Genomic DNA, 55470 nt, shown 5'->3' with positions numbered 1-55470 from the left:
ACGCAGCGCCGTCGCTCCGATGCGCTGCTTCGCCGCGCCCCAGATCGCGATGCCGAGACAGAGGAGGATGGCGATCGCCATCACGACCTCGATCATCACGCGTGCCTCGTTGCCCAGGCTCCCGAAGGGACCCCAGTCGGGGGCGATCCCGCCGATGATGGTGGTGATGTCGCCCTTTTCGGCTGCCATAAGCATGTGTAACTCACCGCCCCTAGTGGGTTGTTCTGTCACCTCTGCCCACTCGGTGCAGAGGACAGCTCATTGTCGCCGACAATCGGGCCCGCGCATGTCGCCTTGGCGCCATTCGTTGGCTGACTTCGTACGTTTCCTCGTACGCGAGGTCAGGTGACTCTGTGTATCACGCGGTACGACGCCGGGCAATGACGGCCCGGCGTGCCCCTGACCAGGTGTTAAGTAAGTCCGAGCCCGGCGGTGCCGCGGGTCACGAAGGAGCAGTCGGTGTAGCGGTACGCAGGGCTGAGCTTCGTGCCGTCGGCTCGATTGCGTACGCCCAGCCGGTTGTAGAGGTAGCGGTACGTCCCTGCGGGCAGCCGCAGCGTGGTCCTCGGGTACTTCGTGACGCCTGCCCGGCAGGCGGCGTCGCCACGGGTCCTGGTGGCGTGAATACGGCATGACGCACAGTCCTCCAGCTTGACGGTTCCGGTCCTGGGGCCGGTGTGGAGAATTTCCAACGGTCTCGGGCCGAGGTTGGCGACGACCAGCTCGACCGCGCCGCCGCGGCGTGGGCGTCGGGCCCGCTTGGGGGTGCGGGTGGGGGAGTCGGTGGAAGTGGAACCGGTGGGTGGAGCCCTCTGGGACGGTGGTCCTCCGGGCTGCGGCCTTCCCGACGGTTGCGGTCCGGTGCGCTCATCGGCGGCTCCCCCCCCGGCCGTGACGCTGCGCCGTGGGCGGCCGCCGTAGCACACAGAGGCCGCATGACGCCCAATTCACTCACCATCGAGGCTCGTTGGGGCCGCGTCAATCGACTGGGGATGTGGGACGGAGTGCACCGGCGCGAACGGGTGCGGGCAGGCGTGAGCCCCTGTGGCCAGGTCGTTTCACCTGGCCACAGGGGTCACGTACGTACGTCGGGGCGTACGTCGGGCCCTCCGGGTGTCCGGGCCGTGTCTCAGCCCGCGGGGGAGTCGCTGACCGTGCCGACCGGGCTGATCGACAGCTTCGGGCCGCCGGAGGGGGCATCGGGGTTGTCCGCGGGGAGGGAGCCCGCGGGCCAGGCGATGGTGACGGTCTTCGTCTCCTTCGGCGGCGTCACCAGGATCTTGGAGACGCGCACGCCGGAGCCGCCGCTGTTGTTGATGGGGAACGTGATGTTGAAGGCGGCGGACTCACCGTCCTTGATGACGCCGGGGACGGGCTTCTCGCCGTTGCGGTTCACGGACAGGGTGTCGCCGGTGGCGGTCTTGAGGTCGACGCCCGCGTAGCCGTTGATGGTGCAGGCGCGGCCGCCGCCGTTCTTGAACTGGACGGTGACGACGCCTTCCGTCTTGTCGGTGCTGTTGTCGACGGCGGAGACTTCCAGCTCGTCGCTGCGGCAGATACCGGCCTTGCCGCTGGTGTCGGAGCCGGAGCCGGAGCCGGAGCCGGAGCCCGTGCCCGTGCCCGTGCCCGTGTCCGTGTCGGCGCCGGTGCCCTGGCCGCTGTCGCTGCCGCCGCTCTTGCCCGCGCCGCCGCCACCATCGCCGCCGCCCGTCGTGGCGCTGGACGCGGAGTCCGCGGACCCCGCACCCGTGCCGCCGGTGTCGTCTCCGTTGCAAGCGGTCAGGCCGAGCGTGCTGATCAGGGCGAGACCGGCGAGGAGGGTCTTGGTGGCATGCGTGTGCTTCATGTGGGGTCCCCGTGAGGTGGCGTGAGAATGCGTGGGATGGCGTGACGTGGTGTGGGTCGGGCTCTACCGGGCCGGGGTGTTCGGCCTGCTCCACAGCGAAGCGGGTGCCTCCGGGGCGAGGCAAGGAGTGCCGGACGATCAGGAACGCTGGAATGCTTTCAGGGGCTCTGACCTGCGCGTATGGCCATTACCTGGAATGCCGTGGTGGGACGCGACGGTTCCGGAGGTCAGCGTTCGTCCGCCGGTACGGCGTACCAGCGCCACTTCGTTCGGCGGGGTCGGCCGGGCAGGGTGCCGCGGCCGGTGGCCCACAGGAGGACGTCCCACGGGGCGTCCGATCCGGCGTACGACCCGGCGTCCGTCACCACGTCCGGGAAGAGGCGGTCGAGGACGCGGGCGCAGAGGTCGGCGGGCGGCGCCCAGAGGTGACCGATGCCGAGGCCGCCCGCGATGTCGTACGTGTGGACCAGCGTCTCCACGATCCCCATCGCGGCGAATCCCTCGGGGTCGGAGAGGCCCCAGCTGTGGTGGGCGCGGACCGTCGAGGGCGTGGTCGCGACCATGCCGGTCAGCAGGGCACCGCACGACTCCAGTACCTGCAACAGCCCCGCGACGCCGGACTCGCGGTCGGCGAAGGTGACGTTGGAGGGGCCGCCCTGCCGTCGGCGGTACCAGAGGAAGGGGACCTCGGTGTCCAGCGGCGGCTGCTCGGGGCCCAGTTGCGCGGCGTACGCGAAGAGGTCGTCCGCCAGATGTTCGACGGTCTCCCAGCAGTCCCACTCCAGCCCACCGGCCTTGCCGCTCCAGTCGGCGTCGCCGGGGGCCTCACGCAGGACGGCCACGGCAAGACGTACGGCGGCGGTGACGTCTGACGCGGTGACGTCTGTGGCGGTGACGGGGGCGGGCTTGGGGGCGGCGGAGTCTCCGGTCTCTGGCATGGCGGGACGGTAGCAGCGGGGGTATGGGGGGTGACCAGTGCTTTTTGAATGGGTGGGTGGGGCCGGGCGTCCCCGCGCCCGCGCCCCCTCAGTTCTGTTCCGCCCGCTCCGACTGCCGCGGGCCCGCCGTCGCGGAGGCGCAGGCGCCCGTCACCCAGAGCAGTACGGCGGTGATCATCGACGGGGTGTGGGTCGACGGGTGGAGGGACCAGGCCCAGGGTTCCGGGGTGTTGTCGCTGCCCACTCCCAGGAGCAGCGTGGGGCCGAACATGGCCAGGGGGAGGAGCCAGGCCAGGCCGCTGCCGAAGAGGCGGGCGCTGAGCATGGCCAGGCCCAGGTGGCCGATGACGTTGCGGGCGGCGGAGACGAACACCTCGCCCGTGGCGCCGGCCAGGAGGGGGAGGGCGGTCAGGCCCAGAGCCAGGGCGAGGAGGGTGATCAGGTACAGGGCTCGGAGGCGGGCCATCGGCTGGGCCGACGTCTGTTCCAGGTCGGCCATGGGGGAGAAGAGCGTCGTGGCCAGGATCACCGCGTGGGCGAGCGGGACGATCTCGGCCACGGGGACGCTGAAGTCGACCAGGTAGCGGAACTCCGGTACCGCTACGCGCTGCCCCGCGAACGCGGTCGCCGCCAGGGCCACGAGCAGGGCGACGCCTGCCGCGCGGGGCAGGCCCCGGCAGCGTACGAAGGAGAGGGCCGGGGTCAGGCGGGCGCGGGGGTCTTGGAAGGGCATCGCGGCGCTGTCGATTCGCTCGGGGGCAGCTGGGGGCCAGTCAGTGGGCTACGGGGCAACCACGGGGAGCTGCGGTAGCCGCTAAGGGAGTTCGGGGACCGGCTCGCACGCGCGGATGTTGCCCGCCGCCGTCTCGATCCACCGGTCCTGCCGCGCGCGCGGAGCGCCGGTGATGTGCTCCAGGGCGCGGCCGAACTCCTCGCCGTAGTACTCGCCGGGGGTCCCGGTGCGGGCGCGTACGGCCGCCTCGAACAGGAACGTGTCGGGGTAGCCGCCTGCCGACTTGAGGAGGTGCGGGCCGCACTTCGGTGACGTGGGCTGGGGGAGGGCCGCCGAGAACATCGCGTCGGTCAGGTCGTCCTTGGTGGCCGCCGGTGACATGAGGGGGAGTTCGGCGGTGGCGCCGCCGGACGGGCGGTCGAGGCCGTCGGCGTAGAAGGCGCGGTTGAGTCCGGAGAGGGAGCCGAGCCCGGAGTCGACGGTCCGTACGGCGGCGCGGGCCTGGGGCAGCAGGTGGCGGTCGTCCGGCCACAGGCACGCCTTCGTGCGGCCGCTGGCGGTGCAGAGCGGCTGAGCGGGCTGTTCCTTGCGTACGGCCCAGTACGAGTCGGGCACCGGCGTACGGAACGCCACGAGGGTGCCGCCCGCGACGAGCGCGGCGAGCGTGAGCGCGGCGAGCGCGACCGGGCGGGGCGCGAGGGCGGCGCGGCGCCAGAGCGCGGGCAGCGCGGTGAGGACGAGGCCGAACGCCAGGCACCAGGCGACGGCGACCAGCATGCGGGTCGTGTTGGGCTCGAACTCCGAGCTCCAGAACTCGTCTATCGCAGGGAACAGTTTGTCGAGCGGGGTGTCGGGGACGAACGCGACGACGACGAAGAGGCCGTACCAGAAGACGCCCGCGAACGGCGCGACCACGCGTGAGGGCAGAGCGGAGCCGATGGCGACGCCGACGGCGATCTGCAGGCCCATCATGCCCGCGCCGAGCAGCAGCGGCGCCCACGCGGGCTCGCTGACCTCGCTGACTCCCGCGGTGCGCGAGAAGGCGACGGCGATCAGTACGGCGTACGCGAGGAGCGCCCAGAGCCAGGCCGCGAGCCAGAGCAGCATCGACTGGGCCCAGCCGCCGCGGGCGGCCGTGTCGGCCCAGAGCCGGGTGCGGTGGCGGAAGGCACGGCCCGCGCTCCAGGCGGCCGCGGCGCTCATCACGGAGCCCATCACGATGACGGAGAAGAGCTGGACCTGGAGGCTGGTCTGGTTCCACCAGCCGATCCAGTCGCTGTCGGCGGGGCTCTCCGCGGTGAAGTAGTAGACGCCGACGGCGCCCATGAGCGCGGCGGCCCACTTGGCCTCGCCGCGGCGCATCTCGGTGAGCAGTACGCGCATCAGCCGGCCACCGCTTCCGTACCGGCGAGGTGCAGGTATCCGGCTTCCACGGCGCCCCCGTCGATGTCCGTCCCGGTGACGTCCGCGTCACCGGCCTCGCCCCCGGAGGGCAGGGCGCACAGCTCGGCGACCGTGCCCGTGAAGTGGACCGTGCCCTCCAGGAGGACGGCGACGCGGTCGCACACGTGGGCCACGTCCTCGGCGAGGTGGGTGCTCATCACCACCGCGCAGCGGTCGCCCAACTCCTGGATGAGCTTGCGGAATCCGACGCGCTGGGCCGGGTCGAGGCCCACGGTCGGCTCGTCGAGGAGGACGAGGGAGGGCTCGTTGACCATGGCCTGGGCGATGCCGACGCGGCGCAGCATGCCGCCGGACAGGGCGCCCATCCTGGTGCCCGCGTGCTTCTCCATCTGGACCAGGCGCAGTGCCTCGCGGGCGCGTTCGCGGCGCTGGGCGGCGGGCACCTTGCGCAGCCACGCGGCGTACTCGGTGAACTCCTGGACGGTGAAGCGTGGGTAGTACCCGAAGGACTGCGGCAGCACCCCGATCTGCTTGCGCAGCCGTTGCACGCGGGCCCGCCCCGGGGTCTCTCCCAGGAGGGTGACGGTGCCGGACTTGGGCCTGCGGGCCGTGCTCAGCAGGGACAACAGGGTACTTTTACCCGCCCCGTTGGGGCCCAGGAGGCCGGTGACGCCGGCGGGAAAGATGAGGGAGACGTCGTCGAGGGCGGTCGTCGAGCCGTACTGCACGGTGACGTTCGCGACCGCCGCGACGGTGCTGCGCGGAGTGCTCACGTGATTCCTGAGTCCTGAATCCCTCGGGGCGGACAGAAGCTCTGCTTGGTCGCCGATCATGCTAGGGGCGGAGGGTGACGCTCCGTAGGCCATCAGTTCGAGTGTGCGCATGGTCACTGCGGGGGTGGGGTGGGGGCGGGGTGGGCGTGCTGGGCGCGCAGGGGGGCTCGCCGGTCGCGGAGGGCCCCGACGTATCGTTCACACGCTCTGGGTCCGATGCTGTGAGCCCCCAATTCGTGAGGCGATCGCCGTACACTTGGCGCCGGCGGACTACCGGCGGGTGAGGGGTGGTTGACGGTGCGTAAGGCGTGGCTGGTCGCTTCCGTCGGGATCGGCGGGGCCCTCAGCTTCATCGCGCTGCTCGTCGTCGGGACGTACATGGCCGCGGGGAGCATGGCCAACGGGGTCGGCGGTGGGTCCGTGGGGCTGGCCAAGGGGGCCGTGCCCGCCACCTATCAGCCCCTCGTGCAGAAGTGGGGCAACCTCTGCAAAGCCATCAACCCCGCGCTGCTCGCCGCCCAGCTCTACCAGGAGAGCGGGTTCAATCCGCGCGCCAAGAGCCCGGCCAAGGCGCAGGGGATAGCGCAGTTCATCCCGGGGACGTGGGCGTCCCACGGCCTGGACGGTGACGGCGACGGCGACCGGGACGTATGGGATCCGGAGGACGCCATCCCGTCCGCCGCGTCGTACGACTGCAAGCTCGCCGGATACGTGAAGGACGCGCCGGGAAACCCCACGAAGAACATGCTCGCCGCGTACAACGCGGGGGCGTACGCCGTCATCAAGTACGGCGGCGTGCCGCCCTACAGCGAGACGCAGAACTACGTGAAGACCATCACCGACCTCTCGAAGAGCTTCGCCCGGCCCGTCGGCCGTGTGGAACCTTCGAGGCAGGCGGCCGGCGCCATCTACTACGCCCAGAAGAAGCTCGGCACCCTCTACCTGTGGGGCGGCAACGGCACCCCGGAACAGGGTGGCCGCTTCGACTGCTCCGGGCTCACCCTCGCCGCGTACCGCTCCGTCGACATCACGCTGCCACGCGTCGCCAACGACCAGTACAACGCGGGACCGCACCCCAAGAGGGAGGAACTCCTCCCCGGCGACCTCGTCTTCTTCTCGGACGACCTGACCAATTCCCGCGCCATCCGGCACGTCGGCATCTACGTGGGCGGGGGCTACATGATCAATGCTCCGCGCACCGGCGCCGTGATCCGCTTCGACCGCATCGACACACCTGATTACTTTGGCGCGACCCGGGTCACCGAGGACGGGGCCAAGGCCGTGCCCGCCAAGCCGACGGAGGTCTGAGAGGCCCCGTTACACACGGGGTGCACGGGGTACGCGAGGTGTGATGTGGCTTGAACTCTCCGTTAGAAAACTTCTCTGAGCTGCAGCGATGTATCTCTCTTCGGTAACGTCTCAGTGATCTTTCGGTGGAGGGTGGAACGTAGGACGGGGGACAGGGCGTTCCCTTGTCTGGACCGACCACGGGGGTTGATGGACGGGGCGCACAGAACGGTGCGCCCATGGGCTAGGAGACAAGGGGCCGCAGCGCCATGGCTGGACTCGATGAATCCGGGTCGAACCCCGACGTCGGCCTGCTCTACGACATCAATGGCCTGGCCAAGGACACCCCGTCCTGGTTCGACAGCGCCATGACGTTCGTAGGGGAGTACGGGCTGTTGCTCGCCCTCGTCCTCCTGGTCGTGTGGTGCTGGTGGGGCCAGCGCAAGCGCGGCACCCTCGACGACGCCGCCTCCTCGGTCGCCGCCGTCGTCTGGGCACCGCTCGCCGCGGGCATCGCCGTCCTCGTCAACATTCCCATCCGCGGCTTCGTGGAACGGCCACGACCGTTCCGCGTCCACCGCGGCATCGAACTCCTCGTGGACGGCAAGAACGACTACTCGTTCGTCAGCGACCACGCCACGCTCGCCATGGCCATCGGCGCCGGACTCTTCGTCGCCAACCGGAAGTTCGGCCTCGTCGGCCTGGCCCTCGCCGCCGTCGAGGGCTTCTGCCGCGTCTTCATGGGCGTGCACTACCCGACGGACGTCGTCGGCGGCTTCGCGCTCGGCACCGCCGTCGCCCTGCTCCTCTCGCCGCTCGCCATGGCGATGCTCACGCCGCTCACCAAGATGGTCGGCCGCTCCGGGCGGGTGGGGTGGCTGGTGTGGGACCGGAAAGTCGGTCCTGTCGCGGCGCCGCTGAGCGGGACGGCGACGACGCGGGCGACGGGTGCGGCGTCGGCCGATCCGGACGAGAGGGACCTCGCGGCGTAGCGGAAGGCTTAGGGGACGGAGTAGGAAGCGGAGCAGGGGGCGGCGTAGAGGGCCGCGGTGAGGTCCGGGTCCTCCCGGGCGTCGGCTTCGCCACGCGTGCCGCGCTCACCACCACGTTCGAGTCCCAGTGGCCGTCCCTGCCGATGCGGCCGCCGCAGGTGAGCAGGCGCAGCTGGGAGCCGACCGCGGGTGCGTAGACCGTGGCGGTGGGGAACTCCGCCGTGCGGTACGTGTCGACCGCCGTGACATTGAACGTCGTACGTCGCCCTGCCGCCGTCGTCGTCTCGATGCGGTCGCCGGGGCGCAGCCGGTCCAGGCGGGCGAAGACGGCGTCCCGGTAGCCCCGGCCGCCCCGTCCTCCCCTTCCCGTGGGTGCGTCGCGGTGCCCCACGAGGATCGCGGGACCCAGGGCCCCGGGCCGGGGGCCCAGCGCGTACCGGCCCACCTTCAGCGCGTCCCGGAACGACGGCACCTCCAGCGCGCCCTGCCGGTCGAGGCCGACCGGCAGGACATCCGCGTCCACGCCGATCGCGGGGATCCGGATACGGCCCTCCGAGGTTCGGGAGGGTGGCGGCCCGTCACCCAGCGGGGGTGCGGTGGCGAGGAGGGTGGCCGCTGCGAGCAGCAGGGGGGCGGCTGCGCGGCGCAGGGGGCGGTTGAGGGGGTTCAGGGGGCACCGGGGTTTCAGGGGGCACCGAGGGTTCAGGGGGTTCAGAGGTGATCCGGGCCGGAGGCTGTGCCTGAGCCCGTGCCCGTGCCGCTGTTGGGGCCGGGGACGGCGTCCGTGCTGGGGGCCGTGTCGTGTGCCTTGCGGCGGCGCAGCAGCCAGACGCCCAGGCCTGCCGCCGCACCGGTCACCGCCGCGGAGACGAACGTCAGGGGGCCCGCGTCGGGGTGCGCGGCCTCGGCCGTGGCGTGGGTCGCGCCGCCGCGGGCCGCGCCGGAGGGGGTGGCCTTGAGGGCGCCGACGCTCGTGTCCGTGTCCGTGTCCGTGTCCATCTCCGCGTCCGCGCCCGGGGACTTGGTGGCGGATGTGCTGTTCGGGCTCGCGGGGAGCTGGGATGCGGCGTCCGTAGAGGTGCCGGGAGAGGTGCCCGTGGAGGGGGCCTGGCTTGTGGAGGCCTTCGGGGACGCGGACTTCTCGGCGAAGGTGGACGACGCCTTGGGGGACGCCGACTTGTCGGTCGCATCGGCATCGGCATCGGAGTCGGCGTCGGAGTCCGTTCCCGGGCCCGCGCCCAGCCCCTTGCCGTCCGCGCCGAGGAGGCTCCAGCCCTTGACGTCCTGGCCCTTGGGGTCCTTCCCCTTCTCGTCGTCCTTGAAGTAGTAGAGGGGGCGGGTCTCGTAGATGACCTGCGGTTTGTCGGCGTTCTGCGCGTCGTCGCCGGTCTGGGCGGTCTGGCCCGTGACGTCGTCGGCCTTGGTGGGGTAGCCGATCGCGGCCGGCCAGTCGGTGGCGCACGCCCCGGTGCAGTCGGGGGTGTCGGCTTTGTCGGCGTCGCGCGTGTAGAGCGGGTTGCCGTCCTTGTCGGCGAGCGCCTTGCCCTTCGGGGTGTCGATGAGGGTCAGCTGTCCGGGCTCGCCGGGCTTGTCCAGGGCGATGGCCGGGCCCGCCAGGGCGAGGACGGCCACCGCGGCCGCCATCGCCGTGACGGCGGCCGCGCGGGGGGAGCCGGTGGGTATGCGCGTGCTGCGGGGTGGGGTCATGCCCCCAGGCCACCCGTGTCCAGCGGGGTGGGCCACCTGGGGGCGTGTCGGGCGGGGCCGAACGGGTGGCGGTACCCGCCGGGCGGGTGACGGGGCAGGTGCCCGTACGTGCGGGGTGCCAGTGCCCAAAAGGGGCTTTCAGAGCGCCTGCGGGAAGTCGAAGAACCGCGTGGGGTCGTACTGCTTCTTGAGCTTCTTCAGGCGCGGCGCCGCCGCCCCGTAGTACGCCTCGCGCCAGTTCGTCAGCGTCGAGTCGGTGTAGTTCTGGTACGCGGCTCCGGACGCGTGACGCCCCATCGCCCCGTGCGCCTTTTTCAGCCACGCCCGGGCGCCCGAGCCCGACGTGCCCGCGCGCCACGACGCGATGTACTGCGCCAGCATCCGCGAGCGCCGGTGCACGAACGCCGTCGCCGTCGGGTCGACGCGGTTGATCGCGCCGCCGAGCGCCGTGAGCGCGATGCTGCCGCCGCTCGCGCCGGTCACGTTCTCGATCTGCGACAGCAGCGTGCGGATGCCAGCCGCCGAGAGCGAACGGTCGAAGAAGTCCGAACTCGCCGCGTACGTCTCGCGCTTGAGGGCCCCCGTCGGGGTGCGGCCCGGCGTCGCGCCGGGGAGGTGGCACTGGGCGTCGGCGGCGAAGGACGAACAGCCCGCGTACACCTCCATCGACTCCTCGTACGTACGCCGCTTCAGGGAGACGCTGCGCGCCGGTGCGCCGATCTTGTCGGCGAGGCGGTCGACTGCGTTCTGCAACTCGCCGTACGTCCCGAGGGAGAAGCAGGCGACGGACACGGTCGGGGTGCCGCCCGGTGTGTTCGCCAGGTGCGCGGACGACCAGATCTCGTCCGGCTGGTCCGGGCCCCACTCCTGCCACGCCTTGATGACCGCGGCCGCCTTCGACCAGGGCCAGGTCATGTAGGCGGAGACGCCCTGGGGTGCGGCGTGCGTACGGTAGGTGAGTTCGGTGACGACGCCGAAGTTGCCGTTGCCCGCGCCGCGCAGCGCCCAGAACAGGTCCTTGTGCTCGGACTTGGAGGCGGTGAGCTGCTTGCCGTCCGCCGTGACGAGCGTGGCGGAGGTGAGGCTGTCGCAGGTCAGGCCGTACGCCCGGGAGACCACGCCGTGGCCGCCGCCGAGGGTGAGACCGGATATGCCGACGGTCGGGCACGAGCCCGCGGGGATGGTGACGCCCTTCGCCGCGAGCGAGCGGTAGACGTCGATGAGCTTGGCGCCGCCGCCGATGGTGGCGGTGCTGCCGCTCGCGCGTATCTTGCTCAGCTTCGACACGTCGATGATCAGCCGGCCGTTGCCGGACGACCAACCCGCGTAGGAATGACCGCCGTTGCGGATCGCGACCTTGGTGCGGTGGGCGCGGGCGTAAGCGAGGGCGGTGCGGATGTCGTCCGGGTGTGCGACGTAGGCCACGGCGGTGGGCTTCAGGTCGTCGTACCGCGTGTTGTACAGCTGCCGGGCCGCCGCCCACTTGGCCTGCCCCGGCTGGACGAGGGTGCCGTCCAGGTCACGGGCGAGGGCCTTGAGCGTGGCCGGGGAGGAGGAGGCGGCACTCGAGGTTCTGATGGGGGTGCCGCCGGTACCGGATGCGGTGGTGCCGGTGCCCGTCCTCGTGCTGGTGCCGCCCGGGGTGCCGCTGGTGCAGCCCGCGACGGTGGCGGCGGCCAGTGTGGCCGCCGTTGTGCCGATGAATGTACGTCGTTCCATGACGCCTCCCGTTGCTTCCCGAGGACGAGACGGTGTGGGAGGCGCGGGGGTTCCTTCGCGGGGAGGCGCAGGGTTCAGAACTCCGCAGGGTTCAGGACTTCGCAGGGTTCGGGACTTCGCAGGGTTCGGGACTTCGCGGGTTTCAGGCGGACGCTTCGTGGTCCGTCGCGTCCGTACGCGCCTTGCTGCGGGCCCGCCGGGCCGGGCCGCGCCATCCGCAGGTGCAGTGGGCCGCGGTGAAGCGGCCCTTCTCGACCGTCGTCGTGCGGTGGTCTGTCGTGGGGTGGTCTGTCGTGGGGTGGTCTGTCGTGGGGTGGGCTGAGGGGAGTTGCTGATCGGCCACACGGTCACCGTAGCGACCCCGGGTGAACGGCCGCCCGCGTGACGGGTCAACGTACCGGTCGTTAGGGGAACGACGGGGGAAGTCGCAGGCGCGGAGAACGCTTGGGGGTAGACAGGCGATGGTGCACCGGCAGAGGCACGTGGGCGGTGCGGACGGCGCGGACGGTGTGAGCGGTGCGGGCGGCGTGGTTGCCGCGGCCGCCGTGACCGTCGCGTTCGGACTGATGGCCGTCACCTCCGGGTGCTCGCCCCTCGGTGCCGCCGCCGACGGCAGTGGTGCGGGTGACCCGGCCGATGTCGTACGCCGGTCCGCCGACGCCGTCGTCCGCGCGGGGAGTTCGAAGGCGTCGACCTCCATGGAGATGGCGAGCGGCGGTACGCGCGTGACCATCCGCGGCACGGGCGTCTACGACTTCGAGCGACAGCTCGGACAGTTCCAGGTGGTGCTGCCGCAGGACCCGGCGGGCAAGGACGAGCACCGGCCCATCACCGAGCTGATGGCCGCGGGCGCGCTGTACATGAAGAACCGGGGTGCCGGGGTGCCCGCCGACAAGTGGGTGCGGATCGAGACACGTTCACTGTCCGACGGCAACCTCGTCACCGGCGGCGCCACGGATCCCCTCGCGGCGGCGGAGCTGTTGCGCGGGGCGCGGAAGGTGGGGTTCGTGGGAGAGGAGCGGGTCGGTGGGGTGGACGTACGGCACTATCGCGGCGTCATCGATCTGCGTGCCGCGGCCCGAGCGGCTTCCGCAGGTCAGCGCGGTGCGCTGGGGGTCGCGGCGGCGAAAGGGTTCAGCAAGGGGAGCGTGCCCTTCGACGTCTACCTCGACGACGAGGGGCGGGTGCGGAAGCTTCGGCAGCGGTTCGCCGTGGCCGACGCGAACGTGGCGTCGACCACGTTGCTCTATGCCTTCGGGGTGCCGGCGAAGGTGCGACTTCCGGCCGAGAAGGACATCTATGCCGGGAAGATTGCGGGTCCGTAGTCGCGTACGGCTGGTGGAAATGGTCCGTCCGTGCCATGCGCGGTGCGTAGGCCGCTCCCTACCCTAGGAAGTCGGCATCAGGAAGAGGTGATGAACGTGGCTCCGACGCGTGGCGGTACGGCGGTTCAGGACCACGTCGCCCTCGCCGAGATCGAACTGTGCGGGGAACTCATCATTGCGGCGAGTGCGGCGGCCGAGCGGTTGAGCTTTGACCGGATCGACGAGGTGTTGCAGGTTGCCGACTGGCGTGAGCGGGGGGAACCCGGCGAGGCCCGGGGGTAGCGCTCCCCTTGCCGGGGGGGGGGCTGACTGACCGCCGCTTCGCGGCGATGCGACCCTCCCACCCACCCGTTCACCCCGCACCGATGGGTGGACGACCTGCGCGGGGGCTTGGTGGGCGAGGTGGTGTGGCGCCCCTCTCCGCGGGTGGGGCTGACTGACCGCCGCTTCGCGGCGATGCGACCCTCCCACCCACCCGTTTACCCCGCACCGATGGGCGGGGGTGGGGGAGAGAAGCCCGCAGCGCGGGCACGCGGTGCGGGCACGCCGCGCCTGGGGAGTGCGGGGTGTGGCGCCCGCGCGCGGTGCCTGGGGAGCGTGGGGTGTGCCGCCCGCACCGGTGCCGGGGGATGGAGGATGTGGCATCCGCACGTGGCGCCGGGGAGTGGCGTGCGCTGGCCGGTGCTGGAAGTGAGAGCTGTCTCCCACCCATCCGTCGCCCCGGGCCGAGGGGCGGGCGGGTGGGGAGCAGCCCGCGAAGCGGGCACGCGGTGCGGATGGGGTGCCGGGGGCGTTGCCGCCCCGGCTGCGTCGGATACCGCTCGGTTCACGGCAGCGCGTGGGCGCGGGGTGTGGCGGGGGGCCTTGCCGGAGGGTGAGGGGCGGCGGTGGTCGACGGGGAACCGTCCCCCTCGCGGGAGCGTTACGTGCGGAGCATGCGGGCGATCGCCTTGGTCGCCTCTTCGACCTTCGCGTCGATCTCCGTGCCGCCCTTCACCGCCGCGTCGGCCACGCAGTGGCGCAGGTGTTCCTCCAGGAGTTGGAGGGCGAAGGACTGGAGCGCCTTCGTGCTCGCCGAGACCTGCGTGAGTATGTCGATGCAGTAGACGTCCTCCTCGACCATGCGCTGCAGGCCGCGGATCTGGCCCTCGATGCGGCGCAGGCGCTTGAGGTGTTCGTCCTTCTGCTTGTGGTAGCCGTGCACCTCATGGGCCTGGGACTGGGCAAGGGCCTGGGCCTGGCCCTGCGCCTGGTCGGAGGGCGCTTCGGGCGCCCCCGGGGTCGGTACGGCCGCGCCGGCCGCGTCAGCCGCCTCGGTGGTCGTCATGGCGTCCTCCTTCTGGACTTCCTGAACGTTCTGGGCTTCCCGAACGTTCTGGGCTTCCCGAGATTTCCGAACTTCGTGGACTTCGGGTAGTGGAGCAGGGGTACACCGTCGGGTGTGAGCGCGGCGGTCCGGTGATTCCGGGACTGATTCCGGGACTCCTGGGACTTCTCGCATACCCCCCACGGGTATATCGTAGCCGATTCCACGGGGGGTGTGCTGATCACTGTGCCTGATGGGCGACACTGGGGGGCGGCCGGTTAGCCGTGGCCGGATGATGCGCCTAGCATCAGCCTGACCGCATCCAAAGCACCCCGAGGACCCCACGTGCGCTTTCGTCTGACCCCCAGGGAGACGAGCTTCTACGACATGTTCGCCGCATCCGCGGACAACATCGTCACGGGCTCGAAGCTCCTGATGGAACTGCTCGGAGCGGACTCTTCCGCACGGGCCGAGATCGCAGAGCGTATGCGGGCCGCGGAACACGCGGGAGACGACGCGACGCATGCGATCTTCCACCAGCTGAACTCCTCGTTCATCACGCCGTTCGACCGCGAGGACATCTACAACCTCGCGTCGTCCCTCGACGACATCATGGACTTCATGGAGGAGGCCGTCGACCTGGTCGTCCTCTACCAGGTCGAGGAACTCCCCAAGGGCGTCGAGCAGCAGATCGAGGTGCTCGCGCGGGCCGCCGAGCTCACCGCGGAGGCCATGCCCAATCTGCGGACGATGGCCAACCTCACCGAGTACTGGATCGAGGTCAACCGTCTGGAGAACCAGGCCGACCAGATCCACCGCAAGCTCCTCGCCCAGCTCTTCAATGGCAAGTACGACGCCATGGAGGTGCTGAAGCTCAAGCAGATCGTGGACGTGCTGGAAGAGGCCGCCGACGCCTTCGAGCACGTGGCGAACACTGTGGAGACCATCGCGGTCAAGGAGTCCTGAGGCCTCGCCATGGACACCTTTGCTTTGATCGTGACGATCGGCGTCGCGCTCGGATTCACGTATACGAACGGCTTTCACGACTCCGCGAACGCCATCGCCACCTCCGTCTCCACACGCGCGCTGACGCCTCGCGCGGCGCTCGCCATGGCCGCGGTGATGAACCTCGCCGGTGCCTTCATGGGCAGCGGGGTCGCCAAGACCGTGAGTGAGGGGATCATCGAGACCCCGCACGGCGACAAGGGGATGTGGATCCTCTTCGCGGCGCTCATCGGCGCCATCGTGTGGAACCTGATCACCTGGTACTTCGGTCTGCCCTCGTCCTCGTCGCACGCGCTCTTCGGCGGCATGGTCGGCGCGGCGCTCGCGGGCGGCATCGGGGTCATCTGGTCCGGTGTCGTCGACAAGATCGTCATCCCGATGTTCCTGTCGCCGGTGATCGGCCTCGTCGCCGGTTATCTGGTGATGTGCGCGATCATGTGGATGTTCCGGAAGTCCAACCCGCACAAGGCCAAGCGCGGCTTCCGTATCGCGCAGACGGTGTCGGCGGCCGGTATGGCCCTCGGTCACGGTCTGCAGGACGCGCAGAAGACGATGGGCATCGTGGTGATGGCCCTCGTCATCTCCGACGTGCAGAGCGCGGACGCACCCATTCCGATCTGGGTCAAGATCGCCTGTGCGCTGATGCTCTCGGCCGGTACGTACGCGGGCGGCTGGCGCATCATGCGGACCCTCGGGCGCAAGATCATCGAGCTGGACCCGCCGCAGGGCTTCGCCGCCGAGACGACCGGCGCGGGCATCATGTTCACCACGGCGTTCATGTTCCACGCGCCGATCTCGACGACGCACGTCATCACCTCCGCGATCATGGGCGTGGGCGCGACGAAGCGGGTCAACGCGGTGCGGTGGGGTGTCGCCAAGAACATCATCCTGGGCTGGTTCATCACGATGCCGGCCGCAGCGATCGTCGCCGCGTTGAGTTTCTGGGTCGTGGATCTCGCGTTCTTGTAGCGCACGCTCGGAATACACACCTGCCAGTACATGGAAGGGCCCGCCCCCGGGAGCCAGGGGCGGGCCCTTCTTGGTGTCCCTGCGGTGGCACCGCCATGCAGCACCGCGGGGAGTCTCGTGGTCGGCTCAGCCGAAGCGGCCCGAGATGTAGTCCTCGGTGGCCTGGACCGACGGGTTGGAGAAGATCCGCTCCGTGTCGTCGATCTCGACGAGCTTGCCGGGCTGGCCGACGGCGGCCAGGTTGAAGAACGCGGTGCGGTCCGAGACGCGGGCCGCCTGCTGCATGTTGTGCGTCACGATGACGATCGTGAAGCGCTCCTTCAGCTCGCCGATCAGGTCCTCGATCGCGAGGGTCGAGATCGGGTCGAGGGCCGAGCAGGGCTCGTCCATGAGGAGGACGTCGGGCTCGACCGCGATCGCCCGCGCGATGCACAGACGCTGCTGCTGGCCGCCGGAGAGGCCGGAGCCGGGCTTGTTGAGGCGGTCCTTGACCTCGTTCCAGAGGTTCGCGCCCTTGAGGGACTTCTCGACGATGTCGCCCAGCTCGGACTTCTTGTACGAGCCGTTGAGCTTCAGGCCCGCCGCGACGTTGTCGAAGATCGACATCGTGGGGAACGGGTTCGGGCGCTGGAAGACCATGCCGATCGTGCGGCGCACGGCCACCGGGTCCACGCCGCTGCCGTAGAGGTCCTCGTCGTCCAGGAGCACCTTGCCCTCGACGCGGCCGCCCGGCGTGACCTCGTGCATGCGGTTCAGCGTGCGCAGGAACGTGGACTTGCCGCAGCCCGACGGGCCGATGAAGGCCGTCACCGAGCGGGGCTCCACGGTCATGGAGATGTCGTCGATCGCCTTGTGGGAGCCGTAGAAGGCGGTCAGGCCCGATACGTCGATTCGCTTGGCCATGGGATCACTGCTTTCGAAAAGTGGAGCGTGCTGAGGGTCGCTGATGTGGCCGCCTCAGCGGCCCGTCTTGGGGGCCTTCCAGCGCGCTACGCCGCGGGCCGCCATGTTGAGGATCATGATGAAGCCGATGAGGGCGAGCGCCGCGGCCCAGGCCCGGTCGTACGACGCCTGCGTGCCGGCCGCGTACTGCTGGTAGATGTACAGCGGCAGCGAGCCCTGCGCCCCGTCGAAGGGGTTCGAGTTGATCAGGGGGTTCACCCAGACCAGGAGCAGGACCGGCGCGGTCTCACCGGCGATGCGGGCCACCGCGAGCATGACGCCCGTGGTGATGCCGCCGATCGCGGTGGGCAGCACGACCTTGAGGATGGTCCGCCACTTCGGCACGCCGAGGGCGAGCGACGCCTCGCGCAGCTCGTTCGGTACGAGCTTGAGCATCTCCTCGGTGGAGCGCACGATCACCGGCATCATCAGGATGGCGAGCGCCATGGCGCCGGCCCAGCCCGAGTAGTCGAACTCGAGGATGAGGATCCAGAAGCTGAGGACGAACAGGCCCGCGACGATCGAGGGGATGCCGGTCATGACGTCCACGAAGAACGTGACGGTCTTGGCGAGCTTCCCGCGCCCGTACTCGACGAGGTAGACCGCGGTGAGCAGGCCGATCGGCACGGCGATCACGGAGGCCAGGAGCACCTGCTCCAGGGTGCCGATGATCGCGTGGTAGATGCCGCCGCCGGTCTCTTCGTCGGCGACGACGCCCATGGAGTGGGTGAGGAAGTAGACGTCGAAGACCTTGATGCCGCGCTGCACGGTCTCGTAGATCAGCGAGGCCAGCGGGACCACGGCGAGCAGGAACATGACCCACACCAGCGAGGTGGCGAGGCGGTCCTTGGCCTGGCGGGCGCCTTCGACGGTCACCGCGAGGGCGTACGACCCGACGATGTACAGGAGGGCGGCTATGAGGCCCCACTGGATGCGGCTGTCCAGGCCGGCCCCGGCGCCGATGCCGACCGCGACGGCGGCCGAGCCCGCGGCCATGGCCAGCGGCGTCCAGCGGGGCAGCGTCGCGGCCTTGAGGGTGGCCGGGCGCTTGACGAGCGGGCCGGTCGGGGTGGGTGTCGTGGTGCTCATGCGTTGGCCCCCGAGTACTCCTTGCGGCGCGCGATGATCAGGCGGGCCGCGCCGTTGACCAGCAGCGTGATGATGAAGAGCACCAGGCCGGAGGCGATGAGCGCGTCCTGGCCGTACTCACTGGCCTCGTTGAACTTGCTGGCGATGTTCTGTGCGAAGGTGCCGCCGCCGTAGTCGAGCACGGAGGTATTGATGAGGAAGTTCGGCGAGAGGACGGTGGCGACGGCGATCGTCTCGCCGAGCGCGCGGCCGAGGCCCAGCATCGAGGCGGAGATGATGCCGGAGCGGCCGAAGGGGAGCACCGACATGCGGATGACCTCCCAGCGCGTGGCGCCGAGGGCCAGCGCGGCCTCCTCGATCATCTTCGGGGCCTGGAGGAAGACCTCGCGGCTGACGTTCGTGATGATCGGCAGGATCATGATCGCGAGGAGGATGCCGACGGTCATCAGGGAGCGCGGGGCCTCGCCGTTGTACGAGAAGACGCCGGTCCAGCCGAGGTAGTCGTCCAGCCAGCCGTAGAAGCCGGTGAGGTTGGGGGCGACCACGAGGGCGCCCCACAGGCCGTACACGATCGAGGGCACGGCGGCCAGCAGGTCGATCACGTAGGCGATGGGGCCCGCCAGCTTGCGCGGCGCGTAGTGCGAGATGAAGAGCGCGATGCCGATGGCGACGGGGACCGCGATCGCGAGGGCGATGATCGAGCTGACGACGGTGCCGAAGACCAGGACCGCGATGCCGAAGTACGGCTTGCCGTCGGTACTGATGCCGGCCGGGTCCCACTCGAAGGTGGTGAGGAAGTTACCCGTGTTGTCGGCGAGGGCGACGGTCGTGCGGTACGTCAGAAACGCGGCGATGGCCGCCATGATGACGAGGAGCACGATCCCGGAGCCCCGGGAGAGGCCGAGGAAGATCTTGTCGCCGGGGCGGGTGGCGCCGCGTGCGGCTGCCTTGCTCACCGGGGCCGTCGGCTTGACGTCGTCGACGGGGGGAGGAGCGGTCGTATTGCTTGGTATGTCCATGGGGTTCTCCGGTCTGCGGAGGCGCCGTGCGGGTGTCGCAGGCGCTCCGTGGCGGCGGTGCACCGGACGGTGCGGCCGGCCCGGGTACCGCGGGGCCGGCCGCACTCGGTTCAGCTAGCTCAGGCCCGCGACGGTGGAGCGGACCTTGGTGATGATCTCGGCCGGGATCGGCGCGTAGTCGTTGTCCTTGAGGACCTTCTGGCCGTCCTCGCTCGCGATGTAGGTCAGGAAGGACTTGGTGGCGGCGAGGCTGTCCTTCTTGTTGCCCTTCTCGCAGACGACCTCGTACGTCACGAGGGTGATCGGGTACGCGCCCTCGGCGGTCGGCTTGTAGTTCAGCTCCAGGGCGAGGTCCTTGCCCTTGCCGACGACCTTGGCCTCGGAGATGGCCTTGGAGGCGTTGTCGACGGTGGCCTTCACCGGCTCCTTGGCGTCGGTCTTCAGGTCGACGGTCTTGACGCCCTCACCGGCGTACGAGAGCTCGAAGTACGAGATGGCGCCCGCGGTCTGCTTGACCTGGCCCGCGACACCGGCGGAGCCGTTCGCGGACTGGCCGCCCTTGGGCTCCCACGACTTGCCCGGCTCGTAGGGCCAGGCGCTGGGGGCGGCGCCCTTCAGGTACTTGGTGAAGTTGTCCGTGGTGCCGGACTCGTCGGAGCGGTGGAAGGGCTGGATCTTGGTGCTGGGGAGCTCGGCGTCGGGGTTGAGCTTCTCGATCGCCTTGTCGTCCCAGGACTTGATCTTGTTGTTGAAGATGTCGCCCAGGGTCTTGGCGTCCAGGGTCAGGCTGTCGACGCCGGGGACGTTGTAGCCGATGGCGATCGGGCCGCCCACCATGGGCAGGTCGATGGCCTGGCTGCCCGTGCAGACCTTCTTCGACTTCTCGACCTCGTCGGGCTTCAGCGCCGAGTCCGAACCGGCGAACGCGGTCTGGCCCTGGAGGAACGCGGTGATGCCGGCGCCCGAACCCGTCGGGTTGTAGTTCAGCTGCACGTCCTTGCAGTTGGTCGTGTAGACCTTCCGCCAGGCGTCGATCGCGTTCTTCTGCGCGGACGAGCCGGAGGCGGCCAGCTGGCCCTCGGCGTCGTCGCACTTGATGTTGGCGTTGGCGTTGGTCTCCTTGCCGCCGTCGCCCGAGCTGGTGTCGTCGGAGCCGCACGCCGTGAGGGCCAGGGCGCCGGAGACGGCGATGGCGCCGAGGGAGAGGGCGCGGAGCCGGTTCTTGCGCTGAAGCTTCACTTCGGGTCTTCCTTCCGGGAGCCGCCGACCCTTTGCTGGCGGCGTGCGATGACTTGCGTCGTGTTGTAAGGCCGAAATTAGGCAGGGCAGGTGAAGCGGCCGATGGGCATGAGTGAACGGCGGGTGAACCTCGGCGGTCGGCCCGGTTAGGCTTTCGCCACAAAACGTAGCGGCTCAACTACAGTCAGTCATGAAAGCTGGTCGTGCCGTAGCGCCGGATACGATCGGCGCATGATCTACCCGTTCCTCGCAGGCGTCACCGTCTGGCTCGCCGTCGCCACCACCGCGGTGTGGGTCGGCCGCGAGTACTGCAAGGAGTGCCGCACGCGGCGGCGTACGGCTGCCTAGCCCGCTCGGTCAGGCCCTGCCCCGGGGCGCGGCCAGGGACGCCAGCAGGTCGGTGACGAGCTCGGCGTCCCGCTCGCGCGTCAGCAGGCGGCGGGCCGCGTCGGGCGGCAGCCACCGCAGGTGCGAGACCTCGGAGTTGGGGGCGAAGGTGCCGGAGAGCGCCTCGGCGGCCCAGTAGCGGACCTGCTTGGGGCGGTCCTGCGCGTCCCGGTAATGGGCGGTGGGGAGTTCGGCGCCGAGCGCGCACGTCATCCCGGTCTCCTCGAGGACTTCGCGCAGCGCCGCGTCCCGCGCCGTCTCCCCGCGCTTGAGCTTGCCCTTCGGGTGGGACCAGTCCGACCACTTGGGGCGGTGCACCAGGGCGAGTTCGATGCCGCCCTGCCCGGCGCGGTCCGGGCGCCACAGGACGCAGCCGGCCGCGAGGACCGTGGTCTCCTCGCCGAACGGCTCTTCCTTCCCGTACGTCACCTGACCCTCGCCTCCTCGCGCAGCCACGACCGCTGGAACACGAACCGGGCCGCCTCGACCTCGTGCCGCTGGTCGGCGTGGAGCACCCCCAGCGCGTACGCCGTGGCGGGCGCGATACGGGGGGTCCGCGCCGCGCGGGCCGCCGCCGCTGCCGCGGAAGCCGCCTCGCGGTGGACGTTCAGGGCGTGACTCGCGTCCGCGATGCGGGAGTCGGTCCTGTCGTGGCCGACGAGGACCTCCTGCGCGTACCGGGACAGGCGCAGCAGTGAGCGGACCTTCAGCCAGGGCGCGTCCTGGGCGTCCGGGGCGGTGTCCGTCGGCGCGAGGCCGTGGGAGAGGGCACCCGCGTTGTAGGGGTGGCCCGCCTGGCCGAGGGGCAGGGCGGCGACGGCCTCGGCGAGCGTCGCCTCCGCCTGGTCCGCGAGCGGGACGAGGCTTTCCGTCGCCCCGCTCAGGGGCACCTCGCTGGCCAGGACGGCCACGTGGTCCGCCACCGCGTGGAAGCGGGACGAGCCGAACGCCTGGAGGGCGGTGGAGTGGGCGCGGGTCCTGGCGAGCGTGAGCTGCCGCTCCAGGAGGGCGGCGGCCTTGGCGGCGCCGACGGCGAGGCCGCGCGGGGTACCACTGTCGGCGGCGCTCGGCACCGGGGGCTGCGCCCAGCCGTTCTGCCGTGCCGTACGGCCTGCCGCGCCCGAGGCGGCGAGGGCGGGCCGCGGGTCCCCGGCCGGGGCAGGCACCGGTGACGGGCCCGACAGCCGGTGCAGCGCCTCCAGGAGCCGGTCCAGGCGGATGGCGTACGCGTGCTCCTGGGCCAGCGTGCCGGAGAGCCACGCCAGTTCGGGGCTGAGCGACGACGCCCACTCCGCGTCCAGGAGCGGCCGGAACGTGTGCAGGGTGCCGCCGATGCGGCGGGCCGCACGGCGCAGGGAACGGGCGGCCTCCAGGGACTCCTCCGCGCCCTGCGCGTCCGTGCTGGACTCGCGGTGCAGCCGCAGCGAGCGGAGGAACTCCGTGGCCTGGTCCTGCAGATAGGCCGTGAGGGCCTCGCCCGCGGTGCCCGTGCCCGCTCCCGTACTCGTCATCTCATGGTGTTGCTGTGCCACGCCGGCGCCTCCGGGCGTCTATGAGCATCTCCTGCACGTTGCGCAGGGGCTGGCCGTCCGGGTCCGCCGAGTGGCGGGTCCAGTTGCCGTCCGCGCCCAGGTGCCAGGAGGCCGTGGTGTCCGACATGCCGGTCTCCAGGAGCCGGCTGAGGGCCGCCCGGTGCGCCGGGTCCTGGACCCTGACCAGCGCCTCGATACGGCGGTCGAGATTGCGGTGCATCATGTCGGCGCTGCCGATCCACACCTCCGGTTCGCCGCCGTTGCCGAAGGCGAAGACCCGGGAGTGTTCGAGGAAGCGGCCGAGGACGGAACGTACCCGGATGTTCTCCGAGAGGCCCTCCACGCCGGGGCGGACCGCGCAGATGCCGCGTACCCACACGTCCACCTCGACGCCCGCCTGCGACGCACGGTACAGCGCGTCGATGACGGCCTCGTCGACCATCGAGTTGACCTTGACGCGGACGTAGGCGGGGCGGCCCGCCCTGTGGTGCTGTATCTCCTTGTTGATGCGGGAGACGAGGCCGTCGCGCAGGGACTTGGGTGCCACGAGCAGTCGGCGGTAGGTCTCCCTGCGGGAGTAGCCGGAGAGCCGGTTGAAGAGGTCGGAGAGGTCCGCGCCGACCTCCGCGTTGGAGGTGAGCAGCCCCAGGTCCTCGTAGAGGCGGGCGGTCTTGGGGTGGTAGTTGCCGGTGCCCACGTGCGAGTAGCGGACGAGGGACTCGCCCTCCTGGCGCACGACGAGGGACAGCTTGCAGTGCGTCTTCAGACCGACGAGGCCGTACACCACATGGCAGCCCGACTCCTCCAGCTTCCGCGCCCACTTGATGTTGGCCTGCTCGTCGAAGCGGGCCTTGATCTCGACGAGGACGAGGACCTGCTTGCCGGACTCGGCGGCGTCGATGAGCGCGTCGACTATGGGGGAGTCGCCCGACGTCCGGTACAGCGTCTGCTTGATGGCGAGGACGTCCGGGTCGGACGCGGCCTGCTCCAGGAACGCCTGCACGGAGGTGGAGAACGAGTCGTACGGGTGGTGCAGGAGTACGTCGCGTTCGCGAAGAGCGGCGAAGATGTCGGGGGCGGACGCCGACTCGACCTCGGCGAGGTCGCGGTGGGTGCCGGCCACGAACTTGGGGTACTTCAGCTCGGGCCGGTCCAGCTTGGCGATGCTGAAGAGACCGGTCAGGTCGAGCGGTCCCGGCAGCGGGTAGACCTCCGCCTCGCTGATCTTCAGCTCGCGCACCAGCAGGCTGAGGATGTTCGGCGCGATCGACTCCTCTACCTCCAGTCGCACCGGCGGCCCGAAGCGGCGCCGCATGAGCTCCTTCTCCAGAGCCTGGAGCAGGTTCTCGGCGTCGTCCTCCTCGACCTCCAGGTCCTCGTTCCTGGTGAGCCGGAACATGTGGTGCTCCTGGATCTCCATGCCCGGGAAGAGCTCCTGGAGATGCGCGGGCGCGGCGATGACGTCCTCGATGGGGACGTACCGCTGCGGGGAGGCCTCAAGGAACCGCGAGAGCAGCGGAGGAACCTTCACCCGTGCGAAGTGCTGATGTCCGGAGACCGGGTTGCGCACGACCACGGCGAGGTTGAGCGAGAGCCCCGAGATGTACGGGAAGGGGTGCGCGGGATCGACGGCCAGCGGGGTCAGGACGGGGAAGATCTGCTGCCGGAAGAGCGTGAAGAGCCGGGACTGCTCCTTCTCGGTCAGCTCCTGCCAGCGCACCAGGTGGATGCCCTCGTCGGCGAGGCCGGGCGCGACGTCGTCCTGATAGCAGGCGGCGTGCCGGGCCATGAGCTCGCGGGAGCGGTTCCAGATGAGGTCGAGGACCTCGCGGGGCTGCAGACCGGAGGCCGAGCGGGTGGCGACCCCGGTAGCGATGCGGCGCTTCAGGCCCGCCACCCGGACCATGAAGAACTCGTCCAGGTTCGAGGCGAAGATCGCCAGGAAGTTCGCCCGTTCGAGGAGGGGCGTGTCCGGGTCCTCGGCGAGTTCGAGCACCCGCTCGTTGAAAGCGAGCCAGCTGCGCTCCCGGTCCAGGAACCGCCCCTGGGGCAGCTCGGCGCCGTCGTGACCGACCGCGGCGTCCTCGTCGTACGCGTCGAGGTCGGCGTCGATGTCGGGGTCGAGGTCGGAGACGGTGGCGGCGATGGTGGCGGGCCGGTGCGCGGCGATGGAACCCACGGAAGGCTGGGCGTGCTGCACGTGTCCTTGCGTGTTCTGCTGGCTCATGGACCCATTGTTCCGCGCGGGCACGACGATGGGCGCGTCGGAGAGCGCGGGAGTGAGGCGGAGCTTCCCGTTTGCCTGGGAAGAGCTCCCGTTCTCCCGGGACGGGTCGGGCGCGGCGGGCTGCATTGAGCGAGCGTCGCAAGGCTGTCTGAATGAGTGGTTACGGCGACATGACGTGCGGGACATCGGCCGAAGGCTCCGGGGCGTCTACAGCGGGGTGCCTTCGGCCGATCGTGGGGTTCAGGCCACGCGGTGGCGGAGGAGGCGGAATGCGGCGTAGGTGACGACGGCGGCCAGGACCAGCAGGATGCCGGTCTCCACGAGCTGGAGGGGCCAGAAGTGCGACGAGGGGTGGAAGTCGGAGTACCAGCCGGTGACTTGGTGCTCGGTCAAGCACGCCTCCGGGTCCGGGCCCCAGCACAGCGACTCCGGGAGCCGTTTCCCGTCGGCGGTGAGCATGCCGTGTTCCAGCAGGAAGCCGAAGTCGGGCGTGGTGGCCCCGGAATACGTGCGGGCCCAGGTCGTCGTCTCGGTGGCCCACAGGTGGGGGCGGGCCAGCGGCAGCAGGACGACCACGCCCAAGGTGACGGCCGTGGCGGCCGCCATCGCGGGGAGCACGCGGCGCACCAGGAGACCGGTGAGGGCGCCGACGGCGAGGCCGAGCAGGGCGTACCCGATGCCGACCGTGCCCAGGGAGCCGTACATGGCCCGCTCGTACCAGAGTGCCCGGACGTATTCGAGCTCGGGGCCGGTGGACCACGCCCAGCGCTGGACCGCGGTGAACAGCACCACTCCGCTCACCACGAGCGCGGCGACCACGGCGAGCCGGGCGGCGAGCCAGCGGGCCGGGGTGACCGACTGCGTCCACGCCCATTTGTACGTGCCCGACTCCAGGTCCCTCGCGACGATGGGGCCCGCGACGAACGCCCCGATCAGGCAGGGCAGGCCGAGCATGGCCATGCCCGCGTAGTCGAGGTTCCTGCCGAACTGGAGCTCGGCGTCGAGGTAGCCGCGGACAGAGCCGCCGCAGTCCGGCGTGGTCTTCCTGATGACGCAGTCCGTCGCCGTGAAGACATCGGCGGCGTGGCCTACCCACAGCCGCGCGGCGGCCAGTGCGGCGGTGCCGAGCACGAACAGGCCGAACAGGACCCACAGGGCCGTGCGGTGCTGGCGCAGCACCGCGCGGTAGGGGCCCGGGAGGGCGAAGGCGGCGCGGCGGGCCTGCCGCGCGGCGGGCCCGGTCGTCGTCGCGGTCACGCGGACACCCCCAGATCCCGCGCACCGCGCTCCCGGGGCGTGCTGCCGGGGGAGAGGAGCGGTGGCGCTTCCGGTGCGCGCAGGTGGGCCAGCAACAGTTCCTCCAGGGAAGGCTCTTCCACGTCCCAGCCGTCGGCGACCGGGCCCTCGGTGCGGATCAGTGCCGTCAGGCCGCGCCCCGCGGCGCGGGACTCGACGACGGTGTGCGGGTGGAGTCGGTCGGCCGGGCCGCGGCCCGTGACCAGGCGGTGCGCGCCGATGAGGTCGTCGATGCCGCCCGCGAGCCGGATGCCTCCGTCGGACACGAGGAGCAAGTAGTCGCAGGCCTCCGCGAGTTCGCTCACTATGTGGGACGACATGACCACGGTCGTGCCGTGCTCGGCGGCCTCCGCCATCAGCGTGCCCATGAGCTGGTGCCTGGCGAGCGGGTCGAGGTCGGCCATCGGCTCATCCAGGAGCAGGAGTTCGGCGCGCTTGCCGAGGGCGAGGGCGAGCGCGACGCGGGTGCGCTGGCCGCCGGAGAGCGTACGGATACGGGCGGTGCGGTCGAGGCCGCCGCCACTCACGACGCGTTCGGCGGCCTCCATATCCCATATGTGGGCGTTGAGTTCGGCGCCGAGCCGCAGGGCTTCGGCGATGGTCAGCTGCGGGTGGAGCGGCTTGTCCTGGGCGACGTACGCGATGCGCTCCCGGGCCTTCGCGGGGCCCGTGCCGAGGACGCTGATCGTGCCCTCGGTGGGGCGGTCGAGGCCCGCCGCGAGGGTGAGCAGGGTCGACTTGCCCGCGCCGTTCGGGCCGACGACCGCGCAGACGCGGCCTGCGGGCAGGCGAAACGTGCAGTCCCGCAGGGCGTATCGGCCCCGCCCGAAGCGTTTGGTCAGTGCGGTCGCCTCTATGGCGGTGTCGGTCATGCGGGGTCCCCCTGGGGTGCCTGCTGTCGTTGGTCCTGCGGTTGGTGTTGTTGCTGGTCCGGCTGGTCCTGGGCTCGCGGTTCGCCGAACTGCTCTTCCAGTACGGCCGTGAACAGCGCCGCCACGTCGTCCCTCTCCAGCCCCGACTGCCGGGCCCGCGCGGCCCATTCGGCGAGCTCCCCCCGGAGCGGCGAGTCGGCCGGTGCGGCGCCGAGCGTCCTGCGGACGAACGTGCCGAGCCCACGCCGGGCCTCGACCAGGCCTTCGCGCTCCAGCTCGCGGTAGGCCTTCAGCACGGTGTTCGGGTTGATGGCCGTGGCCTCGACGACCTCGCGGGCCGTCGGGAGCTTGTCGCCGGGTTCCAGGAGGCCGAGGCGGAGGGCCTGGCGGGTCTGCTGGACGATCTGGAGGTAGGTGGCGACGCCGCTGCGCCGGTCGATGCGGTACTCGACCACTGCCTTGCACCACCCTTTCACTAATTGAGTAGTGAAAGGGTGGTGCAAAAGAGGGGCGGCGTCAAGGGACGCCGCCCCTCGGGGTGCGGAGGTGCGGTGGGGGAGCGGGTCCTACGACTCCGTGCGGTACATCAGGTCCGTCTCGTGCGTGACGAAGCCAAGCCGCTCGTAGACGCTCACGGCCGCCTTGTTGTCCGCGTCCACGTACAGCATCGCCGTCGGCAGGCCCGCCCGCGCGAGGTGGCGCAGGCCCGTCGTGGTCAGCGCCTTGCCGAGGCCACCGCCCTGCGCTCCCGGCCGTACGCCCACGACGTACACCTCTCCCAGGCGCTCCTCGGCGTGCACCTTCGTCCAGTGGAAGCCGACCAGCTCGCCGTCGCTCTCCCGCACGGCGAGGAAGAAGCCCGCCGGGTCGAACCACGACTCCGCCTTGCGGTCGTCCAGGTCCCGCTGCGTGAGAGCGCCCTGCTCCGGGTGGTGCGCGAAGGCCTCCGCGTTCACCGCGAGCCACGCCGCGTCATCCTGTCCGGGTACGAAGGTACGTACCGAAACGCCCTCGGGCAGCGCCGGATCCGGCAGGGACAGGTCCGCCAAGGGGCGCCGCATCTGGCGCAGTTCGCGGAACAGGGCGAGGCCGAGCACCTGGGCCAGGTGGCGGGCCGCGGAGTGCCCGCCGTGCGCCCACACGCGCAGGCGGCGGCCCGACTCGGCGAGCAGCGCGGTGCCGAGCGCCCTGCCGTGCCCGTGCCCGCGGCGCGAGGGGTGCACGACGAGCTCCGCGGCGGGTGCCTCGACGGGGTCGGTGTCCTCCAGCTGCGCGTATCCGACGAGCTGGTCGTCGACGGTGAGCAGCAGGTGCCGGACGCCGTCGCGGGCACCGCCGCGCAGCTGGAGCCGACCCTGCTCGGACACCGCCTGCTGCCCGTCCGTACGGGCGGCCTCGGCGAGCAGCTCGAGCACGGCTTCGGCCTGCGCGGAGGTGAGTTCGGCGAGGGTGTCGATCTGGCGGAGGGGGGTGGGGGCGTCGGCGGGGCGGTCGTGAGTCATGCTCCCGAGCGTATTCTGGCGGGGCGCCTTGTGGGGTGGGGTGCTCTTTGGTTGCTGTTTGTCGTTCGGCTTCCCGCCGGGGGTGGGTTGTCGCGCTGCGCGCTCGTCCTCAAACGCCGGACGGGCTGAAAGGCTCGCTTCGCTCGTCCTCAAACGCCGGACGGGCTGGAAAGCTCGCCTCGCTCGTCCTCAAACGCCGGACGGGCTGGAAAGCTCGCCTCGCTCGTCCTCAAGCGCCGGACGGGCTGAAAAGCGAGGACCCCGCGCCGGACGGGCGGAAGCGAGAACCCGGCGCCGGACGGGCGGAAGCGAGGACCCGGCGTTGGACGGGGGGAATACCTTCCGGACTCTCAAGGGCAATCAGGCTGTAACCGGCAACCCTCTGTTGCGCTACGCGCGTTGACCTTAGGCTTCCGACGGTTTCCGTCTTTCGTACTCCTACCCCCCGGGGGGAACACGTGTCCGCCATACCCAAGCATCGACGGCCCAGGCGTCGAGCCACCCGTGTTCTCGCCGTCGCGGCGGGGCTCGCCACCGTGGGGGCGCTGGCCGCGTCCCTGCCCGCCAGCGCGGGGCAGGATCAGTCGGGAGGCGGGAGCAAGGGGAAGCACTCGCGCACCGTCGACGTGCAGCTCCTGTCGTTCAATGACTTCCACGGGAACCTGCAGCCGCCCGCCGGGTCCTCGGGCCAGGTGACGGAGAAGCAGGCCGACGGGAGCGAGAAGAAGATCGACGCGGGCGGCGCCGAGTACCTCGCCACGTCGCTGCGTACCGCCCGCAAGGGCCACCCCTACACCGTCACCGCCGCCGCCGGCGACCTCATCGGTGCCAGTCCGCTGCTGTCCGGGCTCTTCCACGACGAGCCCACCGTCGAGGCGATGAACAAGCTCGACCTGGACGTCACCAGCGTGGGCAACCACGAGTTCGACGAGGGGGCCAAGGAGCTGGCCCGGATGCAGAACGGTGGCTGTCACCCCAAGGACGGCTGCTTCGAGAAGGGGAAGAACGGCAAGGGGAAGAAGTTCGAGGGGGCGGATTACCCGTATCTCGCCGCCAACGTCACCGACGAGAAGACCGGCAAGCCCGTCCTCAAGCCCTACTGGGTGTGGAAGCACAAGGGCGTCAAGGTCGGTTTCATCGGGGTGACGCTCGAAGGGACCCCCGACATCGTCTCCGCCGACGGGGTCAAGGGGCTCAAGTTCCACGACGAGATCGAGACCGTCAACAAGTACGCGAAGATCCTCGACAAGCAGGGCGTGAAGTCCATCGTCACGCTCATCCACGAGGGCGGCGTGCCGAAGAGCCAGACGTACAACTACGACTGCGACTCGCCCGGCGCGGGCGACGGGATCTCCGGCCCCATCACCACCATCGCCAAGGGCATCACGCCCAAGGTCGACGCCCTCGTCACCGGGCACACCCACAACGCGTACGTCTGCACCATCCCCGACCCCGCGGGCAAGCCGCGCATGGTGACCTCGGCGTCCTCCTTCGGGAAGCTCTACACCGACACGACGCTGACGTACGACCGCAGGACCAAGGACATCGTCCGGACCAGTGTGAAGTCGGCGAACCACGTCGTCAGCCGTGAGCAGGCCAAGGCACCGGACATGACCTCGCTGATCTCGCGCTGGGACAAGCTCGCCGCGCCCGTCGCCAACAAGGCCGTCGGGTACGTCGCCGGGGACATCCCGGGACGTGGTGCGGGCGTCCCCGAGTCCCCGCTCGGCGACCTGATCTCCGACGCGCAGCTCGCGCACGCCAAGTCCGTCGACCCGGAAGCCGACCTGGCGCTGATGAACCCGGGCGGCATCCGCTCCGACATCGTGTTCAAGGCGAGCGGCGGCGAGGGTGACGGGGTCGTCACGTACGGCGAGGCGTTCACCGTGCAGCCGTTCAGCAACACCGTCAATCTGGTCGACCTGACCGGCGCGCAGCTCGTCACCGGGCTGAAGCAGCAGGTCAGCGGGTCGAATGAGGCCTCGCCGAAGATTCTGCAGGTGTCGGAGGGCCTGACGTACACGCTGGACATGACCAAGACCGGCGCGGACCGCGTCGTCGCCGACTCGATCAAGCTGAACGGCAAGGCGATCGACCCGGCGGCCACCTACCGCGTCGCGATGAACTCCTTCCTCGCGGGCGGCGGCGACGGCTTCGCGGAGCTCGGCAAGGGGACGAAGCCGGTCGTCGGCAGCGACGACCTGAAGGCGTTCGGCGACTACCTGACCGCCAACTCCTCGGCGGACAAGCCGATCGCGCCGCCTAAGGCGGACCGCATCACGATCGTGAAGTAGATCGTGAAGTGGGGAGTGTACGTTCGGTGGCTCGCAGGTGGCGTGTGATGAAAACGGCGCGTTAAAGAAGCCGCCGAAACCGGGCGTTACCGGATGTAAGGCTTGGGGTGGGGTGTGAACGTATGGTGAGATCCTTTGATGCGTTCCCCCCACCGCATAGCCACGCGACCGACGGACGACGCCCCACTGAACCAGCACGACGACCGGCACGACGACCACCGCGACGACACCGCTGAGCTGCCCGCTTCCTCGTACACCAACCCGTACGACGAGCTCGCCGCCCTCGCGCCGAACCCGCTGGAGGAGTTCCTCCGCGAGGACAAGAGCGACGGCGGAGCGGCCGGGTCCGCGGCCGAGAAGCCCTGGACGCCGCCCAACCACCGGCGCGGCAGCCGACGCCGCAACCGCTTCGCGGGCCTTCCGCTGGCCGCGAAGGCCCTGGTCGCGGTCCTCGTCGCCACGGCGTTCCTCGCGCTCGGCGACCGCTGGGCCCTGCTCTACGCCGAGCACGAGGCCGCGGAGAAGCTCAAGGACCAGATGAACCTGAGCGCGGCCCCCGAGGTCGACATCGAAGGGTTCCCCTTCCTCACGCAGGTCTTCGACAAGCGCGTCGACAAGGTGAAGGTCACCGTCCCCGACGTCGCGGCCGACCGGATCTCGCTCGCGAAGGTATCGGCGACGGCCACGAACGTCACGATCAACGGTGACGGCCCCACCTCCATCACGGGCGCGAGCATCGGCGCGATGAACGGCGAGGTGCTGCTCTCCTTCGAGGACCTCAACCGCGAACTGGGCGCCTCCCAGGTCACGTTCACGGGCCACGGCAACGACCAGGTCCTCGCGCGCGGCACGCTGCCCGTCGCCGGACACGACCTCAAGGTCCGCGCCGACGCCCGCATCCAGCGCAACGGCGACCGCGGCATCTCCACCGACATCGGCGGCATGAGCCCGCAACTGGGCGACCTGGCGACCTATCGCCCCGGCACGCGCGAGAAGGAGGGCCTGCACCTGTCGCAGAAGTCCGCCGACCGCGTCGCCGAGGAGACGTCGAAGGCGAAGGCGCTGCTCTCCGTCCCGGCGATCGTCGAGCGGCTCGGCGTACCGCGGAACGTGGTCCGTGAGGCCCTGAAGAGCGACGCCAAGCTCAACGAACTCACGGGCTCCCCGCGCTTCGTGAACGACGTCATGGGCCTGAACCTCATCGACGTGGCGATGGGCCACCCCGAGCTCCTCAAGAAGCTCGGCCTCGACCCCGCCCTCCTGAACGGCCTCTCCCAACTCACCCGCCCCGTACTCGCCGACCGCCTCACCCTCGCCTTCCAACTCCCGAAGCTGCCGGGGGCCGGGACGGTGGCGCTGCGCGACGTGACCGTGGAGAAGGAGGGCATCCGGGTGCGGATCGCGGGTTCGGGGATCGGCATCGGGAAGTAGGGCCGCGCCGCGGCTAGGCCGAAGCGTCGGCCGCCGACAAGGGAGACTCCGGCGGCGGTGTCGCCGCCCCCGGCAGCCGTACCGTCGCCACCGTTCCGCCGCCCTCCGCCGCCTCCAGCGTGACCTCGCCGCCCGACTGGCGGACCGTGCGGGCCACGATCGACAGGCCGAGGCCCGAGCCGGGGAGTGAGCGGGCCGACGGGGAGCGCCAGAAGCGGTCGAAGACGTGGGGGAGTTCGTCCGCGGGGATGCCGGGGCCGTGGTCGCGGACCGTGAGGCGGCCGCGGTCCAGGCTGACGTCCACCGTGCCGCCCGGGGGGCTGAACTTCACCGCGTTGTCCAGGACGTTGACGATGGCGCGCTCCAGGGCGGGGGGCTCCGCGCGTACGTACCAGGGGGCCAGTTCCGCGGTGATCGTCAGCTCGGGGCCGCGCAGCCTCGCGCGGGCGATGGCGGTCCTGGTGAGGTCGTGGAGGGCCATGACCTGGATCTTGCCACCGGCGTCTCCCTCTCCGTCTCCGTCCCCGGTGCCCGTGTCCGGGCGCGAGAGTTCTTGCAGGTCGCCGATGAGCGCGGCCAGCTCCGTCATCTGCGCGGTGACCGACGCGAGGAGCGCCTTGCGGTCGTCGGGCGGGATGGCCCGGCCCGTCTCCTCGCTCCGGGCGAGCAGCTCGATGTTCGTGCGCAGGGAGGTCAGCGGGGTGCGCAGCTCGTGGCCCGCGTCGGCGATCAGCTGCTGCTGGAGGTCGCGCGATGATGCCAGCGAGGCGGTCATCGAGTTGAAGGACTCCGAGAGGCGGGCGATCTCGTCGTCGCCCTCCACGGGGATACGGAGGGAGAGGTCCTCGGTGCGGGCCACGTGTTCCACGGCCGCGGTCAGCTGGTCGACCGGGCGGAGTCCCGTGCGGGCCACCCACAGCCCCGCCGCGCCCGCGCCGAGGACGCCGATGCCGGCGACGACGAGGAGGATCAGGGCGAGGTTGTCGAGCGTGTCGTCGATCTCGCTGAAGGGGCGCGCCACGGAGACGGCGAGCTGGAGCTGGGGGTAGTCCTCCAGCGGGTACGTGTAGACCCGGTACTTCTCGCCGTTCGCCGCCGTGGTGTCGTGGTACGTCGCTGTCCGATCCCGCGCGGCCACCGCGCTGTCCGAGGCATCGACCCTGATCGACTGGCGGCCCAGCAGGATGCAGTTCGAGCCGTTCTTGGCGACGACCTGGATGATCTGCTTGTACAGGTCCGGCTGGTCGCGGCTCGGGATCTCGCGCAGACAGCGCGCGCCGCCCGCCACCGCGTCGATGTCGATCTGCTGGATCACCTCGCCCGGCTTCGGGCGGTTGCTGCTCAACGCGTCGTCCAACGAGTCCAGCAACGCGTTGCGCACCACGAACCAGCACGTCACCGCTGCCGCCGCGACCGCAAGCGTCACCGCCGTAGCCACCAGCAACGCCAACCGCGACCGCAACGGCAGCCCGCGGAACCGGCGCAGGACCCTGTTCACTCGCCGCCCCGCAGCACGTACCCGACACCCCGCACCGTGTGCACGAGGCGCGGTTCGCCGGCCGCCTCCGTCTTGCGGCGCAGGTACATGACGTACACGTCGAGGGAGTTGGACGTCGGTTCGAAGTCGAAGCCCCAGACCGCCTTGAGGATCTGCTCGCGGGTCAGGACCTGGCGCGGGTGGGCGAGGAACATCTCCAGGAGGGTGAACTCCGTGCGGGTCAGCTCCACCGTCCGCGTACCCCGCGTGACCTCGCGCGTCGCCAGGTCCATCCGCAGGTCGGCGAAGGCGAGCGTGTCGCCCTCCGCGGCCTGCCCGGCCCCGGGCGCGTAGGAACTGCGGCGCAGCAGCGCGCGGATGCGGGCGAAGAGCTCGTCCAGCTCGAACGGCTTGACCAGGTAGTCGTCGGCGCCCGCGTCGAGTCCCGTGACGCGGTCGCCGACGGTGTCGCGTGCGGTCAGCATCAGGATCGGGGTGGTCGATCCGCCCGAGCGGAGCCTGCGCGCCGCGGTCAGGCCGTCCATGCGGGGCATCTGGATGTCGAGGACGACGAGGTCGGGGCGGTACGCCGCGGCTTTCTCCAGCGCGTCCGCGCCGTCGACCGCGACCTCCGTGCCGTACCCCTCGAAGGCGAGGCTGCGCTGGAGCGCCTCCCGCACGGCGGGTTCGTCGTCCACGATCAGGATGCGCAGCTGTTCGCGGTCACCGGTGCGGTCGCCTTCGGCGGGGCTCATGGGATGTGGACTTCCTCGGGGCGGTGGGACGGGACGGGGCCGGTATCAGCCTCGCACGCGAGGGCGGGGGAGCGCCCCAGGTCAGGTCTTCGAGCCCGCGCGGAGCTTGCCGAGGTCGTCCTTGACCGCGTCGATCGGGATGGCGAAGCCGAGGCCGACGCTGCCGGAGGACGCCGCCTCCGAGCCGCCCTGCGAGGAACTGGGCGAGTACATCGCCGAGTTGATGCCGATGATGTTGCCGTTCATGTCGATGAGGGCGCCGCCGGAGTTGCCGGGGTTGAGCGAGGCGTCGGTCTGCAGCGCCTTGTACGTGGTCTTCGACGAGCCCGTGTCGCCGTTGAACTCCCGCCCGTCGAACTCGAACGGCCAGCCGCCCTGCGGGTTCTGCGGCTGCTGCCCGCCGTCGCCGTCGCCCGTGGCGACCGTGACGTCGCGTTCGAGTGCGGAGATGATGCCGCTGGTGACCGTGCCGGTGAGGCCCTCGGGGGAGCCGATGGCGACGACCTCGTCGCCGACCTTGACGTTGTCGGAGTTGCCGAGGGTGGCCGGCTTGAGCCCGGCGGCGCCCTTGAGCTGGATGAGGGCGAGGTCCTTCTTGCTGTCGGTGCCTACGACCTCGGCGTCGTACGTCTTGCCGTCGTTCGTCCGCACCTTGATCGACGTGGCGCCTGCGATGACGTGGTTGTTCGTCACGATCTCGCCGTCGCTCCTCGTGATGACCCCGGAGCCCGTCGACTTGCCCTGGCCCGTCGTGGCGCCGACCTCGACGATGCTGGGGCTGACCGCCGCCGCGACCCCGGAGACCGTGCCCTTCTTGCTCGTCGGCACGACGTCCGTGCTGGTCGCGGAGGAGCCGCCGTCCTTGTCGGTCAGCGTCTGCACGGCGTAGGCGGTGCCGCCGCCCACCGCGGCCGCCGCTATCGCGACGGCGGCGAGCAGGGCCACCGGACCCTTCGCGCGGCGTCGCCGGGCCGGGGCGGGGGCCTGAGGTGCCTCCGGCGCGTAGACGGGCGGGGGCGGGTAGGCGCCCTGCGTACCGCCGGGCGGCACAGGCGCTGACGACTGCTGCTGGGGGTACTCGCCGCTGTGGCGGAAGGTCTCGGTCATGGCTATGAGACTGTCCGGCGTACATGAGAGCTGCCTGAGTACGTCCTGAGAAGCCCGGCAGAAGTGCGTATGCCCGATATAAAGGCCGCCGGTGCCGGGGGAGGCTGCTTACCGCCGGGGAGGCTACTTGCAGCCGCAGGACTGCCGTACCACCAGCCGGGACGGGAACAGCTTCAGCCGCTCCCGCCGCGACCCGGCCACCCGCAGCCCGTCGTCGAGGACGAGGTCCACCGCCGCCCGCGCCATCGCGGGCCGGTCCGACGCGACCGTCGTCAGCGGCGGGTCCGTGAGCCCCGCCTCCTTCACGTCGTCGAAGCCGGCCACGGCCAGCTCCCCCGGCACGTCGATGCGCAGCTCGCGCGCCGCCCGCAGGATGCCGATGGCCTGGTCGTCCGTGGAGCAGAAGATCGCGGTGGGCCTGTCGGGGCGGGCGAGGAGCTCCAGGCCCACCTGATACGCGTCGTAACGGTTGTACGGCGCCTCGAAGAGCCGCCCCTCCACCGACCGCCCGGCCTCCCGCATCGCGCGCCGCCAGCCCTCGACGTGGTCGGAGACGGGGTCGCCGACGGTCGGGGTGTCGGCCGTGCCGCCGACACAGGCGACGTACTCGTGGCCGTGCTCCAGGAGGTGGCGGGTGGCGAGCTGCGCGCCGCCCACGTCGTCCGTGACGACCGCGACATCGTCGATGGCCTCGGGCCGCTCGTGGAGCAGCACCACGCGCGCGTCCCACGCGTCGATCTCGGCGGCGGCCTGGTCGGTCAGGCCGTGGCTGACGAGGATGAGGCCGGAGACCCGCATGCCGAGGAAGGCGCGGAGGTAGTGCGTCTCGCGCTCCTCCACGTAGTCGGAGTTCCCGACCAGGACCATTTTTCCGCGCTCGGACGCCGCCTGTTCCACGGCGTGCGTCATCTCCGCGAAGAACGGCTGGCGCGCGTCCGGCACGATCATGCCTATGAGGTCCGTGCGCCGCGAGGCCATGGCCTGGGCGACACGGTCGGGCCGGTAGTGCAGCTCCTTGATCGCGGCGAGTACCCGCTCGCGCGTGGCCGGGGCGACCGGCCTGGGTCCGTTGTTGATGACGTAACTGACGACCGCGGTCGAAGTACCCGCAAGTCTTGCCACGTCATCCCGAGTCACCTTGGCCACGCGCGGAGTCTACGCGGATGGAACTACCGCTGGGCAGGGCGTACGGCAGCTTCCTTCGGAGCGGCGGCCTTCGCCTTCTCGGCGTCGGCGGCGCGGTCCACCTTCTCCGGCGTGACGAAGCGGTAGCCGACGTTGCGGACGGTGCCGATCAGCGACTCGTGCTCGACGCCGAGCTTCGCCCGCAGCCGCCGCACGTGCACGTCGACCGTGCGGGTGCCGCCGAAGTAGTCGTACCCCCACACCTCCTGGAGCAGCTGGGCGCGCGTGAAGACCCGCCCCGGGTGCTGCGCCAGGTACTTGAGCAGCTCGAACTCCTTGAAGGTCAGGTCGAGGACCCGCCCCTTCAGCTTCGCGCTGTACGTCGCCTCGTCCACGGAGAGATCGCCGTTGCGGATCTCCATGGGGGAGTCGTCGGAGGTGATCTGCTGGCGGCCCATCGCGAGCCGCAGCCGAGCCTCGACCTCGGCGGGGCCCGCCGTGTCGAGGAGCACGTCGTCGATGCCCCAGTCCGCGGTGACGGCCGCGAGGCCGCCCTCCGTCACGACGAGGACCAGCGGACAGCCGGGCCCCGTGGAGCGGAGCAGCTGGCAGAGGCTGCGGACCTGCGGGAGGTCGCGGCGCCCGTCGATCAGGATGACGTCGGCACCGGGGGTGTCGACGAGAGCGGGGCCCTCCGCGGGGGCGACGCGCACGTTGTGAAGGAGCAGGCCGAGAGCGGGGAGCACCTCCGTCGACGGCTGGAGGGCATTGGTCAGGAGCAGCAGTGAGCTCACCGCCGACCACCTGCCCGGGTCGTCCGACTGTCGTGCACGTTTCGCTCGCCCATAACGTCTGGTTCCTCCTCGGTCCCTGCGGGAGGGGGTCCCCCTTGCTCATGGGAGCTCGGGGGCGTTTACGGCACTGCTTCGTACTTGGTTTTCGTGCTTCCGCGGGGGCCCGCGCCCGGGGTCCCGGAAAGCACGAAAGGACCCGGGGGCTGCGCTGCCCGGATCCTCTGCCCAGCAGAATAGCCCACATGAACTCCGGTCCGGCAGGTCAAGAGGCGCGATCTTCTGTGCCTCCGCTCACTCGCGGTCAGCACAGCGTTCAGCAGAGGGCCACGCTCCGTACACAGGACGGAGTGGCCATCGAGGCCGCCCACGACCCCGGACCCGACCCCTCCGGAGACCTCGCGATCGTCGTCGCGCACGGCTTCTCGGGGGACCTCGCGCGCCCGCACGTGCGCCGGATCGCGGGTGGGCTCGCGCAGCGTGCGGCCGTGATCACCTTCTCGTTCCGGGGCCACGGCGGCTCCGGTGGGCACTCCACGGTGGGCGACCGCGAGGTGCTGGACCTGGCGGCGGCGGTGGAGTGGGCGCGGAGCCTCGGGTACGCGCGGGTGGTCACCGTCGGTTTCTCGATGGGCGGCTCGGTCGTACTCCGTCACGCCGCGTTGCACAGGGGGCGCACGGAAGCGCGGACCGACGCGGTGGCCGCGGTGAGTGCCCCCGCGCGGTGGTTCTACCGGGGGACGGCGCCGATGCGGCGGCTGCACTGGGTCGTGACCCGGCCCGCCGGACGCGCCGTCGGCCGCTTCGGGCTGCGGACGCGAATCCACCCGCACGAGTGGGACCCCGTCCCCCTTTCGCCCGTCGAGTCCGTCCCGCTCATCGCCCCGACGCCGCTCCTCATCGTCCACGGCGACCGTGACCCGTACTTTCCGCTCGACCATCCACGGATGCTCGCCGCGGCGGCCGCCGGAGGGGCGGAGTTGTGGCTGGAAGAGGGCATGGGACACGCGGAGCACGCGGCGACGGACGGGCTCGTCGGGCGGATCGCCTCGTGGGCCACGGCATCATGGACGTCGGCAACCGCCGACTGAAAGGAAGGGAGTCGCATGGTGAACGGCACCATTCGTTACTGGGCCGCTGCCAAGGCGGCCGCGGGCGTCGCCGAGGAGCCGTACGACGCGGTGACGCTCGCCGACGCGCTGGACGCCGTACGCGAACGGCACCCCGGTGAACTCGTCCGGGTCCTGCAGCGCTGCTCCTTCCTGGTCGACGGGGCCCCCGTCGGGACCCGGAGGCATGAGACCGTACGGCTGGCCGAGGGCGGCACGGTCGAGGTGCTCCCGCCGTTCGCAGGAGGATGAGCGCCATGTCCGATCAGCCCTATGAGGGGTACGAGGGGTACGAGGGGTACGAGCCGTATCCGCAGCAGTACCCCGGACAGCAGCCGTATCCGGAGCAGCAGCACCAGCAGCAGCAGCCGTACCCGGACCAGCAGCAGTACTACGCGCAGCAGCAACAGCAGCAGTACGGGCAGGGCCAGGGCCAGTACGGCCAGGGCCAGTATGGCCAGGACCAATACGGTCAGGACCAATACGGTCAGCCGTACCCCCAGCCGCACCCTCAGCAGCAGTACTACGCCGAGCCCCAGCAGCAGTACGGCCAGGAGCAGCACACCCAGCAGTGGCAGGGGCAGACCTGGGAGACACAGGTGGGTCACCAGCCGCCCGCCGCGGTGGACGTGACGGAGACGGCGTACCTGCCCCCGCAGAACGCAGCTCAGGCACCCGCACCCGCGCCCATGCCGCAACCGGCCCAGGCTGAAGCCCCCGCCCCCACCGACCCCTCCTCCTACGGCCCCGCCACCACCACCGGCAACCCCCGCATCACGGACGCCCAGCGCGCCCGCGCCGAGGGCCGGTCGCCGATCATCGAGCCGGGGATGCAGCCCGCCGCGCTGACCGCCGTGCTCGGCCTGCTGCTCGCCGCGGGCGCCGCCGTCGGGCAGTACGCGCTGCTCGTACCGCTCGTGCTGCTGCAGGCCGTGACCGCCGCCGGATGGTTCCGGCTCAACGGCATGTGGCCCGCGCGGCAGGGCATCGCGCTCGCGTTCCTCGGCGGTGTCGTCGCGGACGTCGCGCTGCTCGCCGTCGGCAAGGAGAACGCGCCCGCCGCCGTCCTCGGCACGCTCGGCGTGTGGGTGCTGCTCGTCCTCGTGCTGCAGCTGCGCAGCCACGCGGGGGCCGACGAGCGGATGTACGGGCTGATGGCCACGGTCGCCTCGTCGGCGCTCGCGATCGTCGCGGCCGGGCACCTCGCGGCCGCGGCCGACGCCGTGACCGTGGGCGGCATCGCCGTCGCCGTCGCGATCCTCGCCCGCGCGCTGCCGCTGCCCACCGCCGCCTCCGTGGTCGTCGCGCTGCTCGCGGCCGCGGGCGCGGGGATCGCGGTCGGCGGGACGACGGACTACGGCAACGAGGGGGCGCTGCTCGCGCTCGGTGCCGGGGTCTGCGCGCTGATCGGGCACCGTGTGGCCAGCTACGACTACCCGTCGCGCTTCGTGCACATGACGGCGGGCGTCGCGCTGCCGCTCGCGGCCGCCGCCCCGGCCGTCTACGTCCTCGGACGTGCCATCGGCTGACGGCCCGGCCGACCGCCCCGGCGACCGCCCGGGCGATCGTCACAGCTGATCGACAGGTCCCCCGCCGGGCGCTCCGGCCGGGGACCTGTCCTTTAGGCTCGCGGAAACGACAGTTGACTCGGGGGACCAGGTGGGGGAACACCGGACATGAGCAAGCGCGCCATACGCATACTTCTGATCGTCGTCGTGATCCTCGGCGGCCTCTTCGTGGCGGCCGACCGGCTCGCCGTGAACTTCGCCGAGGGCGAGGCGGCGGACAAGATGCGCACCAGCGAGGGGCTGAGCGAGACGCCCGACGTCTCCATCAAGGGCTTCCCCTTCCTCACCCAGGTGATGGGCGGTGAGCTCGACGACGTGGAGGTCGGCATCAAGAACTACGACGCCAAGTCCGGCTCCGACACCATCCGCATCGCCGACCTCACCGCCCACATGAAGGGCGTCGAGTTCTCGGGCGACTACAGCTCGGCGACGGCCGCGACCGCCACGGGCACCGCCCACGTCTCGTACGACGAGCTCCTGAAGGCCAGCAAGTCCGAGCCCGTCGAGCTGCCGCTCGGCGCGACCGGCCGGGTCGTCGGCCTCTCCGACGGCGGCAACGGCAAGATCAAGGTCGAGGTCGAGGTCAGCAAGGGCGGCGCGAAGCTCCCCAAGCCCGTCCACGTGCTCAGCTCGGTCCGCGTCGAGGGCGACAACATCCGCGTCCACGCCGACGAGATCCCGAAGAGCCTGAACGTCCTCGGCGTCTCCATCCCGCTGCCCGAGGGCACGGCCCGCAACGTCACCGACTTCGACCAGAAGGTCGAGGACCTGCCCGCCGGCATCAAGCTGGAGAAGGTCGAGGCGGCCCCGGACGGCGTCGACATGTCGGTGTCCGGCTCCCACGTGCGCCTGGCGGGCTGACCCGCCCCGCGGCAGAACGAGAATCCCGGCCCACAGGGACCTCGTCCGCAGTACGAGACGGACGCGTCCGGGGGGCGGATGCGGCAAGGGTGCGGAGCAGTCCGCGGCGCCACCGGGGCGGCCGCGGGCTTCAACGATTCCCACATCCTGGACGATCGTGTCTCAGTATGCGGAGCGCCGGTGACACGGCCACCCCTCCGTCCCTACGATCGGACCCATGCACCGACAGGCGGACCTCACGAAGCGGCGGGCAGTGGACCTGTGCCGCGTCGCCGCCATGCTCTGTCGCACCTTCTAGCGGGACGCCCCATCCCCGCGTTTCCCCCGGCCTGTCGACGTCATCCGTCAGGGCCTCCCCCGTGCGTACGTACGCCGTGCCTCCCCGCACCTTCCGTACCGCGCACGCCCCTTTGCACCGCCGTAACTGCCCCGGAGGAGAGAAGCATGAGCCGCAGCGACGTCCTGGTAGACGCCGACTGGGTCGAGGCCCACATCGAGGACCCGAAGGTCGTCATCGTCGAGGTCGACGAGGACACCTCCGCGTACGACAAGAACCACATCAAGAACGCGATCCGCATCGACTGGACCAAGGACCTCCAGGACCCGGTCCGCCGTGACTTCGTCGACCAGGAGGGCTTCGAGAAGCTCCTCTCCGGCAAGGGCATCGCCAACGACTCCACCGTCGTCCTCTACGGCGGCAACAACAACTGGTTCGCGTCGTACGCCTTCTGGTACTTCAAGCTCTACGGCCATCAGGACGTGAAGCTCCTCGACGGCGGCCGCAAGAAGTGGGAGCTCGACTCCCGCGACCTGGTCGACGGCGCCGAGGTCCCGAACCGCCCCGCCACCCAGTACAAGGCCAAGCCCCAGGACACCTCGATCCGCGCCTTCCGCGACGACGTCGTGGCGGCCATCGGCGCGCAGAACCTCGTCGACGTGCGCTCGCCCGACGAGTTCAGCGGCAAGCTGCTCGCCCCGGCGCACCTCCCGCAGGAGCAGTCGCAGCGCCCCGGCCACGTGCCGAGCGCCCGCAACATCCCGTGGTCGAAGAACGCCAACGACGACGGCACGTTCAAGTCCGACGACGAGCTCAAGGCCCTCTACGAGGACGAGCAGGTCGACCTGGCGAAGGACACCATCGCGTACTGCCGCATCGGTGAGCGTTCGGCCCTGACCTGGTTCGTGCTGCACGAGCTGCTCGGCCAGACCAACGTCAAGAACTACGACGGCTCCTGGACCGAGTACGGCTCGCTCGTCGGCGTGCCGATCGAGCTCGGCGCCAACAAGTAACCCCTCCCGACCTTCTCTTCCCCTCAGGAGTACCCATGTGTGGAGCAAAGGCCGGCGGCCCCGACGCTTCGACGATCAAGCCCGGTGAGACGACGATCCAGGGCCAGGTGACCCGCGACGGCGAGCCCGTCACCGGTTACGTGCGCCTGCTCGACTCGACCGGCGAGTTCACCGCCGAGGTCCCCACCTCGGCCACCGGACAGTTCCGCTTCTACGCCGCCGAGGGCACGTGGACCGTCCGGGCGCTGATCCCCGGCGGCACCGCGGACCGTACGGTCGTCGCCCAGACGGGCGGTCTGGCGGAGGTCGCGATCGCGGTCTGAGTCACTCACCGCACCGAGAACGGCTGAAGGGCCGCACCCCAGGGGGTTGGACGCCACTGGAACGGGGTGCGGCCCTTCGGCTACGGCTGGCGTCTGCGTTTGCCGTCCAGCTCGTCCCACCACTCGTCGGACGTGCGGTCCCCGCTGGGGTCGTCCCACCAGCGGTCGTCCGGCCCCCGGCGGTTCGCCGTCATCGCGGCCAACGGCGGGATCACCATCGCCACGACGCACATCCCGACGGCCACGGGCATCGACCAGAGCCGTACGACACCCCAGGCCAGGACGAACAGACCGACGCAGGTCCCCATCATGGCGAAGTACAGACGGCGCCTTCGCGCGTACATACACCCAGCGTACGTCCGGAGGGACCTCACAGAGAGGGACGGGCGCCGCCCGACTACAGTGGGACCGGCTCTGATACCTGCCCCGACCGCTCACCGAGGAGCACCCCGTGCTTGAGGCCTTCTTCTCCGCCCTGCTGGTTCTTGTCTGCGTCGGCGTTCTCGCATTCGCCGGGCTGACCGTGAAGAAGCTGTACCAGGGCCAGCGCTGATCCCCGTCCCCGCCACCTCCACAGATCGCCTGAGCTTCCCATGATCGAGATTCCGTCCGACCTGAACCCCGACCTCGTCCCCCTCGCCTGGCTCCTCGGCAACTGGGCGGGCGCGGGCGTCACCGACTTCCCCGGCGCCGAGAAGGCGAACTTCGGCCAGGAGGTCTCCTTCACCCATGACGGCCGGGACTTCATCGAGTACCGCTCGTACAGCTGGATCCTTGACTCCGAGGGCAACAAGGTGAAGCCCCTGGAGACCGAGTCCGGCTTCTGGCGCATCTCCGCCGCCGAAGGTGACAAAGGCCCCCGCAAGATCGAGGTCGTCATGGTCCGCGACGAGGGCGTCGTCGAGGTCTGGTACGGCGAGCTGGCCGACAAGAAGCCGCAGATCGACCTGGCCACCGACGCCGTCGCCCGCACCGCGGCCTCCGGCCCGTACACCGGCGGCAAGCGCCTCTACGGCTACGTGAAGGGCGACCTGATGTGGGTCGGCGAGAAGCAGACCCCCGAGGTCCCGCTGCGTCCCTACATGTCGGCCCAGCTGAAGAAGGTCGTCACCCCCGAAGAGGTCGCCGACATGGCCCGCAACCTCGGCGATCTGCCCGACGACGGCATCGCTTTCTTCAAGTAGACCTAGACTTGCGGGTGTGGCGAGCACCGACTCCGACTGGAAGAGCGACCTGCGTCAGCGCGGCTACCGGCTGACGCCGCAGCGACAGCTTGTCCTCGAAGCCGTCGACACCCTGGAACACGCGACCCCCGACGACATCCTCTGCCAAGTGCGCAAGACGGCGTCGGGGGTCAACATCTCCACGGTCTACCGCACCCTGGAGCTCCTGGAGGAGCTGGGCCTGGTCAGCCACGCCCACCTGGGGCACGGCGCGCCGACCTACCACCTCGCGGACCGGCACCACCACATCCACCTGGTCTGCCGGGACTGCACGGACGTCATCGAGGCCGACACCGGGATCGCCGCGGAGTTCACCGACAAGCTGCGCGAGACCTTCGGGTTCGACACCGACCTGAAGCACTTCGCGATCTTCGGGCAGTGCGGGAAGTGCCGGGGAGCGGACACGGAGTAGGGGCGCGGAATAAGCGCGGGCTCGGGCTGGTCGTAGTCTTTGTGAACATGAAGAGCCCCCTGTTGTCCCTGCCCGGCGCCGTCCCCGCCGAGGGCGTGGACGAAGGCGTCGCCGCCCACTACGGCGAACTGTTCCGAGAGCAGCGCGCCCTCGCCGACGGCACCGGTTTCGTCGACCTCTCGCACCGCGGCGTGCTCACCGTCACCGGCGCCGACCGGCTGAGCTGGCTGCACCTGCTGCTGACCCAGCACCTCAGCGAGCTGCCCGCGGGACAGGCCACCGAAGCACTGATCCTCTCCGCCAACGGCCACATCGAGCACCACCTCTCCCTCGTCGACGACGGCGAGACCGTCTGGGCGCACGTCGAGCCCGGCACGCAGGACGCCCTCATCGCGTACCTGGAGAGCATGAAGTTCTTCTACCGCGTCGAGGTCGCCGACCGCACCGCCGACATCGCCGTCGTGCACCTGCCCGCCGGTTCCATCGCGCCGGTCCCGGATGGCGTCGTCGTACGCGAGACCGCGCACGGCCGCGACCTGTTCCTGCCGCGCACGGACCTGGAGGCGTACGCCGAGGGGAACGGTCCCGCGGCCGGCCTCCTCGCGTACGAGGCGCTGCGCGTCGAGACCCACCGGCCGCGCCTCGGCTTCGAGACCGACCACCGCACCATCCCGCACGAGCTGGGCTGGATCGGTTCCGCGGTGCACCTCCAGAAGGGCTGCTACCGCGGCCAGGAGACGGTCGCCCGCGTCCAGAACCTGGGGAAGCCGCCGCGCCGCCTGGTCTTCCTGCACCTGGACGGCAGCGAGGTGCACCTGCCGGCCGCCGGAACGCCGCTGCACCTCGCGAGCGAGGGCGCCGAGGGACGCAAGCTCGGGTTCATCACCACGGCCGTACGGCACCACGAGCTCGGGCCGATCGCGCTCGGCCTCGTCAAGCGCAGCGTGCCGCTGGACGCGGGGCTCGTGGCGGGGGAGACCGCCGCGGCCCAGGAAGTAGTGGTCGAGCCGTAAGCCTCCGGGGCCGGGTTCACATCTCGATCAGCACCGTGAACGGGCCGTCGTTGGTCAGGCCCACCCGCATCTTCGCCCCGAACCGGCCCGTCGCGACCGTCGCCCCCAGGGCGCGGAGCTGCGACACCACCTCGTCGACCAGGGGCTCGGCCACGGGTCCCGGGGCCGCCGCGTTCCATGTGGGGCGGCGGCCCTTCCGTGCGTCTCCGTAGAGCGTGAACTGGCTGATGACCAGGAGCGGCGCGTCGATGTCGCTGCACGACTTCTCGTCGGACAGCATGCGCACCGACCACAGTTTGCGGGCCAGTTGGGCCGCCTTCTCCTTGGTGTCGTCGTGGGTCACGCCCACCAGGACGCACAGGCCCTCGCCGCTGATCTCGCCCACCGTCTCGCCGTCGACGTCCACGCTCGCGCCGTCGACCCTCTGCACCACAGCTCGCATACGGCCCATCATGCCGTGCCGCACGAGGTGCCCGGGGCGGGCCCAGGATCCCCCCATCTGGGGCCGATTCCGGGCACTCGGCCACATAGCGGGTACTCGGGGTGGCACCATGCTCACACGCGGTGGACCGCGTCGGCCGGTCGAGGGGACGGGTAGAGCCAGATGATGAGCACATCGAGTACGGGGCAGACACCGGGGCGCATCTCGCTGCGGCGCACGCAGAGCGCGCGGCCACCGGCGCAGCGCACGGGGAGTCGGCTGCTGCCCGAGGTGCCCCAGCACGACCTGGCCGCGCTGCGCCTGCCCGAACTCCGTGAACTGCGCAGGTCGGCGCAGCAGGACGAGGCCGACCTCAGCTATGTGCGGCGGCTGCTGCAGGGGCGCATCGACATCCTGCGCGCCGAGATCGCGCTCCGTGGCGCGCCCGGCTCACCGGACTCCCCGACGCCTGCTCCGGAGACGACGGTCGTGGGCCGCCTCGCGGAGATCCTGAGGGACGCACCGGCCCGCCACCGCTCCTCGGCCCGGCACGTCACGCTCGGCATTCCGCTCGGCGAGGAGTCCCGCCTCCTGGCCACGGAGATGCTCGCCGACGTGGAACTCTCCGACCTGGCGGCGCGCACCGACGACGAACTGGACGCGGCCATGGCCCGCCTCGTCCGCTACGAACAGCAGGTGTCACGGCGCAGACAGGGGTTGCAGCACACGGCGGACGACTGCTCGGCGGAGATCGCGCGGCGGTACCGGGTGGGCGAGGCGCAGGTCGACGACCTGCTGCTGTGAGCGGGGGGAGCGGGTCCGTGCCGATGCCCCGTTCCGCACGTCCGGGCGGCCATGGTGCCCGGACATGTTCTGAGCCCCGGCCCATCCGTAGCAGGACCGGGGCTCAGCCCCCATACAGCTGACCGGACTCCCGGCTCCCCTCCGGATGGGAGCCCGGTCAGCCGGGCCTTGTGGCCGGGCGGGTCAGCCCGACTGGGCGAGGAGCAGGACCAGCAGTCCGGCCCCGACGCCGCTGAGCTTGACGTTCTTGGCCTTGATTCCGATGGTCAGCAGGACGAAGGCGACGATGCCGAGCGGTCCGTACTTCCACTGGATGAGCTGTTCGAACGCGATGGCGAGGGCGGCGACGACTATGGCGATGAGCGGCATGGCGTTCCCTCTTTCGGGCTGGTGGCCAACCCCGGGAGGGTCTGACCAGGTCGCCGAAGTTGGCTACCAACTTCAACTGACTTATCTCCGCTGGGAGTCGACTCATAACCACCTTTCCTGCAACTCCCCTAAGATGGCGCGAAGTTGTACTGTTTGGTTGTGAGCACCGAACACGCCGCCGTCAATAGGCGCAAGCGAGCGCAGCGGAGCCACCGAGAGGTAGCCGACGCGCTGCGCGACCGGATCAGGAGCGGGTCGCTGCGGCCCGGCCAGCGCATGCCCACGCAGGCCGAGCTGGCCGACGAGTTCGGTGTGGAGCGAGGTGCGGTGCGCGAAGCGCTGCGCATCCTGCACCGTGAGCATCTGCTGTCCAACGTGTCCAAGGGCAGCCCCGCCACGGTCGCGGACGCCGCGGACCGTGCTTCCGCCGGTCCCGGCGAGGCGCGCCCGCAGCCCACGATGGTCGGCCTGGCCCCGCGCATCGCCGCCGCCTTCGACGCGCCGCACGTGGAGATAGACGCGCTCTGCCACACGTCCATCTCGCTCACCATGGCCATCGGCGAACCGCTGCGCCAGATCCACGCCGGGCGGCGGAAACCGGCCAAGGTGGACGTCCGGGTGCTGCTGCCCAGCCGCGACATCGACCTCGCCTTCCCCGCGCCGGTCGACGGCGGGGACCACCAGGGCGGCCAGGTCCACCGGCGCTGGCTCGACCAGCGCAACGCGCAGGGGCAGGTGCTGCGCCACAACCTGCTCGCACTGCGGTCGTCGCACGGCATCGACGTATCGGTGCAGTTCCGTGCGCTGCCGTTCACGCCGCCCGTGAAGCTGTACCTGATCAACGGCGCGGAGGCGCTCTTCGCCTACTACACGCTGACCAAGCGGGACGAGGAGATCGGCAAGGAGTCCCTGGAGATGTACGACGCGCAGGGCACGCAGTCGATGCTCTTTCCGTTCAAGGAAGGGGACGGGTTGCGGGACACGACGTTCGTGGAACAGTCCCATCTGTGGTTCAACGCGCTCTGGAACACGATCAGTCAGGATCTGGAGCTGGCGGCGGGCTGATCAGCCCGCCGGACCCGTCACCATCAGGGCGAGGACGACGGCGCCGATGGAACTGCAGGTGGCGTTCTTCGCTTTCACACCCACGGTCAGCAGAAGGAGGCCGACGATGCCCATCGGGCCGTACTTCCACTGCACGAGCTGTTCCAGGGTGACGGCGACCACGGCTGCGAGGAGGGCTATGGCGGGCATGGTGGTTCCTCCTTCTGCCATCTTGAGTCAGTTGGCAACCAACTCTGCTTGAGTTGTCCCCACTTGGCCGCAACTCATAAACAACTTCCCTGCAACTCCCCAGAGATGGCCGTCAGTTGTATCGTCTGGTCGTGACCCAGGAGAACGTGGCAGTGAACGGCAGCAGAAGACTCACCCCACAGGACATCGCCGACACCCTCCGCGACCGCATCCGGGCGGGCGAACTGAAAGCGGGAGAACGCCTGCCGACCCAGGCGGAACTCGCCGAGGAGTTCGGCGTCGAACGAGGCGCCGTACGCCAGGCGATGAAGAAGCTCCAGGCCGAGGGTCTGCTGTCCAACGTGAGCAAGGGAAGTCCACCCCGGGTGGCCCAGTCGGCACCGCCCCCCGCAGGCAAGGAACCCCAGCCGTCCATGGTCGCCCTGGCCCCACGCCTGGCGGCGGCTTTCGCCGAGCCGCACGTGCGGATCGACGTGGTCTCGTACACCGCGGAAACCCTGATGATCGCGCTCGGCGAGCCGGTACGGCTGATCCATGAGGGCCGCCTTCGTCCGCAGTCGATCACGGCGCGGATCCTGCTGCCCAGCAGCGACATCCAGCTGGCGTTCCCCGTGCCGGTGGAGGGCGGGGAGGCGGGCCGGGAGCGGCTCCACCAGCGCTGGCACACGCAGCGCAACGCGCAGGGCCAGGTGCTCCGCCACAACCTGCGCGCCCTGCGCGCCTCGCACGGCATCGACGTCGACGTCACGTTCCGCGCCCTGCCGTTCACGACGCCGGTCAAGTTGTATCTCCTGAACGGGCGGGAGGCGCTGCTGGCGTACTACACGCTGGCGCCCATGTCCGTGGAGCTGGACGTGCCCGACGGGGCGACCGAGATGATGGACATCTGGGACGCGGGGGGGATCAAGGCCCCGGTCTTCTCCTTCGAGAAGGCCGATGACGCCTCGCGCGACACGGTCTTCGTCGACGAGTCGCAGAACTGGTTCGACGCACTCTGGGAAACGATCACTTCTGACCTGACACTCTCTTAAATGACATCTGATTCGACGCAGTCCGACGCGACGCCGACCGAATCGGCGGCGGATGAGACCGAGCGGTTGCGGGGCGTGGTCGATTCCATCGGCTTCGTGCTCTTCGACTTCGACGGACCCATCTGCCGGCTCTTCGCCGGACGGCCGGCGGCGGACGTGGCGCGGGACCTGGTCCAGTGGCTGAAGGAGCAGGGGCTGCGCGGGCTGCTCACCGCCGACGAGAAGAGGGAGGCCGACCCCTATGTCGTGCTGCGCGCGGTCGACCGCAGGCACCCCCGCAGCGACCTGGTCGCGGAGCTGGAGGCGTGGCTGACCCGCCAGGAGCTGAAGGCCGTGACGACGGCCATGCCGACCGCGTTCGTCGACCCGCTGATCCGCACCTGGGCGGCGGTCGGCGCCCGGCTCGCGGTGACGACCAACAACGCGCCGTGCGCGGTGGGCAGGTACCTGGAGCGGCGCGGCACCCTGGGCTGCTTCGCCCCCCACATATACGGCCGCACCCAGGACCTCAGCCTGCTCAAGCCGAACCCGGACTGCGTCGAGCGGGCCCTGCGCGCCATGGGGGCGGAGCCGGGGGCGACGTTGATGATCGGTGACGCGCCGTCCGACTGCGTGGCGGCACGGCGGGCGGGCGTGCGCTTCCTCGGCTACGCGCGCAACGAACGCAAGGCGCAGCTGCTGCGCGAGGCGGGCGCGGAACACCTGGTCGGCTCTCTCGAACGCCTCTCCAGGGTTGTATACGCCAACGGGAACATAAAGGCCCCGTAAAGGAGCAGGTGGAGCAAGCAACCGCCACGCCGATGTCCACTATGTGGCATGTGGCAGGAACGGTTCCGTGATCCCGGTACCCTCTGCGCTCATGCCGTCCCCTCCGCCTCGCACCCCCCACGAGGCGCCGAAGACCGGGCTCCGCGAGACGTGGATCCGACGCCTCGCCGAACTGCACCGGGAACACCCGAAGCGCCAGGTCGTGGCCGGCCACCACAACATCAACCACGTCGTGCCGCTCGGCTGGACCCTCGCCCTGCTGCTGTGCACGATGCCCTTCCGCGCCCGGGTCAAGTGCCGGATGCCGCGCGAGACGGTGGAGGTGGTGCCCCGCATCTGGCCGAGCGAGCCCGAGCTGCTCGCGGTGGTCAGCCGCCACCTCACAGAAGTCCCGCGCTGCCTGCGGGACTTCGGCGACTGGTCACTGCACTCCTACCGTCCCGGCCAGGCGCTCTCCGACGTGGTGCCGGTAGGCCCCGTCGGGGAACCGCTGCTGCGCTCCTTCGCGGAGTTCTTCGCCCGCTCCGCGGCGGTCCCCGAGGACGAGCTTCCGCCACGCCCGCCCGGTTGGCCCGAGCCGGGCCGGTCGGAGGAGTTCCTCCACTGGCTCATCGACTTCACCGAGCACCGGGTGCACGCCCCGAACCGCCAACGCTTCGACGCTCTCTTCTCGGCGGTCGGCGTACGCCCCGACGCCCTGGCCGCCTTCCGTGACGACCCCACCCGCCCACGGCTGACCCCGCGCCCCTTCTGCCTCCTCCACACCGACGTGCACCGCGCGAACGTCGTCGTCGACCGCAGACAACTGGCCGTGATCGACTGGGAGCTGGCCATGTACGGCGACCCGCTGCACGACCTCGCCATCCACGTCGTCCGCATGGACTACGAGAAGGACGAGCAGATCCGCATCAAGGAACTGTGGGCCGAGGCGATGGACCGGGCGGGCCACGCCGACATGACGGCAGGCCTGACCACGGACCTCCAGGTCTACCTGGACTTCGAGTACGCCCAGTCCGTCTTCCCCGACATCATGCGTGCCGCCCTCGACCTGACCACCCTGCCCGCCCCCCCGGCCCCCGCCGACTACGCGGGCGCGGCGGCCCGGGTCTGCCGAGCGGTACGCCGGGCGGCGGAACCCCTGAAGCTGAGCTCGGTGCCGGACGCGGGGGTCGTCGAGGGGGCGCTTCGGGAGTGGTACGAGGGGCCGGGCGGGCGGCAGGGGTGCTCTTCCTGACGGCGCCCGGCACGGGCACCATGGCCTTCACTGTCGAGTACGGCGTCAACTCCCGTGCCGCCGGAGCGCGCGCTTGAGGGCTCAGTGCGCGGGCCGCCGCCCGGTCACGCGTAGCGGGTGAGGCCCGTACGCAGTTGGGCGTACGCCCCGTTCGCGTCGGTGACCGCGTCCTCGTGGACCCGTGGCACGGGCTCGCCCGCCGCGACGCGCTGCCAGTTGTCCTCCGCCAGGACGCGCTGGACGGCGATGATCTGGGCCGCGGCCAGGCGGGCGTCCAGGGGGGTGCCTCCGTGGGCGGCGCGGAGGGCTGTGGCCAGGGCCTGTTCGGAGCGGTTCTGGTAGCCGTGGAGGCGGGCGACCAGGGACGGGGTGCCGTAGAGCAGGCGGTGGAAGGCCAGGACTCCTTCGGCGTCGTTGAGGCCCGTCACCGGGTCGTGGCGTTCCAGGCCGTCCAGGAAGTGGCGGTGGAGGGCGTCGAGCGCGGTGAGTCCGGCGGGGCGGGCGGCGACCGTGCGGGCCGCTTCGTCCTCGTGGTCGGCGAAGCGGTGGAGGACCAGGTCCTCCTTCGAGGCGAAGTAGCGGAACAGGGTCGGCTTGGAGATCTCCGCTGCCGCCGCCACCTCCGCCACCGACACCTTCTCGAACCCCTTCTCCAGGAAGAGGGTGATCGCAGTCTCGGAGATCTCCTCGAAGCGGCGCTGCTTCTTGCGGGCGCGGAGGCCGGGCTGGATCCCGGAGGCGCTCGTGCTCGTGGGGTTCGTGCTCGTGGGGTTCGTGCTCGTGGGGCTCGTGCTCTCGGTGGCTGGGGGCATGGGCAGAGTCTAGCGGGCTGGTGAGACTCGGGCATGTATGTGCCCTGGTTACATCTTTAACTCGGTTACATTATCCTCGTCGTATGACGACACCACCGACCGCGGTCGCAGACGCCCTCGCCCAGGAACGCCGCCACCACGACGCCTGCCGCGCCGCCCTGGCCCGCATGGTCGAAGGCGCCGAGGAGCGGGTCGTCGGAGGGGCGGACGTGTCCGCGTCCGGTGCCGACGCCGAAGTGCTCGGGTACCAGTTCCGCAGCCACGCCAAAGCCATGCGCGAGCTGCCGCGGGCGCCACTGTTCTTCGGGCGCCTCGACTTCGCCGAGGAAGAAGATGCCGGGGCCGGTGATCATCGCGGGCAGCGGTACTACGTCGGGCGGCTGCGCGTCAGCGAGCACCCCTCCGCCCCGCCCCTCGTCGTCGACTGGCGCGCCCCCGTCTCCCGCGCCTTCTACCAGGCGGGCGCCCGTGACCCGCAGGGCGTCGCCGTCCGGCGGCGGTTCGGCTGGGCGCCCGGCAGCAAAGGGGACTCGGCCGACCTCACCGGGATGGAGGACGAGCCCCTGGGGGAGGGAGAGGGGGAAGGTGGGAGTGGCCGTTCCGACAGCTTGGGGAGTCGCATCGTTGCCGGGGAAGTCGAGCGGCCGCGCGTCGGACCCATGCGCGACATCGCCGCCACCATCCAGCCAGAACAGGACGACCTCGTACGGGGCGAACTCACCGCCTCCGTCTGCGTGCAGGGAGCGCCCGGCACCGGCAAGACCGCCGTCGGGCTGCACCGCGCCGCGTACCTCCTCTACACGCACCCCCAGCGCGTCCAGCGCTCCGGACTGCTCATCCTCGGCCCCAACCGCACCTTCCTCCGCTACATCGCCGAGGTCCTCCCCTCGCTCGGCGAGACCGGCGTACGGCAGTCCACGGTGAGCGACGAGATCGGCGGGCGCTATTCCGTCCGCGCCCACGACGACGAGGCCGCCGCCGTCGTCAAGCACGACGCCCGGATGGCCGAGGTGCTGCGCCGGGCGCTCTACGCGCGCGTCGTCGCGCCGCCCGCGGACGCGGAGGTCGCGGTGCCCGACGGTGCGTACAGGTGGCGGGTCCCGCTCGACGAGCTGGCGCGGATCGTGGCGGACGTACGGAGTGAGGAGCCGCCGTACGGCGTCGGGCGTGAGCGGGTGCGCAGCCGGGTCGTGCGGGCCGTCCAGGAGCAGGCCGAGCGTCGCGCGGGGCCGCAGAACAACACGTGGGTGCAGAAGGTGGGGCGGGCCAGGTCCGTCAGTGGCTTCCTCGACGCGGTCTGGCCCCGGGTGCGGGCGGACGAGGTGCTCGCGGAGGTGCTGGGGGACGCGGAGGCGCTCGCTGCGGCGGCCGACGGGATTCTCGGGGACGCGGAGCAGCGGGCGATCCTCTGGGGCAGGCCGCCCCGCTCGTACGAGTCAGCCCGCTCGTACAAGCCGACCCGCTCCCACAAGTCCGCGAAGTGGAGCGCCGCCGACCTGGTGCTGCTCGACGAGATCGAGGGGCTCCTCGAACGGCCCGCCGGGTACGGGCACATCGTCGTCGACGAGGCGCAGGACCTGTCCCCCATGGAGTGCCGGGTCATCGCGCGCCGTTCGGACTTCGGCTCGCTGACGGTCCTGGGCGACCTCGCGCAGGCCACCACGCCCTGGGCGGCCGGGAGTTGGGATGAGGTGCTGGCCCATCTGGGCAAGCCGGACGCCACGGTGACGCCGCTGACCACGGGGTTCCGGGTGCCGCGTGCCGTTGTCGGGCTCGCCAACGAGCTGCTGGGACGGCTCGACGTGGACGTACCGCCCGCCCGGTCGCTGCGCGGGGACGGGGAGCTGCGGGTGCGCGAGGTCGCGGACGTGGCGGCCGGGGTCGTGGGCGCGGTGCGGGACGCGCTCGGGCGGGAGGGGTCGATCGGGGTCATCGCCGCCGACCATGACGTCGAACGGCTGCGGGCGGCGCTGGACGCGGCCGGTGTCGCGAGCGCGGGCCCCGACGAGCTGGGCGCGCCCGTCACCGTGCTCCCGGCGTCCGTCGCCAAGGGCCTGGAGTACGACCACGTCGTAGCCGCCGAACCGGCGGACATCGCGGAGGCGGAAGCGCGCGGGCTCCACCGGCTGTACGTGGTGCTGACCCGCGCCGTGTCACGTCTCGACGTACTGCACAGCAAGCCCCTGCCGTGGTCCGCCTGAGGGACCTCAGCGTTCCAGGACCGCCTCCATGACCGCCTTCGCGATCGGCGCGCCCAGCTTGCCGCCCGCGATCTCCGAGCGCGGGATGTCCATGTTGGAGGGGTCGACGAACACGGCGACGGCGACGGGCGTCTCGCCGTCGCTGTTCTTCGCGTACGAGACGAACCACGCGAACGGCCGCTCGTCGTTGACGTCCGCGCCGTGCTGGGCCGTGCCGGTCTTGCCGCCGACCGTGACGCCGTCGATCCGCGCCTTGTTCGCGGTGCCGTTCTCGACGGTGTTCTCCATCATGTCCTGGACGGACTTCGCGGTCTTCTCGGAGACGGCCTGGTTCAGCTCGTGCGGCTCGCCCTTCTCGATCGTGGAGAGGTCGGGGCCGCGCAACTCCTCGACCAGGTACGGCTTCATGACCTTGCCGTCGTTGGCGAGGCCCGCCGTGACCATCGCCATCTGCAGCGGCGTGCTGGTCAGGCTGCCCTGGCCCATGCCGGTCAGCGCGGTCTGCGGCTTGTCGAGCTTCTCCGGATAGCTGCTCGCGGCGGCACGTACGGGAATGAACTGCTCCTCGTTGAAGCCGAACTTCTCGGCCGTCTCGCGCATCTTGTCCTTGCCGAGCTTGTCCGCGAGGTCGAGGAAGACGTTGTTGCAGGACCACTGCATGCCGGTCTTCACGGAGACCTTGTCGCAGTTGGAGTCCGGCACGTCGTTGCCGATGCGGGTGGAGCTGAGGGGGAGTTTGTACGGGGTCTCCGCGCCGGTCGGCTTGTCGACGTCCGTCACGACACCGTGCTCCAGGGCGGCGGCCGCGGTGAGGATCTTGAAGGTGGAGCCGGGAGGGTAGATCTCGCGCAGTGCGCGGTTGCTGAGCGGCTTGTCCTCGCGGTCGCTGAGCGCCTTGAACTTCTTGCCCTCGGCGAGCGAGATGCCCGAGAAGGCCGAGGGGTCGTACGACGGGGTGCTGGCCATCGCGAGCACCTTGCCGCTGCGCGGGTCCAGGGCGACGACCGCGCCCTTGGCGTTCAGATCGACCAGGCCCTCGTAGGCCGCCTTCTGCGCCTTGGGGTCGATGGTCGTGACGACGTCGCCGCCCTGCTGCTTCTTGCCGGTCAGCATGTCGAGGGTGCGCTTGATGAAGAGCCGGTCGTCGTTGCCGCTGAGGACGCCGTTGTGGACGCCCTCCAGGAAGGTGGCACCCTGGGCCTGCGAGAAGTAGCCCGTCACCGGCGCGTACATCGGGCCCTCCTTGAAGACCCGCTTGAACTTGAAGTCGGACCCGGGGGTCTCCTTCGAACCGGTGATGGACTTGCCGCCGACGATGATGTCGCCACGGGGGTGGGAGAACGCCTCGATCTGCACGCGGCGGTTCTTCTCGTGGTTCGCCAGGTCGTCGTTCTGCGCGAACTGCACCCAGTTCGCCCGCAGAAGCAGGGCGAGAGTGAGGATCCCGCAGAAGACGGCTATGTGCCGCAGCGGACGGTTCATGAGTGGCTCCCCCCGGGTGCCGACGAATCGTTCCCGCCCATCCTCGCCGCTGCGACGGGAGAACGGGGGGAAATCCGGTGATCTATCGCCGGGCGGCGGTCTGTCGGCGGTCGTCGGCGGTCTGTCGGTGGTCGGTGGTCTATCGCCGCGGCCTGTACGTCGACGGTCGCGTCGTCACCCGGCTGGCGTGCTGCGTCCACCTGCGG

Annotated in this window: 58 protein-coding genes and 1 pseudogene (2 of these 59 only partly in view); 24 read left to right on the top strand and 35 right to left on the bottom strand. The window is 70.7% G+C overall.

The features are described 5' to 3' along the window. The 7 genes from NOO62_RS18910 to NOO62_RS18880 all read right to left on the bottom strand — a co-directional run. Positions 1 to 195: the 5' portion of a hypothetical protein gene (locus NOO62_RS18910; RefSeq protein ID WP_055570172.1), read on the bottom strand. Its footprint begins 114 nt before the window's first position; only the first 195 of its 309 coding nucleotides appear in the window; its start codon is at positions 193 to 195; its stop codon lies beyond the left edge, outside the window. Between the two features lie 215 nt (positions 196 to 410). Further along, entirely contained in the window at positions 411 to 692 is a 282-nt protein-coding gene (locus tag NOO62_RS18905; RefSeq protein WP_268772073.1) for a hypothetical protein, read from the bottom strand. 437 nt (positions 693 to 1129) lie between these two features. Continuing rightward, positions 1130 to 1846 (bottom strand): DUF4232 domain-containing protein, encoded by a 717-nt coding sequence (locus tag NOO62_RS18900; protein ID WP_268772072.1) that lies wholly within the window; start codon positions 1844 to 1846, stop codon positions 1130 to 1132. A 227-nt stretch (positions 1847 to 2073) separates the two neighbouring features. Continuing rightward, positions 2074 to 2784 carry a hypothetical protein gene (locus NOO62_RS18895; RefSeq protein ID WP_268772071.1) on the bottom strand — a complete coding sequence of 237 codons (711 nt, stop codon included), beginning with the start codon at positions 2782 to 2784 and terminating at the stop codon, positions 2074 to 2076. An 88-nt stretch (positions 2785 to 2872) separates the two neighbouring features. Continuing rightward, complete coding sequence (locus NOO62_RS18890; RefSeq protein WP_268772070.1) at positions 2873 to 3517, bottom strand: hypothetical protein; 645 nt, start codon at positions 3515 to 3517, stop codon at positions 2873 to 2875. An 81-nt stretch (positions 3518 to 3598) separates the two neighbouring features. Then, positions 3599 to 4900 (bottom strand): hypothetical protein, encoded by a 1302-nt coding sequence (locus NOO62_RS18885; RefSeq protein WP_268772069.1) that lies wholly within the window; start codon positions 4898 to 4900, stop codon positions 3599 to 3601. Further along, positions 4900 to 5694, bottom strand: coding sequence for an ATP-binding cassette domain-containing protein (locus NOO62_RS18880; RefSeq protein WP_268772068.1), 795 nt, complete (start codon positions 5692 to 5694; stop codon positions 4900 to 4902). The genes NOO62_RS18885 and NOO62_RS18880 overlap by 1 nt, the downstream gene beginning before the upstream one ends. Before the next feature lie 297 nt (positions 5695 to 5991). Here NOO62_RS18880 and NOO62_RS18875 point away from each other — a divergent pair, with 297 nt between their 5' ends. Together NOO62_RS18875 and NOO62_RS18870 are read left to right on the top strand one after the other, a co-directional pair. Beyond that, on the top strand, positions 5992 to 7002 hold the full coding sequence (locus NOO62_RS18875; protein ID WP_268775689.1) for an NlpC/P60 family protein: 1011 nt from the start codon (positions 5992 to 5994) through the stop codon (positions 7000 to 7002). 248 nt (positions 7003 to 7250) lie between these two features. Next, positions 7251 to 7973: a phosphatase PAP2 family protein gene (locus tag NOO62_RS18870; RefSeq protein ID WP_268772067.1), complete on the top strand. Its 723-nt coding sequence runs from the start codon at positions 7251 to 7253 to the stop codon at positions 7971 to 7973. 103 nt (positions 7974 to 8076) lie between these two features. Here NOO62_RS18870 and NOO62_RS39300 read toward each other — a convergent pair. The 4 genes and pseudogenes from NOO62_RS39300 to NOO62_RS18850 form a co-directional block, all read right to left on the bottom strand. Beyond that, positions 8077 to 8511: pseudogene (locus tag NOO62_RS39300) on the bottom strand (sortase domain-bontaining protein); the annotation flags it as partial. 173 nt (positions 8512 to 8684) lie between these two features. Further along, positions 8685 to 9680: a hypothetical protein gene (locus NOO62_RS18860; RefSeq protein WP_321170583.1), complete on the bottom strand. Its 996-nt coding sequence runs from the start codon at positions 9678 to 9680 to the stop codon at positions 8685 to 8687. A gap of 138 nt (positions 9681 to 9818) precedes the next feature. Next, positions 9819 to 11399, bottom strand: coding sequence for an FAD-binding oxidoreductase (locus tag NOO62_RS18855; RefSeq protein ID WP_268772066.1), 1581 nt, complete (start codon positions 11397 to 11399; stop codon positions 9819 to 9821). Positions 11400 to 11541: 142 nt separating this feature from the next. After that, complete coding sequence (locus NOO62_RS18850; protein ID WP_268772065.1) at positions 11542 to 11742, bottom strand: hypothetical protein; 201 nt, start codon at positions 11740 to 11742, stop codon at positions 11542 to 11544. 118 nt (positions 11743 to 11860) lie between these two features. Here NOO62_RS18850 and NOO62_RS18845 point away from each other — a divergent pair, with 118 nt between their 5' ends. Then, positions 11861 to 12724: a hypothetical protein gene (locus NOO62_RS18845; protein WP_268772064.1), complete on the top strand. Its 864-nt coding sequence runs from the start codon at positions 11861 to 11863 to the stop codon at positions 12722 to 12724. Positions 12725 to 12814: 90 nt separating this feature from the next. Beyond that, complete coding sequence (locus tag NOO62_RS18840) at positions 12815 to 13006, top strand: hypothetical protein (RefSeq protein ID WP_268772063.1); 192 nt, start codon at positions 12815 to 12817, stop codon at positions 13004 to 13006. Positions 13007 to 13646: 640 nt separating this feature from the next. Here the strand turns inward: NOO62_RS18840 and NOO62_RS18835 are convergent. After that, on the bottom strand, positions 13647 to 14051 hold the full coding sequence (locus tag NOO62_RS18835; RefSeq protein WP_321170582.1) for a metal-sensitive transcriptional regulator: 405 nt from the start codon (positions 14049 to 14051) through the stop codon (positions 13647 to 13649). 324 nt (positions 14052 to 14375) lie between these two features. On the opposite strand from NOO62_RS18835, the gene NOO62_RS18830 reads away from it, so the two are divergent. Together NOO62_RS18830 and NOO62_RS18825 are read left to right on the top strand one after the other, a co-directional pair. Beyond that, positions 14376 to 14996, top strand: coding sequence for a DUF47 domain-containing protein (locus NOO62_RS18830; protein ID WP_268772062.1), 621 nt, complete (start codon positions 14376 to 14378; stop codon positions 14994 to 14996). Between the two features lie 9 nt (positions 14997 to 15005). Beyond that, on the top strand, positions 15006 to 16004 hold the full coding sequence (locus NOO62_RS18825; protein WP_268772061.1) for an inorganic phosphate transporter: 999 nt from the start codon (positions 15006 to 15008) through the stop codon (positions 16002 to 16004). A gap of 126 nt (positions 16005 to 16130) precedes the next feature. Here NOO62_RS18825 and pstB read toward each other — a convergent pair whose 3' ends face one another. The 11 genes from pstB to mshD form a co-directional block, all read right to left on the bottom strand. Next, positions 16131 to 16907 carry a phosphate ABC transporter ATP-binding protein PstB gene (gene pstB, locus NOO62_RS18820; RefSeq protein ID WP_150184869.1) on the bottom strand — a complete coding sequence of 259 codons (777 nt, stop codon included), beginning with the start codon at positions 16905 to 16907 and terminating at the stop codon, positions 16131 to 16133. A gap of 54 nt (positions 16908 to 16961) precedes the next feature. Beyond that, a complete protein-coding gene (pstA, locus tag NOO62_RS18815; RefSeq protein ID WP_268772060.1) occupies positions 16962 to 18035 on the bottom strand; it encodes a phosphate ABC transporter permease PstA in 1074 nt (357 codons plus the stop codon). Beyond that, entirely contained in the window at positions 18032 to 19054 is a 1023-nt protein-coding gene (pstC, locus tag NOO62_RS18810; RefSeq protein WP_268772059.1) for a phosphate ABC transporter permease subunit PstC, read from the bottom strand. The genes pstA and pstC overlap by 4 nt, the downstream gene beginning before the upstream one ends. Before the next feature lie 114 nt (positions 19055 to 19168). Continuing rightward, the gene (gene pstS / locus NOO62_RS18805; protein ID WP_268772058.1) at positions 19169 to 20293 is read right to left on the bottom strand and encodes a phosphate ABC transporter substrate-binding protein PstS; all 1125 of its coding nucleotides are present in this window, start codon (positions 20291 to 20293) and stop codon (positions 19169 to 19171) included. Between the two features lie 357 nt (positions 20294 to 20650). Then, entirely contained in the window at positions 20651 to 21109 is a 459-nt protein-coding gene (locus NOO62_RS18800) for an NUDIX hydrolase (protein WP_268772057.1), read from the bottom strand. Next, positions 21106 to 22212: a CHAD domain-containing protein gene (locus NOO62_RS18795; RefSeq protein WP_414930854.1), complete on the bottom strand. Its 1107-nt coding sequence runs from the start codon at positions 22210 to 22212 to the stop codon at positions 21106 to 21108. Before NOO62_RS18795 ends, NOO62_RS18800 begins: the two co-directional genes overlap by 4 nt. Next, positions 22193 to 24565 carry an RNA degradosome polyphosphate kinase gene (locus tag NOO62_RS18790; RefSeq protein WP_414930853.1) on the bottom strand — a complete coding sequence of 791 codons (2373 nt, stop codon included), beginning with the start codon at positions 24563 to 24565 and terminating at the stop codon, positions 22193 to 22195. Before NOO62_RS18790 ends, NOO62_RS18795 begins: the two co-directional genes overlap by 20 nt. A gap of 114 nt (positions 24566 to 24679) precedes the next feature. Further along, positions 24680 to 25696, bottom strand: coding sequence for a hypothetical protein (locus NOO62_RS18785; RefSeq protein WP_268772054.1), 1017 nt, complete (start codon positions 25694 to 25696; stop codon positions 24680 to 24682). Continuing rightward, on the bottom strand, positions 25693 to 26607 hold the full coding sequence (locus tag NOO62_RS18780) for an ABC transporter ATP-binding protein (protein ID WP_268772053.1): 915 nt from the start codon (positions 26605 to 26607) through the stop codon (positions 25693 to 25695). Before NOO62_RS18780 ends, NOO62_RS18785 begins: the two co-directional genes overlap by 4 nt. Then, a complete protein-coding gene (locus tag NOO62_RS18775) occupies positions 26604 to 27062 on the bottom strand; it encodes a GntR family transcriptional regulator (RefSeq protein WP_268772052.1) in 459 nt (152 codons plus the stop codon). Before NOO62_RS18775 ends, NOO62_RS18780 begins: the two co-directional genes overlap by 4 nt. Positions 27063 to 27173: 111 nt before the next feature. Next, positions 27174 to 28109 carry a mycothiol synthase gene (mshD, locus tag NOO62_RS18770; RefSeq protein ID WP_268772050.1) on the bottom strand — a complete coding sequence of 312 codons (936 nt, stop codon included), beginning with the start codon at positions 28107 to 28109 and terminating at the stop codon, positions 27174 to 27176. A 458-nt stretch (positions 28110 to 28567) separates the two neighbouring features. Between mshD and NOO62_RS18765 the strand changes: the two genes are divergently transcribed. Together NOO62_RS18765 and NOO62_RS18760 are read left to right on the top strand one after the other, a co-directional pair. Beyond that, positions 28568 to 30403, top strand: coding sequence for a bifunctional metallophosphatase/5'-nucleotidase (locus NOO62_RS18765; protein WP_268772049.1), 1836 nt, complete (start codon positions 28568 to 28570; stop codon positions 30401 to 30403). A gap of 138 nt (positions 30404 to 30541) precedes the next feature. Beyond that, entirely contained in the window at positions 30542 to 31834 is a 1293-nt protein-coding gene (locus NOO62_RS18760; protein WP_268772047.1) for a DUF2993 domain-containing protein, read from the top strand. Between the two features lie 13 nt (positions 31835 to 31847). Here NOO62_RS18760 and NOO62_RS18755 read toward each other — a convergent pair whose 3' ends face one another. The 5 genes from NOO62_RS18755 to NOO62_RS18735 form a co-directional block, all read right to left on the bottom strand. Beyond that, a complete protein-coding gene (locus NOO62_RS18755) occupies positions 31848 to 33332 on the bottom strand; it encodes a sensor histidine kinase (RefSeq protein WP_268772046.1) in 1485 nt (494 codons plus the stop codon). Continuing rightward, positions 33329 to 34066: a response regulator transcription factor gene (locus tag NOO62_RS18750; RefSeq protein ID WP_268772045.1), complete on the bottom strand. Its 738-nt coding sequence runs from the start codon at positions 34064 to 34066 to the stop codon at positions 33329 to 33331. Before NOO62_RS18750 ends, NOO62_RS18755 begins: the two co-directional genes overlap by 4 nt. Positions 34067 to 34147: 81 nt before the next feature. Beyond that, complete coding sequence (locus NOO62_RS18745) at positions 34148 to 35173, bottom strand: S1C family serine protease (protein WP_268772044.1); 1026 nt, start codon at positions 35171 to 35173, stop codon at positions 34148 to 34150. Between the two features lie 123 nt (positions 35174 to 35296). Continuing rightward, a complete protein-coding gene (locus NOO62_RS18740) occupies positions 35297 to 36319 on the bottom strand; it encodes a LacI family DNA-binding transcriptional regulator (RefSeq protein ID WP_268772043.1) in 1023 nt (340 codons plus the stop codon). A 23-nt stretch (positions 36320 to 36342) separates the two neighbouring features. Next, a complete protein-coding gene (locus NOO62_RS18735; RefSeq protein WP_268772042.1) occupies positions 36343 to 37092 on the bottom strand; it encodes a response regulator transcription factor in 750 nt (249 codons plus the stop codon). A 242-nt stretch (positions 37093 to 37334) separates the two neighbouring features. Here NOO62_RS18735 and NOO62_RS18730 point away from each other — a divergent pair, with 242 nt between their 5' ends. From NOO62_RS18730 to NOO62_RS18705, 7 genes are all read left to right on the top strand, one after another. Next, positions 37335 to 38180, top strand: a complete 846-nt coding sequence (locus tag NOO62_RS18730) for an alpha/beta hydrolase (RefSeq protein ID WP_268772041.1) — start codon at positions 37335 to 37337, stop codon at positions 38178 to 38180. A gap of 15 nt (positions 38181 to 38195) precedes the next feature. Next, positions 38196 to 38450, top strand: coding sequence for a MoaD/ThiS family protein (locus tag NOO62_RS18725; protein ID WP_268772040.1), 255 nt, complete (start codon positions 38196 to 38198; stop codon positions 38448 to 38450). A 5-nt stretch (positions 38451 to 38455) separates the two neighbouring features. Then, positions 38456 to 39727, top strand: coding sequence for a hypothetical protein (locus tag NOO62_RS18720; RefSeq protein WP_268772039.1), 1272 nt, complete (start codon positions 38456 to 38458; stop codon positions 39725 to 39727). A 147-nt stretch (positions 39728 to 39874) separates the two neighbouring features. Continuing rightward, positions 39875 to 40627, top strand: coding sequence for a DUF2993 domain-containing protein (locus NOO62_RS18715; protein WP_268772038.1), 753 nt, complete (start codon positions 39875 to 39877; stop codon positions 40625 to 40627). Positions 40628 to 40844: 217 nt separating this feature from the next. Further along, the gene (locus tag NOO62_RS39295; RefSeq protein WP_350893136.1) at positions 40845 to 40925 is read left to right on the top strand and encodes a putative leader peptide; all 81 of its coding nucleotides are present in this window, start codon (positions 40845 to 40847) and stop codon (positions 40923 to 40925) included. Positions 40926 to 41071: 146 nt separating this feature from the next. Further along, positions 41072 to 41917 carry a sulfurtransferase gene (locus NOO62_RS18710; protein WP_268772037.1) on the top strand — a complete coding sequence of 282 codons (846 nt, stop codon included), beginning with the start codon at positions 41072 to 41074 and terminating at the stop codon, positions 41915 to 41917. Between the two features lie 35 nt (positions 41918 to 41952). Next, positions 41953 to 42240, top strand: coding sequence for a DUF1416 domain-containing protein (locus tag NOO62_RS18705; RefSeq protein WP_030784848.1), 288 nt, complete (start codon positions 41953 to 41955; stop codon positions 42238 to 42240). Between the two features lie 80 nt (positions 42241 to 42320). Here NOO62_RS18705 and NOO62_RS18700 read toward each other — a convergent pair whose 3' ends face one another. Beyond that, entirely contained in the window at positions 42321 to 42584 is a 264-nt protein-coding gene (locus tag NOO62_RS18700; RefSeq protein ID WP_268772035.1) for a DUF3099 domain-containing protein, read from the bottom strand. 249 nt (positions 42585 to 42833) lie between these two features. Between NOO62_RS18700 and NOO62_RS18695 the strand changes: the two genes are divergently transcribed. Genes NOO62_RS18695 through NOO62_RS18685 form a run of 3 tightly spaced genes read left to right on the top strand, consistent with a single transcriptional unit; the run spans position 42834 to position 44888 of the window. After that, on the top strand, positions 42834 to 43424 hold the full coding sequence (locus NOO62_RS18695) for an FABP family protein (RefSeq protein ID WP_268772034.1): 591 nt from the start codon (positions 42834 to 42836) through the stop codon (positions 43422 to 43424). A 16-nt stretch (positions 43425 to 43440) separates the two neighbouring features. Next, a complete protein-coding gene (locus NOO62_RS18690) occupies positions 43441 to 43875 on the top strand; it encodes a Fur family transcriptional regulator (protein ID WP_268772033.1) in 435 nt (144 codons plus the stop codon). 47 nt (positions 43876 to 43922) lie between these two features. After that, entirely contained in the window at positions 43923 to 44888 is a 966-nt protein-coding gene (locus NOO62_RS18685; RefSeq protein WP_268772032.1) for a YgfZ/GcvT domain-containing protein, read from the top strand. A 16-nt stretch (positions 44889 to 44904) separates the two neighbouring features. Here NOO62_RS18685 and dtd read toward each other — a convergent pair whose 3' ends face one another. Beyond that, positions 44905 to 45330, bottom strand: coding sequence for a D-aminoacyl-tRNA deacylase (gene dtd, locus NOO62_RS18680; RefSeq protein WP_268772031.1), 426 nt, complete (start codon positions 45328 to 45330; stop codon positions 44905 to 44907). A 165-nt stretch (positions 45331 to 45495) separates the two neighbouring features. Between dtd and NOO62_RS18675 the strand changes: the two genes are divergently transcribed. Further along, positions 45496 to 46113 carry an ABC transporter substrate-binding protein gene (locus NOO62_RS18675; RefSeq protein WP_268772030.1) on the top strand — a complete coding sequence of 206 codons (618 nt, stop codon included), beginning with the start codon at positions 45496 to 45498 and terminating at the stop codon, positions 46111 to 46113. A 183-nt stretch (positions 46114 to 46296) separates the two neighbouring features. Here NOO62_RS18675 and NOO62_RS18670 read toward each other — a convergent pair whose 3' ends face one another. Then, entirely contained in the window at positions 46297 to 46482 is a 186-nt protein-coding gene (locus NOO62_RS18670) for a hypothetical protein (RefSeq protein ID WP_268772029.1), read from the bottom strand. Between the two features lie 153 nt (positions 46483 to 46635). Here NOO62_RS18670 and NOO62_RS18665 point away from each other — a divergent pair, with 153 nt between their 5' ends. Further along, positions 46636 to 47547: a winged helix-turn-helix domain-containing protein gene (locus NOO62_RS18665; RefSeq protein WP_268772028.1), complete on the top strand. Its 912-nt coding sequence runs from the start codon at positions 46636 to 46638 to the stop codon at positions 47545 to 47547. Here the strand turns inward: NOO62_RS18665 and NOO62_RS18660 are convergent, their stop codons facing one another. Beyond that, positions 47548 to 47736, bottom strand: a complete 189-nt coding sequence (locus NOO62_RS18660) for a hypothetical protein (RefSeq protein ID WP_268772027.1) — start codon at positions 47734 to 47736, stop codon at positions 47548 to 47550. Between the two features lie 125 nt (positions 47737 to 47861). On the opposite strand from NOO62_RS18660, the gene NOO62_RS18655 reads away from it, so the two are divergent. The 3 genes from NOO62_RS18655 (at position 47862) to NOO62_RS18645 (ending at position 50769) form a co-directional block, all read left to right on the top strand. Beyond that, on the top strand, positions 47862 to 48767 hold the full coding sequence (locus tag NOO62_RS18655; RefSeq protein ID WP_268775687.1) for a winged helix-turn-helix domain-containing protein: 906 nt from the start codon (positions 47862 to 47864) through the stop codon (positions 48765 to 48767). Beyond that, positions 48768 to 49535, top strand: coding sequence for an HAD family hydrolase (locus NOO62_RS18650; RefSeq protein WP_268772026.1), 768 nt, complete (start codon positions 48768 to 48770; stop codon positions 49533 to 49535). It abuts the gene before it with no gap. A 91-nt stretch (positions 49536 to 49626) separates the two neighbouring features. Continuing rightward, positions 49627 to 50769, top strand: a complete 1143-nt coding sequence (locus NOO62_RS18645) for an aminoglycoside phosphotransferase family protein (protein ID WP_268772024.1) — start codon at positions 49627 to 49629, stop codon at positions 50767 to 50769. A 104-nt stretch (positions 50770 to 50873) separates the two neighbouring features. Here the strand turns inward: NOO62_RS18645 and NOO62_RS18640 are convergent, their stop codons facing one another. After that, complete coding sequence (locus NOO62_RS18640; RefSeq protein WP_268772022.1) at positions 50874 to 51581, bottom strand: TetR/AcrR family transcriptional regulator; 708 nt, start codon at positions 51579 to 51581, stop codon at positions 50874 to 50876. An 83-nt stretch (positions 51582 to 51664) separates the two neighbouring features. Between NOO62_RS18640 and NOO62_RS18635 the strand changes: the two genes are divergently transcribed. Further along, complete coding sequence (locus NOO62_RS18635; RefSeq protein ID WP_268772021.1) at positions 51665 to 53782, top strand: HelD family protein; 2118 nt, start codon at positions 51665 to 51667, stop codon at positions 53780 to 53782. 6 nt (positions 53783 to 53788) lie between these two features. Here the strand turns inward: NOO62_RS18635 and NOO62_RS18630 are convergent, their stop codons facing one another. Further along, positions 53789 to 55264 (bottom strand): peptidoglycan D,D-transpeptidase FtsI family protein, encoded by a 1476-nt coding sequence (locus NOO62_RS18630; RefSeq protein ID WP_268772020.1) that lies wholly within the window; start codon positions 55262 to 55264, stop codon positions 53789 to 53791. A 174-nt stretch (positions 55265 to 55438) separates the two neighbouring features. Next, positions 55439 to 55470, bottom strand: partial view of a PHB depolymerase family esterase gene (locus tag NOO62_RS39290; RefSeq protein ID WP_414930852.1) — the end only. It continues 1087 nt past the right edge of the window; the window shows 32 of its 1119 coding nt (coding positions 1088-1119); its start codon lies off the right edge, out of view; its stop codon occupies positions 55439 to 55441.

The organism is Streptomyces sp. Je 1-369, assembly GCF_026810505.1.
In the GTDB taxonomy this organism is placed as follows: Bacteria; Actinomycetota; Actinomycetes; order Streptomycetales; family Streptomycetaceae; genus Streptomyces.
This window is presented reverse-complemented; position numbering and strand designations above follow the sequence as displayed.

Coding starts and splice junctions, on each gene's coding strand:
- NOO62_RS18900 (WP_268772072.1), bottom strand. CDS start 1,846: ATGAAGCACACGCATGCCACCAAGACCCTCCTCGCCGGTCTCGCCCTG.
- NOO62_RS18895 (WP_268772071.1), bottom strand. CDS start 2,784: ATGCCAGAGACCGGAGACTCCGCCGCCCCCAAGCCCGCCCCCGTCACC.
- NOO62_RS18890 (WP_268772070.1), bottom strand. CDS start 3,517: ATGCCCTTCCAAGACCCCCGCGCCCGCCTGACCCCGGCCCTCTCCTTC.
- NOO62_RS18885 (WP_268772069.1), bottom strand. CDS start 4,900: ATGCGCGTACTGCTCACCGAGATGCGCCGCGGCGAGGCCAAGTGGGCC.
- NOO62_RS18870 (WP_268772067.1), top strand. CDS start 7,251: ATGGCTGGACTCGATGAATCCGGGTCGAACCCCGACGTCGGCCTGCTC.
- NOO62_RS18860 (WP_321170583.1), bottom strand. CDS start 9,680: ATGACCCCACCCCGCAGCACGCGCATACCCACCGGCTCCCCCCGCGCG.
- NOO62_RS18855 (WP_268772066.1), bottom strand. CDS start 11,399: ATGGAACGACGTACATTCATCGGCACAACGGCGGCCACACTGGCCGCC.
- NOO62_RS18845 (WP_268772064.1), top strand. CDS start 11,861: ATGGTGCACCGGCAGAGGCACGTGGGCGGTGCGGACGGCGCGGACGGT.
- NOO62_RS18840 (WP_268772063.1), top strand. CDS start 12,815: ATGAACGTGGCTCCGACGCGTGGCGGTACGGCGGTTCAGGACCACGTC.
- NOO62_RS18835 (WP_321170582.1), bottom strand. CDS start 14,051: ATGACGACCACCGAGGCGGCTGACGCGGCCGGCGCGGCCGTACCGACC.
- NOO62_RS18825 (WP_268772061.1), top strand. CDS start 15,006: ATGGACACCTTTGCTTTGATCGTGACGATCGGCGTCGCGCTCGGATTC.
- pstB (WP_150184869.1), bottom strand. CDS start 16,907: ATGGCCAAGCGAATCGACGTATCGGGCCTGACCGCCTTCTACGGCTCC.
- pstA (WP_268772060.1), bottom strand. CDS start 18,035: ATGAGCACCACGACACCCACCCCGACCGGCCCGCTCGTCAAGCGCCCG.
- pstC (WP_268772059.1), bottom strand. CDS start 19,054: ATGGACATACCAAGCAATACGACCGCTCCTCCCCCCGTCGACGACGTC.
- NOO62_RS18790 (WP_414930853.1), bottom strand. CDS start 24,565: ATGCAGCCCGCCGCGCCCGACCCGTCCCGGGAGAACGGGAGCTCTTCC.
- NOO62_RS18780 (WP_268772053.1), bottom strand. CDS start 26,607: ATGACCGACACCGCCATAGAGGCGACCGCACTGACCAAACGCTTCGGG.
- mshD (WP_268772050.1), bottom strand. CDS start 28,109: ATGACTCACGACCGCCCCGCCGACGCCCCCACCCCCCTCCGCCAGATC.
- NOO62_RS18760 (WP_268772047.1), top strand. CDS start 30,542: ATGCGTTCCCCCCACCGCATAGCCACGCGACCGACGGACGACGCCCCA.
- NOO62_RS18750 (WP_268772045.1), bottom strand. CDS start 34,066: ATGAGCCCCGCCGAAGGCGACCGCACCGGTGACCGCGAACAGCTGCGC.
- NOO62_RS18745 (WP_268772044.1), bottom strand. CDS start 35,173: ATGACCGAGACCTTCCGCCACAGCGGCGAGTACCCCCAGCAGCAGTCG.
- NOO62_RS18730 (WP_268772041.1), top strand. CDS start 37,335: ATGAACTCCGGTCCGGCAGGTCAAGAGGCGCGATCTTCTGTGCCTCCG.
- NOO62_RS18725 (WP_268772040.1), top strand. CDS start 38,196: ATGGTGAACGGCACCATTCGTTACTGGGCCGCTGCCAAGGCGGCCGCG.
- NOO62_RS18720 (WP_268772039.1), top strand. CDS start 38,456: ATGTCCGATCAGCCCTATGAGGGGTACGAGGGGTACGAGGGGTACGAG.
- NOO62_RS18715 (WP_268772038.1), top strand. CDS start 39,875: ATGAGCAAGCGCGCCATACGCATACTTCTGATCGTCGTCGTGATCCTC.
- NOO62_RS39295 (WP_350893136.1), top strand. CDS start 40,845: ATGCACCGACAGGCGGACCTCACGAAGCGGCGGGCAGTGGACCTGTGC.
- NOO62_RS18710 (WP_268772037.1), top strand. CDS start 41,072: ATGAGCCGCAGCGACGTCCTGGTAGACGCCGACTGGGTCGAGGCCCAC.
- NOO62_RS18705 (WP_030784848.1), top strand. CDS start 41,953: ATGTGTGGAGCAAAGGCCGGCGGCCCCGACGCTTCGACGATCAAGCCC.
- NOO62_RS18700 (WP_268772035.1), bottom strand. CDS start 42,584: ATGTACGCGCGAAGGCGCCGTCTGTACTTCGCCATGATGGGGACCTGC.
- NOO62_RS18695 (WP_268772034.1), top strand. CDS start 42,834: ATGATCGAGATTCCGTCCGACCTGAACCCCGACCTCGTCCCCCTCGCC.
- NOO62_RS18685 (WP_268772032.1), top strand. CDS start 43,923: ATGAAGAGCCCCCTGTTGTCCCTGCCCGGCGCCGTCCCCGCCGAGGGC.
- dtd (WP_268772031.1), bottom strand. CDS start 45,330: ATGCGAGCTGTGGTGCAGAGGGTCGACGGCGCGAGCGTGGACGTCGAC.
- NOO62_RS18675 (WP_268772030.1), top strand. CDS start 45,496: ATGAGCACATCGAGTACGGGGCAGACACCGGGGCGCATCTCGCTGCGG.
- NOO62_RS18670 (WP_268772029.1), bottom strand. CDS start 46,482: ATGCCGCTCATCGCCATAGTCGTCGCCGCCCTCGCCATCGCGTTCGAA.
- NOO62_RS18660 (WP_268772027.1), bottom strand. CDS start 47,736: ATGCCCGCCATAGCCCTCCTCGCAGCCGTGGTCGCCGTCACCCTGGAA.
- NOO62_RS18650 (WP_268772026.1), top strand. CDS start 48,768: ATGACATCTGATTCGACGCAGTCCGACGCGACGCCGACCGAATCGGCG.
- NOO62_RS18645 (WP_268772024.1), top strand. CDS start 49,627: ATGCCGTCCCCTCCGCCTCGCACCCCCCACGAGGCGCCGAAGACCGGG.
- NOO62_RS18640 (WP_268772022.1), bottom strand. CDS start 51,581: ATGCCCCCAGCCACCGAGAGCACGAGCCCCACGAGCACGAACCCCACG.
- NOO62_RS18635 (WP_268772021.1), top strand. CDS start 51,665: ATGACGACACCACCGACCGCGGTCGCAGACGCCCTCGCCCAGGAACGC.
- NOO62_RS18630 (WP_268772020.1), bottom strand. CDS start 55,264: ATGAACCGTCCGCTGCGGCACATAGCCGTCTTCTGCGGGATCCTCACT.